The organism is Geodermatophilus aquaeductus (assembly GCF_900182545.1).
Classification (GTDB): Bacteria; Actinomycetota; Actinomycetes; order Mycobacteriales; family Geodermatophilaceae; genus Geodermatophilus; species Geodermatophilus aquaeductus.
Genome location: NZ_FXTJ01000008.1, coordinates 171,550 through 228,079 on the forward strand (window position 1 = coordinate 171,550; position 56,530 = coordinate 228,079).

Below are 56,530 nucleotides of genomic sequence, written 5' to 3' on the forward strand. Positions count from 1 at the left end.
TCTTCGAGGCCAACGTCGAGCGGCTCACCGCCTCGATCGTCAACGAGGTCGGCACCCCGGCCGCCTTCGCCGAGGTCATGCAGGTGCGGCTGGGCATCGCCCACCTGCGCTGGCAGGCCGAGGCGGCGCTGGTGGACCGGACCGTGCAGCTGGGGCCCTGGCACGACCCGGTGCTCAGCTACTCCGAGGTGGCCTACCGGCCGGCCGGGGTCGTGGCCTGCATCACCGGCTACAACTACCCGATCAACCTCGCCGTCTTCAAGTTCGGCGCCGCGCTCGCGGCCGGGTGCACCTGCGTGCTGCTGCCCTCCCCGCGCACCCCGCTCACCACGCTCTGGATGGGGGAGCTGTTCCAGGAGGCGGGCATCCCCGCCGGCGTCCTCAACGTCCTCGTCGGTGACGGGCCCTCGGTCGGGCAGCACCTGACCACCCACCCCGGCGTGGACCGGGTGTCGTTCACCGGTTCCGACGCGGTCGGCGCGCGGATCATGGAGCAGGCCGCGCGCGGGCTGAAGGGCGTCACCCTCGAACTGGGCGGCAAGTCGCCCAACATCCTGCTGCCCGGCATCGACGTCACCGCGCTCGCCCGTGACATCCACCTGCGGTGGGCGCGCAACGGCGGCCAGGGCTGCGCGGCGCTGGCCCGGATGCTGGTGCACGAGAGCCTCGTCGACGACTTCCTCGCCGCCTCGCAGGAGGCGTTCACCGCGCTCCGGGTCGGCGACCCGTGGGACCGCACCGTGAACATCGGGCCGATGATCCGCGAGGACCACCGGCAGCGCGTGCAGTCGTTCATCGACAACGGCCTCGCCGACGGCGGGGAGATCGTGCTGTCGCTGGACACCCCGGTCCCCGACCGCGGCTTCTTCGTCAACCCGGTGGTCTTCGCCGGGCTGCCGCACGACAACCGCCTCGTGCAGAACGAGGTGTTCGGACCGGTCGGCGTCGTCGTCCCCTTCTCCACCGAGGAGGAGGCGATCGCGCTGGCCAACGACACCGCGTACGGACTGGCGGCCAACGTCTACACCCCCGACGTCGAGCACGGCCGGGCCCTGGCGGCGAAGCTGCGCTCGGGCACGGTGTGGGTCAACGGCGGGGGGAACATGCGCCCCGACGCGCCCTTCGGTGGCTTCGGCCTCTCCGGCGTCGGCCGCGAGATCGGCGAGTGGGGCATCCGCGAGTACCTCGAGCCGCAGCACGTGCAGTGGCGGCCGTGACCACCAGGGGGAACGAGATGACGACCGACACGGGCACCCCGCCGCTGGCGGGGGTCACCGTCCTCGAGCTGGGGACGATGTACGCCGCCCCGACGGCGGGCCGGATGCTGCGCGACTTCGGCGCGCGCGTGGTCAAGGTCGAGGACCCCCGCACCGGCGACTTCGCCCGTCAGTGGACGCCGCAGCACGAGGGCCTGTCGCTGGGCTTCGCCCGGCTCAACAGCGGCAAGGAGTCGATCGGCATCGACCTGCGCCGGACCGAGGGCCGCGACCTGGTGCGCCGGCTGGCCGCGAAGGTGGACGTCGTCGTCGAGTCCTTCCGGCCCGGGCGGCTGGAGGACTGGGGGCTGGGCTACGACGTGCTGTCGGCCGACAACCCCGGCCTGGTGCTCACCCGCGTCTCGGGTTTCGGGCAGACCGGCCCCTACCGGGAGCGGCCGGGCTTCGGCACCGTGGCCGAGACCGCCAGCGGCTACGCGTTCGTCAACGGCTGGCCCGAGACCCCGCCGACGTCGCCGCCGTTCGGGTTCGCCGACTCGATCGCCGGCCTGTCGGCCGCGTTCGGGACCACGACGGCGCTGTTCAACCGCTCCCGCACGGGCCGCGGCGACGTCGTGGACGTGGCGCTCTACGAGCCGCTGATGTTCATCCTCGGCGACCTGATCGTGAACTACACGGCCACCGGCTTCATCCAGGAGCGGGTGGGCAACGGCTCGGGCTCGGCGTCCCCGCGCGGCATCTACCAGGCCGCCGACGGGCAGTGGCTGTCGATCGCCGCGTCCAACCAGACGATCGCGCTGCGGCTGTTCGACGCGATGGGCCGGCCGGAGTTCAAGGACGACCCGCGCTACGCGACCAACGTCGCCCGGATGGCGAACAACGACCAGCTGCAGCAGCACGTCAGCGCCTGGGTGGCGCAGCGCCCGCGCGCGGAGGTGCTCGCCGACCTCGACGCGCACGAGGTGGTCGCCGCCCCGGTCAACGACGCCCGGGACATCGTCGAGGACCCGCACTTCCGCGAGCGCACGCTGGTCGAGCTGGCCGGCACGGCACTGGGGAAGGTGTTGGTGCCCGGGCCGGTACTGCACATGGGCAGCTACGCCGGGCCGGTCTACGACGGCGTCCCGGAGATCGGCCAGCACACCGAGTCGGCGCTCACCGGGCTGCTCGGCCTCGCGCCCGACGAGATCACCCGGCTGGGCAGCATCGACGTCGTCGGGCCCACCCCGGTGCGCGCTGCATGAGCGTCGCGGTCGACCTGTCCGGGAAGGTCGCGCTGGTCACCGGCGGCAGCCGCGGGCTGGGGCGGGAGATGGTGCTCGGCCTGGCCGCCGCGGGTGCCGACGTCGTCGTCGCCAGCCGCGACCTCGCCAGCTGCGAGAAGACCGCGGCCGAGGTCCGGGAGGCGACGGGGCGCCGCGCGCTGCCGGTGTCGGCGCACGTGGGCCGGTGGGAGGGACTCGACGAGCTCGTCGACACCGTCCACCGCGAGTTCGGCCGCCTCGACGTCCTGGTCAACAACGCCGGGATGAGCCCGCGCTACGACACCGTCGCCGACGTCTCCGAGGTGCTCTTCGACAAGGTGCTCGGGGTCAACCTCAAGGGACCGTTCCGGCTGGCCGCGCTCGCGGGCACCCGGATGGCGGCCGGCGGGGGCGGGTCGATCATCAACGTGTCGAGCACCGGCGCGGTGCGGCCGCGGGCCGACATCGTGCCCTACGCCGCGGCCAAGGCCGGTCTCAACGCGATCACCGTGGGCCTGGCGCACGCGTTCGGGCCCACGGTCCGGGTGAACGCGATCATGTGTGGCACCTTCCTCACCGACGTGTCGGCCGCCTGGGACATGGAGGCCTTCGGCCGCCGCGCGGCGACCTTCGCGCTCGGCCGCGGCGGGCAGCCGTCGGAGGTCGTGGGGACCGCGCTCTACCTCGCGTCGGACTGGTCGTCGTTCACCACCGGCTCGATCGTCACCGTCGACGGAGGACAGCCGTGATCATCGACGTGCACTGCCACGCCTGGCCCGACCAGCTCGCCGAGCGGGCGCTGGGCCCGCGGGTGCCGCAGCTGCCGCGGGTCGGCGACGGCAGGATCTCCACGCTGCCCGGCGTGCTGGAGCGCTCCGGCGTCGACCGCGGGGTGCTGCTCGGCATCGCCGACACCGCCAAGTACGTCGACGGCACCAACCGCTTCGTGGCGCGCAGCCGCGGGGGCAACCTGCTCGGCTTCGGCACCGTGCACCCGGACCTGCCCGTGGACGAGAACATGGCCTCGCTGCGCCGCAACGGCATCCCCGGGGTGAAGCTGCACTCGCTGTTCCAGGGCTTCGCCTACTCCGACCCCCGCGTGTGGGACCTGCTGGAGGCCTTCGGCTCGGAGATCGCCGTGATCGCGCACGTCGGCGCGGGTGGTGACCGGGCGAGCAACGAGCGGGCGACGCCGGGCATGATCCGCGACATCGTCCGGCGGTTCCCCGACCTGCGGATCGTGGCCTGCCACTTCGGCGGCTACCACCGGCTGGAGGAGGCGGAGGCCGAGCTGCTGGGCCTGCCGGTGTACCTCGAGACGTCGTGGCCACCGACCATGGGCGAACTCGCCCCCGAGCGGGTGCGGTCCATCATCGACCGCCACGGCGCCGACCGCATCGTCTTCGGCTCGGACTGGCCGATGGCCGATCCCGCCCGCGAGATCGCCGCCATCCGCGCGCTGGGCTACGACGAGGAGACCACCGCCGGCATACTCGGCGGCAACTTCGCCCGGCTGATGGGCATCGCCGAGGGCGAGCCCGCGCCGGGGCCGCAGGAGGCCGCGCGTGGCTGACCCTGCTCCTGACGCCCCCGTCCTGGTCGACCAGCGCGGCGACGCCACCTGGATCACCCTCAACCGTCCGGACCGGCGCAACGCCTACGACCCCGAGATGGCCGAGGCGATCGTCGAGGCGCTCGACGGCAGCACCCGCAGCCGCGCCGTCGTCGTCACCGGGGTGCCCGGCTCGTTCTGCGCCGGCGGGGCACTGACCAACCTGTCGGCGCCGGACGTGACGAACATGCGCGGGCTCTACCGGGCCTCGCTGCGGCTGTTCGACGCCGTCCGCAACCACCCGCGCCCGGTGATCGCCGCGGTCAACGGCCCCGCGGCCGGCGGGGGCAACGAGCTCGTCGTCGCCTGCGACCTGGCGATCGCGGGGGAGTCGGCCACGTTCGGCCAGACCGGCCCGCGGGTGGGCAGCGCCCCGGTCACCGGCGCGACCAACGTGCTCGGCGTGCAGATCGGGGAGAAGCGGGCCAAGGAGATGGCGTTCCTGTGCCGGCGCTACACCGCCGCGCAGGCGCTGGAGCTCGGCCTGGTCAACGCCGTCGTCCCCGACGACGAGCTGGTGGGGGCCGTGGACGCGCTGGTGGAGGAGCTCGCCGTCCTCTCGCCGCGGTACCTGGAGATCGCGAAGGTGAGCTCCAACGTGTGGTGGAACGCCGCGCGGGACTCCTTCACCAACGGCCTGGGCATGCTCGTCCAGGCGATCGGCAGCCCCGACATGGCCGAGGGCGCGACCGCGTTCCTCGAGAAGCGCCGTCCCCGGTTCCCCGCCCCCGACGCCTGAGCCCTTGTGACGTGAGTCACCCCACGCCTAACCTATGAACCTGCGCATCATGTGCAGATCTCTTGGTAGAGACGTCGAGGAGTCGCGGTGCCGGAGGATTTCGACAGCTACAGGGACCTCCACGACTACGCATTGGACGAGAGCGACGAGCAGTGGCTCCTCGACCGGCAGAAGGAGTGCACCTTCGTCTGGACGACGAAGGCCGGCGAACCGGTCGGCGTCATCATGATGTACCTCGCCGCCCGGGGCCGGATCTGGTTGATGGTCACCGAGGACCGGGTCAGGGTCGCGGCGGTGCGCCGGGACCCCCGGACGTGCCTCGTCATCTCGAGCGCGGGTCTGCCCGGGGGGACCGGCAAGACCGTCACGTACAAGGGGACGACGCGCGTCCTCCCGCACGACGCCCCCGAGGTCGCCGGGTGGTTCTTCCGCGACTACGCCGCGAAGATGAACGGCGAGGGCAACGCGGAGCGGATCGAGTTCTTCCGGCAGGTCCTCGACATCCCGGAGCGGGTCGTCCTGGAGTTCACCCCCGGCAAGAAGATCACCTACGACGGCAACAAGATGGCCGCGATGACGCCGGGCGCATCCGGGATCTTCGACGAGATGTACAAGTGACCACCTCCACGGCTCCCGAGGGAGGCCCCGACCGCATGACCGAGAAGAAGTCCGACTTCCAGGTCCGCCGCGTCGTGCACGGCACTGGCCGGGACGGCCGGTCCACGGTCCTCGAAGACGATCACGCGTCCCGGAGACTGGAGACGCCGGCGTTCACGATCGTCGACATCTGGCGGTTCAACGGCCTGCCGACCCGGATCTCCGCGGATGACGGCCTGACGGAGGGCATCGAGCTGACGCCCCCCGCCGGCTCGGCGGTGTTCCGGATGTGCTCGATCGCCCCGGACGAGGAGTGGTCCGGGCGCTCCTACGAGGAGTCGCTGGAGGCGATCGGTCACGAGGAGGAAGGGGGCGACGACGACGAGAGCGATCTCGCGCCGGGACACCACCGGACCGACACCGTCGACGTGGTCGTCGTCCTCTCCGGTGAGGTCCACTGCGTGACGGACACGCACGAGACCCTGCTGAAGCAAGGGGACGTCGTCGTCCAGACGGGCAACGCCCACGCGTGGAGCAACCGGAGCTCCGAGGTCTGCAAGGTCGCCTTCATCATGGCGACGGGAACGCGGGACTGACCGGTCGCCGGCAGTCCGGCCGCACGGTGCGGGCCCGACTGCCGACGTTGCCCGTCGGGGTGGAGGTCAGGAGGTGGCGGCCCTCGCCAGCTCGACGACCTCCTCGACCGCGGGGTCCCAGCGCTCCAGCGCGAACGACACCGGCCAGAGATCCCGTCGTCGAGCTTCGCCGTGTCGTTCGAGCCGAAGGTCGAACCGGGAGCCGAACTCGCTCTCGACGCTCAGCGCGGTGCCGATCTCCCGCAGGAGGCCAGGCCGGGCCCGGACACCTGCCGCCCATCCGCGGTCGCGCCGCCGGCGGGGAGCGGTCGGTCAGATCCAGTCGCGCAGCCAGGCGCTGCCGTCGGGGGAGCAGAGTGCCTCGGGCCAGTCGGCGGGGCGGCGGTCGCCGTAGGCGCGCACGCTGTCGGGGGCGCCGAAGCCGTCGGCGTACTCGGTCGAGGGCAGGTAGTACATGTAGGACATCAGTCGTGCGGCGAAGCGCCACTCGCCGTCCACCCGGCGGTACCGGTCCTTGTAGCGCAGGGCGACCTGCATGCCCACGCCGTTGCGCACGACCTCCGCGTGCCCGGCGAGCAGCCCGGTGGCGGTGTCTGGGTCGTCGCCGAACCGGACGACGTGGCCGTGCGAGTAGTGGTTGGTCGGCCCGAGCGCGGCGAACCGGCCCAGGTAGGTCGTGACGATGTCCTCGATGCCGGCGGCGGAGAAGACGCCGTCCTGCGAGTCGAGCGTCGCGTCGTCGGTGAACAGCCGGCGGATGCCGGCCTCGTCCCGCTCGTCCATGACGAACCCGTAGAGGATCCCCAGTTCCTGGATGGCCTGGCGGTCCTCGACCCTGGTGAGCCGCTGCTCGATGGTCAGGGGAGTGGAGACGGCGGTCATGGCGGTGTCCTGTCTGCTGGGGGGTGGTCGGGGGTCAGCGGCCACCGCGGCCGTTGCCGGCGATCTTGCGGCTGTCGTGGCTCTTCTGGCGGCCGGTCGGCGTCACCTCGAGCACCGCGCGGTTCGGGCTGTCGAGCAGCCGCACGAAGGCGGCCGGGTCGTCGGCGGCCATGCGCTCGGCGAACGCCGGGAAGAACCAGTCCTTGGTCTCGCGGTCCTCGTGGACGACGACGGTGCCCTGGACGGCGAGCATCCGGCGCCCGGGCAGCCCCGTGCCGCGGTTGTCGATGACGAGGGTCAGCCGGCCGTCGAGCCGCAGCGACTCGAGGTGGTCGCGGCCGCCCACCGCGGTCAGCCAGTACCGGCCGTCCCGGCGCAGGAAGCTCATGACCACCCCGGCCGGCCAGCCGTCGCGCGAGGTGTAGGCGACGGTGCACTCGGTCTGGGCGTCGAGCAGGTCGTCCTGGTCGGTGCGCGCGAGGTGCGTGCCGCGCAGGTCCTCGATGTCGCGCACGCCGACCTGGGGCCGCGCCGCGTCCGTGGGCGAGCTCATCCCGTGCCTCCCGGCCGTCCGGAGGCGGCCCGTCGAGACCGACCGCTCGGAAACCTTGTCATGTTTCGCATTGTTGACTAGACAGTGAGCCAGGTCATGCTCGGCCGTCAAGAGCGGAGGGGCTCGGATGGGCGCTGGGGAGTTCGACGTCGTGGTCCTCGGAACCGGAGCGGCCGGGCTGACCGCCGCCCTGGCCGCGGGCAGGCCGGCGCCTCGGTCGGCCTGTTCGAGAAGGGCGCGCGGGTCGGCGGGACCACCTGCCTGTCCAGCGGGGTGGCCTGGCTGCCGGCCAACCCGCTCGCCGCCCGGGCCGGCATCCCCGACTCGCGTGAGGAGGGTCTGGCCTACCTCGGCTCGCTGTCGCGCGGGCTCATCCTCCCCGAGATGGCGGAGGCGTTCGTCGACACCGTCGGCGAGCTCGTGGCGTGGCTGGAGGCGGACACGCCCCTGCGGCTGCAGCTCATCGCGCCCTATCCCGACTACCACCCCGAGCGTCCCGGCGGGAAGCCCGGCGGCGGGCGCTCGGTCGAGCCGGAGCTCTTCCCGGTGCCCCGCCTGGGCGAGTGGGCCGGCCGGATGGTCGGGGCGGTCCGGCGGACGGCGGTGAGCGAGTCGCCGATGGGCGGCGGCACCGGCGTCCTCGCCCCCGACGTGCTCGCCGCGCGCGACGCCGATGGCCTCGAGGGCGGTGGCCGCGGGATGATCGCGGCGCTGCTGCGCGGCTGCCTCGACGCCGGGATCGAGCCGGTGACCGGCGCCCGCGGCGTCGAACTCGTCGTGGAGGACGGCCGGGTGGCCGGCGTGCGGCTGGAGCAGGACGGGCGGTCGGAGGTGGTCCGTGCCCGGTCCGGCGTCGTCCTGGCCACCGGGGGCTTCGAGTGGGACGCCGGGCTGGTGCGCGACTTCCTCCGCGGGCCGATCGCCCACCCGGCCAGCGTGCCGACCAACACCGGCGACGGCCTGCGGATGGCGATGCGGGTGGGTGCGGCCCTCGGCACGATGCGCGAGGCCTGGTGGGCGCCGGTGTGCGTGCTGCCCGGCCGGACGATCCAGGGCGAGCAGGAGGTGTACCTGGTCAACCGCGAGCGCACGCTGCCCGGCTCGGTCCTGGTCAACCGCGACGGCCACCGGTTCACCAACGAGGCGGCCAACTACAACGCCCTCGGCGGTGCCTTCCACACGCTCGACCCCGCCACGCTCGACTACCGCAACCACCCCTGCTGGCTGGTCTGGGACGACGCCTGCGCCCGGACGTACGGCGGGTTCGGCCGCGGTGAGGGCGAGGCGCCGCCGGACTGGGTCTTCAGCGCCGGCAGCCTGGCGGAGCTGGCCGCGCTGATCGACGTGCCGGCCGACGCGCTGGTCGCCACGGTGCAGCGGTGGAACGCGTCCGCCGAGCGCGCCGAGGACCCCGACTTCGGCCGCGGGCGCAGCGCCTACGACCGCTTCCTGGGGGACCGGAGCCTCGACGGCCCGGCGAGCACGGTCGGTCCGCTCACCCGCGGGCCGTTCCACGCGGTGCAGGTGTTCAGCAGCACGCTCGGCACCAAGGGCGGCCCGCGGACCACCGTCGACGGCGCGGTGCTCGACGTCGACGGGAACGTCGTGCCCGGGCTGTTCGCCGCCGGCAACGCGATGGCCGGGCCGACCGGGATGGTCTACGGCGGGGCCGGGGGCACGCTCGGCCCGGCGCTGGTCTTCGGCTACCGCGCCGGCCGCACCGCCGCGGCGACCGCCACCGCCGCCACCCCGGGTCCGGCACGCACGGGGGCCCTCGCGTGACCGTCGCGCCGTCGATCGGGGACTGGCTGGCCGCGGCCGCCGCCCGTGCCACGCCCGCCGCGGGCGCCCTGGTGGCCGGCGAGCCGGTGACCTGGCGCGACCTCGACGCCCGCGCCGACCGCGCCGCCGCCGGGTTCCGGGCCCTCGGCCTGCGCCCCGGCGACCGGGTGTGCGTGCTCATGCGCAGCAGCGTCGCCACGCTCGCCGTCTGGTTCGGCCTGGCCCGCGCCGGCCTGGTCGAGGTGCCGCTGAACCCGGCCAGCGGGCCGACCCTGCTGCGCTACCTGCTCGAGCACTCCGGCGCGCCGGTCGTCGTCTGCGACGCCGAGTTCACCGACGCCGTCCGCGCGGTCGCGCCCGGCACGGTCCGGACGCTGGTCGTGCACGGCGGCGGCGGCGACGTCGACCTCGCCGACCTGCTCGCCACCGCACCCGAGCCGCTGCCGCCGGTCGACCCCGCCGCGCCGGCCGTCGTCCTCTACACCTCGGGGACCACCGGCCCGCCCAAGGGCGCGGTCCTCTCGCACCGGGCCAACGTCAACCTGACCCGGCACACCGTCGCGCTCATGGACTACACCGCCGCCGACCGGCTCTACAGCGTCTTCCCGCTGTTCCACTCCAACGCCCGCTACTGCAGCGTGATGACCGCCGCCGAGGCCGGCGCCGACCTCGTCCTCGACCGCACCTTCTCGGCCAGCCGGTTCTGGGACACCTGCCGCGCCCACGGGATCACCGCGTTCAACTACCAGGGCGCGATGACGTCCATCCTGCACAAGCAGCCGCCCCGGGACGACGACGCCGACAACCCGGTGCGGGTGGGCTTCGGCGCCCCGTGCCCGCCGGAGGTCTTCGAGTCCTTCGAGCGGCGCTTCGGCGTGCGGCTCACCGAGATCTACGGCAGCACCGAGGTGTCGATCGTCTGCGACATGCCACCCTCGGCCCGCCGCATCGGCACCGCGGGGCGCGAGTCGGTCAACTACACGGTCGCCGTCGTCGACGAGAGGGACGAGCCGGTGCCGGCGGGGACACCGGGGGAGATCGTCGTCCGGCCCAAGCACGCCGGCTGGATGTTCGACGGCTACGCCGGCAACCCCGAGGCGACGGCGGCCAGCTGGCGGGGCCTGTGGTTCCACACCGGCGACCGCGGCGTGCTCGACGCCGACGGCTTCCTCACCTTCCTCGACCGGATGAAGGACACCATCCGCCGGCGCGGGGAGAACGTCTCCTCCTGGGAGGTCGAGCGGGTCGTCGCCGAGCACCCGTCGGTGGCGCACGTCGCCGCCTACGGCCTCCCCTCGGAGCTGTCGGAGGAGGACGTGGCGATCGCCGTCGTCCCGGCCGAGGGCGCCACCGTCGACCCCGCCGAGCTGGTGGAGCACTGCCGGCGCGGGCTCACCTCCTTCGCCGTCCCGCGCTACGTGCGGGTCCTTGACGCCCTGCCGCTGACGCCCAGCCAGCGGGTGGAGAAGTACAAGCTGCGCGCCGACGGCGTCCCGCCCGGCACCTGGGACCGGGAGGCCCGCTGATGGAGCGCTTCACCCGCACCGACCCCGAGCCCGGCGTCGCCGTCCTCACCATGAGCCGGCCGGAGAAGCTCAACGCGATGGACCAGACCTGGTTCCGCGAACTGGTCGAGGTCATGGGCACGATCGGCGTCGACGACGACGTGCGCGCGGTGGTGCTCACCGGCTCGGGCCGGGCCTTCTCCGCCGGCGGGGACATCGACATGTTCGCCGGGCTGGCCGGTGACGTGACCCGGGTCCGGCCGCACCTGAAGCTGGTCTACGACGCCTTCTCCGCGGTCGAGCGGTGCGCCGTCCCGGTGGTCGCCGCGGTGAACGGGCTGGCCTACGGCGGCGGGACCGAGCTGGCGCTGGCCTGCGACGTCGTCCTGGCCGCGGAGTCGGCGCGCTTCTCGTTCAAGGAGGCGACCGTCGGCCTGATGCCCGGCTACGGCATCGTGCGCGGGCCCGACGTCCTGGGCCGGCACTGGACCCGCTACCTCGCCCTCACCGGCCGGGTCGTCGACGCCGCGCGCGCCGAGCGGGCCGGGCTGGTGCAGGAGGTGCACCCCGACGAGGAGCTGCTGCCGGCCGCCGTCGCGCTCGCCGCCGAGATGGCCGCGCACTCGACGCTGGCCGTGCGGGTCGGCAAGGCCTTCGTCAACCGCGACGCCGTCGGCGGGTTCAACGAGTCGGTCGAGGCCATCGCGCTGCTGTTCGGCACCCCGGAGCACCGGGACGCCGTCACCGCCTTCCGGGCCGCTCGCGGCCGCTGATCCCACCCGAGGAGGAGACATGACCGAACCCGAGGGCCGCGCCGTCGTCGTGGCCTACCTGGACGCCGTCGGCCGGCTGGACCTGCAGGCCATCGAGGCGACCTTCGCCGACGACGTCGAGCTGGTCCTGCCCTACGCCCCGCCCGGCTTCCCGAAGGTGTCGCAGGGGCGCAGCGAGGCGATGAAGGTGTACCCGGAGGGCCTGATGGACCCGATGGGCTTCTCCGACTACCGGATCGACGCGCTGGCCGACCGGCCCGGCGAGTTCGTGGCCGAGTACACGAGCGACACCCGCGTGCTCACCACCGGCCGGCCCTACCGCAACACCTACATCTCGCGGTTCAGCGTCCACGACGGCCGGATCACCCGGCTGGCCGAGTTCTTCGACCCGATCGTGCTCGTCACCGCCCTCGGCGGAGAGGTGCGCATGCCGTGAGCCGGCTGGCGGGATGGTCGACCCGCCCGGCAGGTACGACCGGTCGCGGCCCCGCCGGCCCCTGAGCGGCGCGGCCGCCGCTACGGTCGGTCCGACGTCGGAGCGGACGTGTTCCGGCGCGGCGTCGAGGCGGTGGGTGTGCCGGGACGGAGGGCAGCGATGCGGATCGGGGTCGCCGTCAGCGGGGTCGACGAGGACGACCTGACCTTCGTGGCCGAGGCCGAGCGTCTCGGCGCGGACTCGGTGTGGGTGGCCGAGGCCTGGGGCCACGACGCGTTCACCCCGCTGGCCTTCCTCGCCGCCCGGACCAGCCGGATCCGGCTGGCCACCGGCATCGCCCAGCTCGGTGCGCGGACCCCGGCGCTGCTGGCGATGACGGCGATGTCGATGCAGGCGCTGTCCGGCGGCCGGTTCCTGCTGGGGGTGGGCACCAGCGGCCCGCAGGTGATGGAGGGCTGGCACGGCGTCCGGTTCGGTGCCCCGCTGGCGATGACCCGGGAGACGATCGAGATCCTGCGCACCGTCACCGCCGGGGACCGGCTGGTCCACGAGGGGACGGTGTACCCGCTGCCGCTGCCCGACAGCGCCGGCCGGGCGATCCGGTCGTCGGCCCCGCCGACCCCGGTGCCGGTCTACCTGGCCGCGATGGGGCCCAGGAACCTCGAGCTGACCGGCGAGCTGGCCGAGGGCTGGCTGGCGAACGCCTTCATGCCGGAGACCGCCGCGGCCTTCCTCGAGCCGCTGGCGGCCGGCGCCGCCCGCGCCGGCCGGACCGTCGCCGACCTGGACGTCGTGGTGCCGGTCGGAGTGGAGTTCACCGACGACGAGGAGGACGCGGCCCGCCGGCACGCCCGCGGCTACGCCTTCACGATCGGCGCGATGGGCAACCGCACGCAGAACTTCTACAACGCCGCCTTCGCACGGCAGGGCTACGACGAGGACGTCCGCGCCGTCCAGGAGCTGTGGCTGTCCGGCCGGCGCGAGGAGGCCGCCGACCGGGTGCCGGTCGACCTGGGCCGGCGCACCAACCTGCTCGGCCCGCCGGAGGTGGTGCGGGAGCGGATCGCGCTGTACCGCGCCGCCGGGGTGAGCACCCTGCAGGCCAAGCTCACCGGCACCCTCGAGGAGCGGCTGGGCACTCTCGGCGCGCTGCTGGAGCTGTGCGCCGAGCCCGTCGGGCACGGGACCGGCCGGCCGTGAGGTACGCCGACGGCCCCACGGTCGAGGTCGACGTCCACGTCGACGCACCTCCGGCGGTGGTGTGGCCACTGGTCAGCGACGTCACCACGCCGGTGCGGTTCTCCGAGGAGCTGCACGAGGTGCGCTGGATCGACGCGCGGCGCTTCGTCGGCCGCAGCTCCCATCCGGCGGCCGGGACGTGGGAGACGACGTGCACCGTCGTCGCCCGCGAGCCCGAACGGCTCTTCGAGTGGGTGGTCGGCGACCCGGCTCACCCGTCCGCCTCGTGGCGCTTCACCCTGACGCCTGCCGGCCCCGGCACGCGGCTGCGGCAGTGGATGCGCATGGGCCCCGCGCCCTCGGGTCTGACGCCCGCCATCGAGGCGCACCCCGACAAGGAGGAGCGCATCGTCGCCCGCCGGCTGGCCGAGCACCGGGCGAACATGCAGCGCACCGTCGAGGGCATCAGGCAGCTGGCCGAGGAACGGGCCGCCGGAGCCTGAACCGCCCCCGACGCGTGCACCTCCGCGGATGTGCCCGGTGCACATCCGCGGAGGTGCACGGGTCAGACGACGGTCTCCAGGTCGACGGCGTACATCGTGGCGCCGGCCTGCGCGAAGTTCGCCATGTCCGCCGACGCCGCCTGACCCTCCGCGGAGCCGAGGTCGGCCAGGGCGGCCTCCTTCGACGGCCAGTCGAGGGCGGCGGTGACGAAGAACGGCGGCTGCGACCCGTCGAGGGTCTCGGCCACGCCCCAGGTGTACGCGGACACGCCGGGTAGGTTCTTGGCCAGCGGTGCGTGCGTGGTGCGGTAGTACTCGAGGAAGGCCTTCGGGTCCTCGGGGTGGTGGTAGTTCACGACGACTCGGTACACGGGTCCTCCGTCTCCTCCTCCGGGGCCTCGGCGCCCCGGTAGCTCAGCTCCGGTACGTCTCCCAGGTGGGGGAGCTCTCCGGGTAGTCCGCGGCCTCCGGCGCGGTCCGCGGCCAGCGGATCCGCTCGACCGAGCCGAAGCTCCCGGCCAACTGGTCGGCCGGGACGGCGTACATGAAGGTGATCGAGCGGCGGGCGAACAGCCACCGGCCGCCCTGGCAGCGGTAGTCGTCCTCGTAGCGGTAGGAGGCGAGCACCAGCGTGCTGCGGGTGGCCAGCTCGGCGTGCCCGTGCGACCAGCCCGACGCCGTCCCGTCGCCGTGCAGGCGCACCACGCCGGGGTGCGGGGTGTGCAGCATCGTCCGGTAGGTCGTGAAGGACTCGACGTAGGCGGCGCGGATCTCGTCCGGCCCGGTGGCGGCCACGCCGCGCCGCTCGAAGACGCCGTCGCCGGTGTACATCGCCACGACGGCGTCGAGGTCGTGGTCGTCGACGGCGCGGGCGTAGAGCACGCCGAGGTCGGCGATCGCCTGCCGGTCGGCCTGGGCGCGCACGGCGGCGGCGAGCGCGGGGAGGTCCCCCGCGGGCAGCGGGTGGACCGTGGTGAGGTCCGCGGTCACCGCCGGCAGGTCGAGCGTCATGCCGGCACCTCGGCGGGCGTGGGCAGCGTGCGCAGGACCGCCATCAGCCGCTCGGGGATCGCCGCCTTGCCGCCCTCGGGCGTGCGGCACACGAAGGTCATCGCGCCGTGGGTGACCACCGAGCCGTCGCGGACGAAGTCGAAGCCGAGCGTGTACGACGACGTCCCGACCCGGTCGAGGGTGATCTCGATGGTCAGCTCGTCGAAGACCCGCACCATCTGCCGGTAGGTGCACTCCGAGTGCACGCCGACGGTGAGGATGCCGAGGTCCTCGACGAGCTCGCCGCTGCGCAGGCCGTGGGAGTGCAGCCACAGCGTCTGGGCGCGTTCCATCCACGGGTAGTAGATGGCGAAGTAGGCGATGCCGACGACGTCGCAGTCGCCGTAGGCCAACTGGAAGCGGAGGGGTGCGTGGGTCACGCGAGCACCACCGTCGCGGTGCCGGAGACGACCGCGTCCCCGTCGACCACCTCGAGGACGACGTCGCAGTCGGCCAACCGCGCGCCGTCCTCCTCGCGCAGCCCGCTCACCGTGCCCCGCACCCGCAGGTGCTGCCCGGCGAGCACCGTGCCCAGGAAGCGCACCCGCAGCCGGCGCAGCGACTCCGGCCCACCCGCCCAGGCGGTGACGGCGTTCATGACGTAGCCCATGTTCAGCGGGCCCTGGTTGACCGGCCGGTCGCCCATGCCCAGCGCCTGCAGGGTGGCGACGTCCCAGTGGATCGGCGTCGGGTCGGACAGCAGCGCCGCCATCGTCTTCATCTTCTCGGCGCTCACCGAGGGGACGTCGTAGGCGGGGAGCTGGGTGCCGACCTCGACCGTGGAGGTGCTCACGCGTCCCTCCGGGGGAAGACGATGGAGTTCCAGCAGCGGGCCACGTGGGTCCCGCCGTCGTGCAGGTCCATGGCGTAGCCGACGACGTCGAACACGCCGGTGCGCCGGCCGACCTTGCGCTCGGCGGACTCGATCCCGCCGCTCACCCGGTAGGTGGCGCCGATCCGCAGCGGCCGGTGCAGCGTCGTCTCGTGCTCGCCGAAGACCGGCCCGTCGGCGGCCGTCGCCCCGAACCAGGCGAACAGCTCGTCCCAGGTGGTGCCCATGGCGCCGGTGGCGGCCATCCAGGCGAACAGCGGGTGCGCGGTCCGCTCGCCGTCGTCGAGCAGCGACGGCGGCTCGGCGAGCACGGTGTCGGCGAGCAGCCAGGCGCGCCACGGGGAGACGGTGTACTCCCCGCCGGGGAACCGGCGGCCGACGACGGTCTGCAGGTCGGCCTCCGCGAAGGCCACTCAGACCCCCCGGTCGCGGTCGGCCCAGTGGGGCTGCCGCAGCTCGCGCTTGAGGATCTTGCCGGTGGGCGCCTTGGGCAGCTGGGCGACGAAGTCGACCGAGCGCGGCTTCTGGTAGCTCGCCAGGTGCTTCTTCGCCTCGTCGATGATGTCCTGCTCGGTCGCCTCGGTGCCGGGCTTGAGCACGACGACCGCCTTCACCGACTCGCCCCACTCCTCGTCCGGAACGCCGAAGACGGCGCACTCCAGGACGGCGGGGTGCTGGTTGATGGCCTCCTCGACCTGCACCGAGTAGATGTTCTCGCCGCCGGAGATGATCATGTCCTTGGCCCGGTCGACGATGAAGACGTAGCGGTCCTCGTCCCAGGTGGCCATGTCGCCGGTCCACATCCAGCCGTCGCGGATGGTCTGGGCGGTGAGCTCGGGCTGGTTGAGGTAGCCGATCATGTTCTGCTCGCCGCGGACGACGATCTGCCCGGCGGTGCGGCCGTCCTGCGGCACGTCGCGGCCGTACTCGTCGACCACCCGGATCTGCGCGGTGAAGCCCTCCCGGCCGCAGGAGCGCAGCCGCTCGGGGTGGTCGCCGGCGACCGCGCGGATGTGGTCCTCCTGAGACAGGAAGGTCATGCCGGCACCCTCGGTCTGGCCGTACCCCTGGATCATCGTGCAGGGGAACGCGTCCATCGCCGCGCGCACGACGGAGGAGGGCATCGGCCCGCCGCCGTACTGGAAGTTGCGCAGGCTCGAGAGGTCGTAGCCCGCGAAGCCCGGCACGGCCATCATCCAGTTGATCATCGTGGTGATGCCGAGGAAGGCCGAGACCCGCTCCTCCTGGATGATCTCCAGCGCCTGCTGGGCCTCGAAGTTCACCAGCACCAGCGGGCAGCCGTGCCGGTTGTAGTTCATCGCCAGCACCGTGGGGATGTGGTACAGCTGCCCGGTCAGCATGTAGACGTCGCTGGGCACGATCCGCTCGGCCACCGTCTGCGCCAGCATCATCGCCCCCGTGCTGCGGTGGGTGTGCAGCGCACCCTTGCTCTTCCCGGTGGTGCCGCCGGTGTAGAGGATGAAGAACGGGTCGTCGTCGAGGGCCTGCGTGGTCCACACCGGCTCGTCGTCACTGGCGGCCTCGACCATCCGCACGAACGAGCCGTCGCTCTTCTCGCCGAACTGCAGCCAGTTCGGCACGTCGACGTCGCGCTGCAGCTGCTCGACGGTCTCGGCCCACTCGTCGGCGCTGATGACCGCCCTGGGGGCGGCGTCGCGGACGATGGTGGACAGCTCCTGGCCGGCCAGCCGCCAGTTCAGCGGCTGCAGCACCAGCCCGGCCCGGCCGGCGGCGTAGTAGAGCGCCATGTACTCCGCGCAGTTGCGCGACAGGACGGCGAAGCGGTCGCCCTTCTCCAGGCCGAGGCCGCGCAGGCCGTTGGCCGCCCGCCGCACCAGGGAGTCGAACTCCGCGTAGGTCATCCGGCGGCTGTTGGGGACGTCGATGATCGCTTCGGCGCGCGGGGTCAGCGCGGCCCACTTGGCGGGGACGAGGCCCTGGTTCACGACGGTGCTCCTCTGCCGGCGCGGCTCAGTAGGGCAGGTCGAGCTCGATGTGCCGCTTGGTGAACCGCCAGGCGCCGTCGCCCTCGCGGACCAGCTCGTCCTCGTACCTGGCGGTCGAGAGCACGGTGGCCTTCCCGTCCTTGACCGAGATCAGCGTCAGGTAGGAGCTGACGGTCGCGGCGTCCTCGGTCTCCTTGCGGACGGCCATGTTCGTGGTGACGTGCCGGCGCTGGTCGGTCTGGCTGGCCAGGCTGTCGGTCATCAGCTTCATGACGGCCGCCTTGCCCTCGAAGGGCCCGATCAGGTCGCCGCCGGCGATGCGCATGGTCATGACGGCGCCCTCGGCGAAGGTGTCGGCCATCTCCGCCATGTCGTTGTCGTCGTAGGCGATGGAGTACCGGTTGAGCACGTTCTCGATGGCGCCGCGAGCGGACATGGCTGCACTCCTGACGGTGGCCGACGACGGCGTCGGCGGGCTGGGATGTGACGGCGCTTACCCTATGCATGATTCGCCGGGTTGAGAAGGGGATGTCCGGTCCGTCCGCAGGTCAGGCGGGCGCGGGATCGAACTCGACGAGCAGGCTCTCGACGCTGCGGGTGTACAGGCCGGCCTCGCGCGGCGTGAAGCCGTCCTGGTAGTGGAGGCCGGGGAGCCGGTCGAGGACCAGGTCGAGCGCCACGGTCATCTCGCTGCGGGCCAGTAGCGAACCGACGCAGAAGTGCCGTCCGAGGACGAACTGCACGTGGTTGGCCGCGCCGCTGAAGGCCTTGGCGACGTCGAGGTCGGGGCGCCGGACGTCGAACTCGTCGGGGCGCTCGAAGTGCCGCTCGTCCCGGTCGGCCGCCGCGAGCATGAGGATGCAGGTGGCGCCGGCCGGGATCGTCGTGCCGGAGAGCTCCACCGGCTCCTCGGTCTGACGCATGATCATGTGGACCGGCCCGGAGAAGCGCAGCGTCTCGGCGATCACGGCGTCGGCCAACGACCGGTCGGCGCGCACCGCGGCCAGCTGGTCGGGGGAGTCGAGCAGGTTGCGGACCATGCTGGCGATCGCCTTGTCCGTCGTCTCCCCGCCGGCCACCAGGAGCAGGCTGACGAAGGCCTTGATCTCCTCGTCGCTCATCCGCTCGCCGTCGACCTCGGCGCGGCACAGCCGGGAGAGCAGGTCCTCGCCGTCGCCGTCCCGGCGTTCCCGGATGATCGGCAGCACGTACTCCCGCAGCTCCTCGCGGGTCTGGTCGGCCCGGGCCGTGACGGCGGGGTCGCCGGCCAGGTTGTTCAGGTGGGCCATGATCGAGTGGTACCAGCCGTGGAAGCGCTCGTGGTCGCTCTTCGGGAGCCCGAGCATGTCGACCATGACGTTGATCGGGAACCAGGTCGTGAACTCCGCGACCAGGTCGGCCCGGCCCCGCCCGGCGAACCCGTCGACGAGGTCGCCACCGGCCCGGGCGACCACGGCGTCGACCAGCTCGGCCGCGTCGCGGGTGATCACCGGGAGGAAGGCCTCGAGCCCCTTGCCCCGGAAGAACGGGTTGAGCAGCGCACGGTGGGTGGCGTGCTCCTTGCCCTCCATCTGCAGGATGGTCCGGCCGTGGATCGGCTCGAGCTGCCACTCGTAGTTGCGGCTGGAGAACGCCGGCGTGCGGAAGGCGGCGGCGACGTCGGCGTACCGGCTGATCAGCCAGCTCTGGGTGGCCTCGTGGAAGGTCACCGGGTGGGAGTCGCGCAGCACCCGGTGGAAGGGGTAGGGGTCGGCCAGGTACTCCGCCGAGAGGATGTCCGGCGCCGGCGGGGTCACGGTCGAGGTCACGGTGGGGCTCCCGGTCGTCGGCGTCGGTTCATCCGCCATCGTGCTCGGGATGTGACACAGATCACAAGGACCGGCCGGGGACGGTGGCACGCCGTTCCCGGCCGGGCCGGCTACTTGACGAAGGCGCCGGCGTCGACGGGGAAGGTCACGCCGGTGACGTAGCGGGCCTCGTCGCTGGCCAGGAAGAGCACCGCGTTGCTGATGTCGACCGACTCGATCCACGGCACGGGCAGGGTGTTGAGCGACATGAAGCCCGGCATCGCCTTCTCCTGGCTGGGCTCGGGGTCGCCGGGGGAGAACATCGCGTAGGTCCCGGGGTTCTGGATCATGATGGTGTCGACGTTGGTCGGGTGGATCGTGTTGACCCGGATGCTGTGGGGGCCCAGCTCGTTGGCCAGGGTCCGCATCAGGCCGACGATCCCGTGCTTGGCCGCCACGTAGTGCGCCACGTGCTGGATGCCCTTGAGGCCGCCGATGGAGCTGGTGAAGACGATCGACCCGCCGCGGCCGGCCTCGATCATCGACGGGATCGCGACCTTGGCGGTGTGGAAGACGCCGGTCAGGTTGACGTCGATCATGTCCTTCCACTGCTCGCCGGAGAGCTCCCACGCCTTCCCGTAGGTCGCGATGCCGGCGTTGGCGACGACGGTGTCCACGTGGCCGAACTCGGCCAGGCCCTCGTCGAAGGCGGTCTGCAGACCGTCGAGGTCGCGGACGTCGGCCTTGCGGGCCACGATGCGCCGGTCGAGGGCCTCGACCGCCTCGACGGTCCCGGCCAGCTCCTCCTCGGAGGCCAGCGGGTAGTACGGCGTCACCGTGTCGATGTCGGCGCAGATGTCCACGGCGACGATGTCGGCGCCCTCCTGGGCGAGACGGACGGCGTGGCTGCGGCCCTGGCCGCGCGCCGCGCCGGTGATGAAGGCGACCTTGCCCTCCATGCGTCCTGTCATCGGTGGTGCTCCTGTTCTCCGGATCCCCGGATCACCGGCCGCGGCGGTGCGGCCGGCCTCGATGGAGCGGTGCTGGTCAGCTGCGGGCGCTCGCCGCGGACACGCCCTCGGGCACCGCGCCCGGGGGCAGCCGGCGCTCGCCCGGGGTGAACGTCGCCGGGATCCGCTGCCAGCCCTTGTTCACGCCCTGGCGCGGGTACCGCTTGAGGCCCGAGAGGTCGACCTCGTAGTCGGGCATGCGCTCGAGCACCTGGGCGAGCATCTCCTTGGCCATGCGCTTGCCGAAGTGCGAGCCAGCGCAGCGGTGCACGCCGACGCCGAAGGCGAGGTGCCGGTTGGGCCAGCGGTGGATGTCGACCTCGTCGGGGTCGGTGAACTGCTGCGGATCGCGGTTGGCCGACGACCACGCCAGCAGTGCCCGGTCGCCCACCTCCATCGGGCAGCCGTGGAACTCGGTCTCCTTGAGCACCGTGCGGGCCAGCGCCTGGGTGGGGGAGAAGTAGCGGAGGAACTCCTCGATCGCCCGGTCGAGCAGCGACGGGTCGTCGATCAGCTCCTGGCGCACGTCGGGGTGCTCGTAGAGCCACACCAGCGCCTGGCTGACCAGCGAGGCCGTCGTCCCGACGCCGCCGCTGACCAGCAGCTCGACGATCGAGAAGACCTCCTCCTCGGTGATCGGCCGGCCGTCGACCTCCTGCTGCACCAGGTAGCTGATGACGTCGTCGCGCGGCTCGGCGGCGCGGGCGGCGATCGTCCGGCGCATCTGCTCCGAGCAGTACGGGAGGTCGACCTCGACCGCCCGGCGGTAGACCGGGCTGTCGGTGGGCTCGGCCAGGGTGGCCTGGTGCGAGCGGGCGTAGATCTGCCAGTCCTCGACCGGCAGGCCGAGCCAGTCGATCGTGCAGATCGCCGGGACGCCGATGACCTGCGCGAGATCGGCCTCCCCGGACTCGACGAGCTCGTCGATGAACCACGTCGTCCACGTGACGATCATGTCCTCGACCCTGGCGACGGCGGCCGGTGAGGCGATCGGGTTGACCACCTTGCGGTAGGACCGGAACTCCGGCGGGTCGAGCTCGATCGGGATGTGCTTGTGCATCGGCGTCTTCGGGATGACCACCGACAGGCCCGGCCCGCCGTACTGGTCGAGGCGCTGGGAGGAGAAGACGTCGTCGTCGCGGGCCGCCTCGAACACCGACTCGTAGTCGGTGAGCACCCAGAAGCCGCCGTAGAGCTCGCTCCAGGCGACAGGATGGGTCTCGCGGAGCCTGCGGTAGGCGCCGACGGTGTCGTCGGCGTGCTCCGGGGAGTGGTGGTCGAACTGCACGACGGGACACCGGCCAGAGGTGTTCATGTGGTCCTCGTCTCTGCTCAACGTCACAGTGTGATAATGCTTATCCTGGTTTTGCTCTGTCAACAGGGTCGGCGCCCCGCGGGGGCGTCACCGGTCCGGGGAGGTAGCTGAGATGCGCGTCACGGTCGACCTGGGAGCCTGCCAGGGGCACGGCGTCTGCCACATGAGTGCGCCCGACGTCTTCGAACTCGACGAGACCGACGGTCACTCGATCGTCGTCCAGGACCCGGTCCCGGCCGAGCTGGAGGCCGACGCCCAGCTGGGGGCCGACAGCTGCCCCGAGCGGGCCATCACGGTCCTCGCCTGACGTGCGGATCGTCGTCGTCGGGGCCTCGCTGGCCGGCGTCCGGACCGTCGAGGGCCTCCGCCGCCGCGGCAGCGACGCCGACGTCGTGCTCGTCGGCGCCGAGCCCGGCTCGGCCGAGGGCGTGGCCGCGGACCGGCCGCCGCTGTCCAAGGCGTTCCTCGCCGACCCCGCCGTCGAGGCCAGGCCGCTGACCGACCGGGAGCGGCTGGGCTCCCTGGGCGTCGAGCTGCTGAACGGCCGCGCGGTGGACCTCGACCTGGACCGGCGCCGGGTCGGCCTGCACGGCGGGGAGTCGGTGGCCTTCGACCAGCTCGTGGTGGCCACCGGCTCCTCGCCGCGGTCGGTGCCGGAGCTCGAGCCGCGGCCGGGTGTGCACCTGCTGCGGACCGCAGCCGACGCCGCCGCGATCCGCGCCGCGACCGCCGAGGGCAACCGGGTGGTGGTCGTCGGCGGGGGGTTCATCGGCGCCGAGGTGGCCTGGACGCTCCGGCAGCTCGGCCGCGAGGTCGCCGTCGTCGAGCCGCTGCCGACGCTCATGGTGCGGGGCCTCGGACCTCAGCTGGGGGCGGAGTTCACCCGCCGGCACGCCGAGGCCGGGGTCGAGCTGCACCTGGGCGCGGCGGTGGCGGAGATCGAGGGAGCCGAGCGGGTCGAGGCGGTCCGGCTGACCGACGGCACGCGCCTGCCGGCCGACGTCGTCGTGCTGGGCCTGGGCACGGTGCCCGAGACCGGCTGGCTGGCCGGCGCGGGCCTGGACCTGCGCGACGGCGTCGTCTGCGACGGGCGGCTGGCCGCGGCCGGCGCCGAGGGCGTCTGGGCCGTCGGCGACGTGGCGCGCTGGCGGCACCCGCGGGTGGGCGAGGACGTGCGCGTCGAGCACTGGACCAACGCGGTCGAGACCGCCGGCGTGGTGGCGGCCAACCTGACCGGCACCCCGACCGTGCACGACGCCGTTCCCTACGTGTGGACCGACCAGCACGGCGCGCGGCTGCAGGTCTTCGGCCGGGTGCGGCCGCAGGACGAGCTGCGGGTCGTCGTCGGCGAGCTCGGCGGCAGCTTCGTCGCGCTCACCGGCGGGGACGGGCTGCTGCGCTCGGTGATCGGCTTCGGCGCGGTCAAGGCGCTGATGCCCTTCCGCAAGCTGCTGGTCGCCGGCGCCGGCTGGGACGAGGCGCTCGCGGCCGCGTGAGCCTCAGGCCGGCGGGACGCCCGCCGTCTCGACGGCCGGAGGCGGCGCCGCGACCGCCGGCGGCACCCGGCGCTGGACGACGGCGTAGGAGGCGACCGACAGCGCCATCGCCGCGGCGGTCACCGCCCACGGCAGGTCGTAGCCGCCGGTCAGGTCGGCCAGGGCACCGAAGGCCAGGGGTGAGACCAGCGCGCCCAGGTAGTAGCCGCACGACATCACCGCCGTCGCGCGGCCCACCGCGTGCGGGGCGCGGTCGACGGTGACGGCGTGCGCGAACCCGGCGCCGACCATCGCGCAGAGCAGGCCGGCCACCGCCCCCACGGCCACGACCGCGAGCCCCAGGTGGGTCCCCGCCCAGAGCAGCAGCGTGCCGCCGAGGCCGACCAGGCACACGAGCGCCGCCGTCCCGGCCCGGGGGAGGGGTCCGCGCCGCTCGCTGCGGTGCGCCACGAGCACCATCGCCACCGTGCCCGAGCCGGTGCCCGCGGCCGACACCAGGCCGGCGGTGACGGGGGAGATCCCGCCGTCGACCAGGCTCACCACCAGGAAGGCGCTCAGCGGGTTGGTCCCGACGACGAAGCAGGTCGCGGCCAGCACCACCCAGACGAAGCCGCGCGGGAGCGCCCCGCCGCGGTCGCCGGCCGGGCCGGGCGCGGGCCTGTGGCTGGGCACCCAGAGCAGCGCCAGGACGGCGTTGACCGCGGCCAGCCCGGCCAGCGCCAGCACGACGCCGCGCCAGCCGACGGCGTCGGCCGCGGGCGGGCCGGCCAGCGCCATGACCGTGAGCAGCGCGGGGATCCCCGCCGTCTTCACCGCGACCGCGGTGGCCGCCTGGTCCGGACGGGACACCGCGGTCACCGCGACGCTGGTGCCGGCGTTGACGAAGGCGTAGCCGCAGCCGGTCACCACGCTGCTGACCAGCAGCGCGGGGAACGACCCGACCGCGGCGGCCGTGGCGAGCCCGGCAGCGGTGAGCGCCTGGTCGCCGGCCACCCACCAGCGGGCGCCGAGCCGGTCGACCACCCGTGAGCCGAGCAGCGAGGTCACCCCGGTGGCGCCGTAGAAGACGCCGACGACGAGGCCGAGCTGGGCGCCGGTCAGGCCGAGGTCGGCCCGCAGCGCGGCGCCGAGGTAGCCCACGATCGGCATCGGCGCGGCGCCGAGGCCCATCGCCAGCGTGCTGACCGTCAGGACGGCGGACCGCGACGGCGCCGACCGGGTTCCCCTCATCAGTGCTAATGCTTATCCTGTTTTATGCCCGAGCGGAACCCGATGACCGGAGGCACCGTGGCCACCACCGTCAACCCAGGCACGGCACCGCAGCGCCGCGACCGCGTCGTCATCCGGTTCGCCGGCGACTCCGGCGACGGCATGCAGCTGACCGGCGACCGGTTCACCGCGGAGGCCGCCGCGTTCGGCAACGACCTCGCGACGCTGCCGAACTTCCCCGCCGAGATCCGCGCGCCGCACGGCACGCTGGCCGGCGTCTCGAGCTTCCAGCTGCACTTCGCCGACCACGACATCCTCACCCCCGGCGACCGCCCCGACGTGCTGGTGGCGATGAACCCGGCGGCGCTCAAGGCCAACGTCGGCGACCTGCCCGCCGGCGGGGTGCTCATCGTCGACACCGACGAGTTCACGCCGCGGAACCTGGCCAAGGTCGGCTACGCGACCAGCCCGCTCGACGACGCCTCGCTCGAGCCGTTCACGGTGCACGAGGTGGCGATGACGTCGCTGACCACGGCCGCGCTCGAGCCGCTGGGCATCGGCAAGAAGGACGCCGAGCGCAGCAAGAACATGTTCGCCCTCGGCCTGCTGGCGTGGATGTACGGCCGGCCCACCGAGGGCACCGAGCGCTGGCTGCGGGACAGGTTCGCCCGGCGCCCGGAGATCGCCGAGGCCAACGTGCTCGCCTTCCGGACCGGGCACGCCTACGGCGAGACCACCGAGGCCTTCGCCGTGACCTTCGAGGTGGCGCCCGCCGTGCTGCCCGACGGCACCTACCGGCAGGTCAGCGGCAACACCGCGCTGGCCTACGGGCTCGTCGCCGCCGCGCGCCGGGCGGGGCTGCCGCTGTTCCTCGGCAGCTACCCGATCACCCCGGCGTCGGACATCCTCCACGAGCTGTCCCGGCTCAAGCGCTTCGGCGTCACCACGTTCCAGGCCGAGGACGAGATCGCCGGCATCGGCGCCGCGCTGGGCGCGGCCTACGGCGGCGCCCTGGGCGTGACGACGACGTCCGGACCGGGGCTGTCGCTGAAGTCCGAGGCGGTCGGGCTGGCGGTGATGACCGAGCTGCCGCTGCTCGTCGTCGACGTGCAGCGCGGCGGGCCCTCGACCGGGCTGCCCACCAAGACCGAGCAGGCCGACCTGCTGCAGGCGGTGTTCGGCCGCAACGGCGAGGCGCCGGTGCCGGTGGTCGCGCCGTCGTCGCCGGCCGACGCCTTCGACGTCGCCGTCGACGCCGCCCGGATCGCGCTGACCTACCGCACCCCGGTGCTGCTGCTCTCCGACGGCGCGATCGCGAACGGCTCCGAGCCCTGGCGGGTGCCCGAGGAGGACGACCTGCCCGACCTGACGGTCGAGTTCGCCGCCGCGCCCAACGGCCCCGACGGCCGCTTCCTGCCCTACGCCCGCGACCCCGAGACCCTCGCCCGGCCCTGGGCGGTCCCCGGGACGCCGGGCCTGGAGCACCGGATCGGCGGGCTGGAGAAGGCCGACGAGACCGGCGACATCTCCTACGAGCCGGCCAACCACGAGCGGATGGTGCGGCTGCGGCAGGCCAAGGTCGACGGCATCGCCGTCCCCGACCTCGAGGTCGACGACCCGACCGGGGACGCGCCGGTGCTCGTGCTCGGCTGGGGCTCGACGGCCGGGCCGATCGGCGCCGCCGTCCGCCGGCTGCGCACCGCCGGCCACCGGGTGGCCCGGGCGCACCTGCGCCACCTCGTGCCGCTGCCGGGCAACACCGAGGCGGTGCTGCGCTCCTACCGCACCGTCGTCGTGCCGGAGATGAACCTCGGGCAGCTGGCCTTCCTGCTGCAGGGCCGCTTCGCCGTGCCGGTGGAGTCCGAGACCAAGGTGGCCGGGCTGCCCTTCGGCGCCGCCGAGCTCGCCGCCCGCCTCACCCCCTACGTGACCAAGGAGCAGGTGACCGCGTGACCACCGACCTCGGCATGCCGGCACTCGGCGGCCTCGACCTCGTCCCCGCCGCCGACGGCCCGCAGAAGGCGAAGGACTACACCAGCGACCAGGAGGTGCGCTGGTGCCCCGGGTGCGGCGACTACGCCGTGCTGGCCGCCGTCCGCTCGTTCCTCCCCACCCTGTCGATCCGCCGCGAGAACACGGTGTTCGTCTCGGGCATCGGGTGCTCCTCGCGGTTCCCGTACTACCTCGACACCTACGGCATGCACTCCATCCACGGCCGCGCCCCGGCGATCGCCACCGGCCTGGCGGTGTCGCGGCCGGACCTGTCGGTCTTCGTGGTCACCGGCGACGGCGACGCGCTGTCGATCGGCGGCAACCACCTCATCCACGCGCTGCGCCGCAACGTGAACATGACGATCCTGCTGTTCAACAACCGGATCTACGGGCTGACCAAGGGCCAGTACTCGCCCACCAGCGAGGTCGGGAAGGTCACCAAGTCCACGCCGCTGGGGTCGGTCGACCACCCGTTCGACCCGGTCGCGCTCGCGCTGGGCGCCGGCGCCACGTTCGTCGGCCGGGCGATGGACTCCGACCGCAAGGGCCTGTCCGCGGTGCTCGAGGCCGCGGCCCGGCACCGCGGCTCCGCGCTGGTCGAGATCTACCAGGACTGCCCGATCTTCAACGACGGCAGCTTCGACGTCCTGCGCCGGCCCGACGACGCCGAGTCCCGCGTCATCACCGTGCGGCACGGCGAGCCGGTCACCTTCGGCACCGACGGCCGCTGGGCGGTGGTCCGCCGCGGCTTCGACCTCGACGTCGCGCCCACCGCGGAGGTGGCTCCGGAGGACGTCGTCGTGCACGACGCCACCGACGCCGGCCTGGCGTACGCGCTCGCCCGGCTGACCGGGCAGGACCTCGGACACGCGGTGTTCGGCGTCCTCCGGCAGGTGCAGCGATCCACCTACGACGACCTCAGCCGCGCCCAGGTGCAGCAGGCGGTCGAGTCCGGGGACGCCGACCTGGGCGCGCTGCTGCACGGCAGCGACCCGTGGACGGTGCGCGACGGCGTGGTGACGACGGCGGCCGCGCGGTGAGGTGACTCACCGCGGTCCCGGGAACACATCGCGCGCGGACGCTGTCGTCCTCTGGGTGACGCCCCCGACCGACGCCCGCACCCCGCTGCGCGCCTACGCCGTCTGGCTCACCGCGCTCGCCGCCTACGTCGTCGCCGTCTTCCACCGGGCCTCCCTCGGCGTGGCCGGGGTGGAGGCCCAGGAGCGGTTCTCCGCCGGTGCGTCGGCCATCTCGCTGTTCCTCGTGCTGCAGCTGGCCGTCTACGCCGGCCTGCAGGTGCCCGTGGGCGTGGCGCTGGACCGCTTCGGGTCCCGCCGGCTCGTGCTCGCCGGCGGCCTGACGATGGCCGCCGGGCAGCTGGTCCTCGCGCTGGCCACCGACGTCCCCACCGCCGTCGCCGCGCGCGTGCTGGTGGGGGCCGGCGATGCGATGACGTTCATCAGCGTGCTGCGGGTCGTGGGCTTCTGGTTCCCCGGGCGCACCGTCCCGCTGATCACCCAGCTCACCGGCATCCTCGGCCAGGTCGGGCAGATCCTCGCCGCCTATCCGCTGGTCGCGCTGCTGCACGCGGCCGGGTGGCGGAACACCTTCCTCGGCGCTGCCGCCGTGGGCGTGCTCGTCGTCGTCCTGGTGCTGACCACGCTGCGCGACGCCCCGCCCGGCGTGGCCACCGCGCCGCCGGCGGGCATGGCCGAGGTGCGGCGCAACCTGCTGCTGACCTGGCGGGAGTCCGGCACGCGGATCGGCCTCTACACCCACCTGGTCACCCAGTTCTCCGGCACGGTCTTCGCGCTGCTGTGGGGCTATCCCTTCCTCGTCGTCGGGCAGGGGCTGTCCCCGGCGTCGGCGGCCGGGCTGCTCACGCTGCTCGTCGTCGTGGGCATGGGCGTCGGGCCGGCGCTGGGCCGGCTGTGCGGGCGCTGGCCGCTGCGCCGCTCGGTGCTGGTCCTGTCGATCCTGGCGCTGACCGCCGGCACGTGGACCGTCGTCCTGCTGTGGCCCGGGCGGGCGCCGCTGTGGCTGCTCGTGTGGCTGGTCGTCGTCCTCGGCACCAACGGGCCCGGCTCGATGATCGGCTTCGACTTCGCCCGCACCTGGAACCCGGCCGAGCGGCAGGGCAGCGCCAGCGGCGTGGTCAACGTCGGCGGGTTCGTGGCCTCGCTGCTGACCATCCTCGCGATCGGCGCGGTGCTCGACGTCCTCACGCCCGGCGCCTCGACCGACTACGACCTGGGCGCCTTCCGCGCCGCCTTCGCCGTCCAGTACCTGTTCTGGGCGATCGGCCTCGTCGGCGTCCTGCGGCACCGCCGGGCGCTGCGCGAGCGGCTCGCGCGCGACGGCGTCGTGCTCGCCCCGCTGGTCACCGCGGTCAGCGCCCGGCTGCGTGGCGGCTCCGCCTACCGCTGACCGGTCGCGGCGGCCTCCCTCCTACCGGCAGGATCGCCGCCATGGACGTCGTGGTCGGGCTGGACAGCGGGACGACGGCGACCAAGGCGGTCACGGCGGGCACCGACGGGCGGGTGCGCGACCTGGTCAGCGTCGGCTATCCGCTGTCGGTGCCGGCGCCGGGGCGCGCCGAGCTCGACGCGCAGCGCCTGGCCGACGCCGCCGTCGAGGCCCTGGCCGCCGTCTCCGCCGCCGCCCGCGAGCGCGGCGACCGGGTGGTCGGCATCTGCCTGTCGGCCGCCATGCACGGCCTGGTCCCCATGGACGACGACGGCCGTCCGCTCGGCCCGGTCGTGACCTGGGCCGACGACCGTGCCGCGGGCTTCGCCGAGGCCCTGCGCGCCGACGGCCGGGCCGGCGGCCTGCACACCCGGACCGGGACGCCGGTGCACCCGATGTCGCCGCTGCTCAAGCTCGCCTCGCTGCGCGCCGAGGACCCCGACCGGCTCGCGTCGGTGCCGCGCTGGGGCGGGGTCAAGGAGCTCGTGGTGTCGGCGCTGCGCGGCGGGCCGCAGGTGCTCGACCGGTCCTGCGCCTCGGCCACCGGGCTGTACGGGATCCGCAGCGGCACCTGGGACGCCGAGGCGCTGCAGCTGGCCGGTGTCCGTCCGGAGCAGCTGGGGGAGGTCCTGCCGACGACGACGGTGCTCGAGGGCCTGCGCCCCGAGGTCGCCGCGGCCACCGGGCTGCCCGCGGACACCCCGCTGGTCCTCGGCGCCTCCGACGGCGTGCTGGCCAACCTCGGCATCGGCGCGGTCCGCCCCGAGGTCGCCGCCGTCTCGCTGGGCACCAGCGGTGCGATGCGGGTGGTCGTCCCGGCGCCGACGGTCGACCCCGCGCACCGGCTGTTCTGCTACGCGCTCACCGACGACCACTGGGTGGTCGGCGGCGCGGTCAACAACGGCGGCTCGGTGGTGCGCTGGGCGTCGCACGCGCTGGCCGGCGGGGAGGGCGTGACGGGGGAGGACGCCGACGACCTCGACGCGCGGCTGCTCGAGGAGGCCGCGGGGGTGCCGGCCGGCAGCGCCGGGCTGCTGTGCCTGCCCTACCTGCTGGGGGAGCGGGCGCCGTGGTGGCGCTCGGGCCTGCGCGGCGCCTACGTGGGGCTGCGCCGCGAGCACCGGCGCGGGCACCTGGTGCGCGCCGCCGTCGAGGGCGTGTGCCAGCAGCTGGCCCTGGTCCGCGACGCGTTCTCGGCCACCGGCCTGCCCGTGCGCGAGGTGCGGGCCACCGGCGGCGCGGTCGCCTCCTCGCTGTGGGTGCGGACGCTGGCCGCGGCGCTGGACCTGCCGGTGCGGGTGGCCGACTCGCCCGAGGGCACCGGCCTGGGCGCGGCCCTGCTCGGCCTGCACGCCCTCGGTGCGCTGCCCGACCTCGACGCGGCCACCGCGCTGGTCGGCGTCTCCGACCCCGTCGCGCCCGACCCCGCGACCGCCGACCTCTACCGCCGGATGCGCCCGCTGGTCGAGCAGTCGGCCCGCGCGCTGGCCGACGTCCTCACCACGCTCGACGCGCTCGACGACACCCCGTCGGGCAGCCCCGCCTGAACCCAGGAGGAACCGTCATGCCCGAGGTCGAACCGGCGCTGGGCGCCGGCCCGCTGCTGCTCATCGCCGCCGCAGCGGTGGGGCTCCTGCTCTTCCTCATCATGAAGCTGAAGCTGCACGCCTTCCTGGCGCTCATCCTCGTCAGCCTGCTGACCGCGCTGGCCACGCGGATCCCGCTCGCGGACGTCGTCACCACGCTGACCACCGGGTTCGGCGCCACCCTGGCCAACGTCGCGCTGCTCGTCGGGCTCGGCGCGATGCTCGGCCGGCTGCTCGAGCACAGCGGCGGGGCCCAGGTGCTCGCCGACACCCTCATCGCCCGCTTCGGCGAGAAGCGCGCCCCGCTGGCCCTCGGCGTGGCCGCGCTGCTGTTCGGTTTCCCGATCTTCTTCGACGCCGGGCTCGTGGTCTTCCTGCCGATCGTGTTCACCGTCGCCCGCCGGCTGGGCGGCTCGCTGCTCACCTACGGGCTGCCGGTCGCCGGCGCCTTCGCGGTGATGCACGCCTTCGTCCCCCCGCACCCGGGGCCGGTCGCCGCCGCGGAGCTCATCGGGGCCGACATCGGGCTGGTCCTGGTCTTCGGGCTGCTCATCGGCCTCCCCACCTGGTACGTGGGCGGCTACCTGTTCGGGCTGTGGGCCGGCCGCCGCTACGACGTCGCGGTCCCGCCGTCCGAGGAGGACGACGCACCGGCGACGCCCGAGGCCCCGGAGGGGACCGTGGCCGGCACGGCGCCCGGGACGGCGGGGGCCTCCGGTGGTCGGCGCACGGAGACGGTCACCCGGCCGGCGCCCCCCGGATTCGGCACGGTGCTCGGCATCCTGCTGCTGCCGCTGGTGCTGATCTTCCTCAACACCGGGCTGACCACGCTGGCCACCGCGGGTGCGCTGGACGAGTCCTCGTGGGTGGTGCGGACCGGTCAGCTCCTCGGCGCCACCCCGGTGGCGCTGCTGATCACCGTGCTGGTCGCCATCGTGGTGCTCGGCCGCCGGCGCGGGGAGAGCGGCGCCGAGGTGGAGTCGGTCGTCAACAGCGCCCTCGGCCCGGTCTGCGCGATCATCCTGATCACCGGCGCGGGCGGCATGTTCGGCGGGGTGCTGCGCGCGAGCGGCATCGGCGAGGCGCTGGCCGACGTGCTCAGCGACATCGGCCTGCCGGTGATCGTGGCCGCGTTCGTCATCTCCGTGGTGCTGCGGGTCGCCCAGGGGTCGGCGACGGTCGCCCTCACCACCACCGCCGGCCTCATCGCGCCGGTCGTCGAGGCCACCGGCGGACTGTCCTCGATCGACCTGGCACTCATCGTCATCGCGATCGCCGGCGGCGCGACCGTGCTCTCCCACGTCAACGACTCGGGCTTCTGGCTGGTCAGCCGGTTCTTCCAGATGGACGAGAAGACGACGCTCAAGACCTGGACGGTCATGGAGACGCTGCTCGGGACGATCGGCTTCGCGCTGGCGCTCCTGCTCAGCCTCTTCCTGTAGCCACCGCCTGGGACGACCGCCGTCCGCGTCCCGTGCCCGTCCGGGACGCGGACGGCGCCGTTCCGGGCCACGATGACGGACCAGACCGCAACGGCGCGGGAAGGGAGCTCGTCATGAGGGGTGCGGCGCGGGCCGCGGTGGCCGGGCTGGGCGCGGTGGCGGCGGTGGCCGCCCGGGACCTCGTGCAGCGGGAGCACACCCTGTTGCGCAACTTCCCGGTGCTGGGCCACGCCCGCTACCTGCTGGAGTCGATCGGCCCGGAGTTGCGGCAGTACCTGGTGGCCGGCAACAACGAGGAGCGCCCCTTCACCCGCGACCAGCGGCGCTGGGTGTACGCCTCGGCCAAGGGCGAGAACAACTACTTCGGGTTCGGCACCGACAACGACCTCGAGTACACGGCCGGCTACCCGGTCATCAACCACCGCACCTTCGGCCGGGCCGTCCCGCCGTCGCACCCGGCTTCGGCCGCCGACGTCGCGCTGCCCTCGGCGAAGGTCCTCGGCGGCCCGCGCGGGCGGGCGCGGGCGTTCCGCCCGGCGTCGGTGGTGAACGTGTCGGCGATGAGCTTCGGGTCGCTGTCGGGTGCCGCCGTCGAGGCGCTCAACCGCGGCGCGGCGCTGGCCGGGTGCCTGCACAACACCGGCGAGGGCGGCCTGTCGGTGCACCACCGGCACGGCGGGGAGCTGGTGTTCCAGATCGGCACCGCCTACTTCGGCTGCCGCGACGAGCGGGGCCGCTTCGACCTCGACCGGCTCAAGGACCTCGTGGCCGGCGCGCCGGTGCGGGCGCTGGAGGTCAAGCTCAGCCAGGGCGCCAAGCCCGGCCTCGGCGGCGTGCTGCCCGCGGCGAAGGTGTCGGCGGAGATCGCCGCGGCCCGCGGGGTGCCGGAGGGCGTGGACTGCGTCAGCCCGTCGCGGCACGCGGAGTTCAGCGACGTCGACAGCCTGCTCGACTGGGTGGAGCTGCTCGCCGCCGAGACCGGCCTGCCGGTGGGCATCAAGTCCGCCGTCGGCGACCTGTCGTTCTGGGACGAGCTCACCGAGCGGATGGCGACCACCGACCGCGGCGTGGACTTCGTGACCGTCGACGGCGGCGAGGGCGGCACGGGCGCCGCGCCGCTGATCTTCACCGACTCGGTGTCGCTGCCCTTCCAGCTCGGCTTCGCCCGGGTGTACTCCGCCTTCGCCCGCCGCGGCCTGGCCGAGCGGGTCACGTTCATCGGCGGCGGCAAGCTCGGCCTGCCCGACAACGCCGTCGTGGCCTTCGCCCTGGGCTGCGACATGGTCAACATCGCCCGCGAGGCGATGCTGGCCATCGGCTGCATCCAGGCGCAGAAGTGCCACACCGACACCTGCCCGACCGGCGTCGCCACGCAGAACGCCTGGCTGGCGCACGGGCTGGACCCGGCGCTGAAGTCCGTCCGGCTGGCCAACTACGTGGCCACGCTGCGCCGCGACCTGCTCAAGGTGGCCGAGGCGTGCGGCGTCGAGCACCCGGGGCTGATCGACACCGGCTCGGTCGAGGTGCTCACCGGCCGGACGGCGTCGACCCCGCTCGGTGAGGTCTACGGCTACGCGCCGGACTGGGGACTGCCCTCGGCCGCCGACCGGGCGGAGATCGCCCGGATCATGACCGCGGACGCGCCCCAGGGCGGCTCGGCGACCCCGTCGGAGGACGCGGTCGGCTGAGCCGCCCCGGGCACGTCAGGCGGCGTCGCTCTCCGGGACGGTCTGGAGGACGGCCGGCCGGCCGACCACCACCACCGGCCCGTCGCAGTTCCAGCAGCGCGGGTCGTCCCCGCCCTCGTCCGCGTCCCGGCCGCCGACCTCGCACGGCGCGCACGTCCAGATGACCTCGACCCGGTGTTCCACCGACGGCTCCCCGGCTCTCCCTCCGTGGCCACCGGCTGTTCGATGCCGCGCGGTGGATACCCCCGCGCGGCGGCGTCGAACCGGGGTCAGGCCTCGCCGCGGAGGAGCTGCTCGAAGGAGGGGACGTCGGCGAACGGGTCGGCCGGGCGGGCCGACGCCGGCCGGCCGGTGACGACGTCGGCCAGCTCGCCGGCGGCGCGGGTGATCCGCCCGCTCAGCTCCGCGCTGGTGCCGTCGCCGCCGGCCCAGTCCTCGCTCGCCGCGAACACCGCCGTCGGCACGGTGACCGCCCGCAGGTAGCTGAACAGCGGCCGCATGGCGTGCTCGAGGACCAGCGAGTGCCGGGCGGTGCCGGCGGTGGCGGCGAGCAGGACGGGCTTGCCGGTGAGCGCGTCCTTCTCCAGCACGTCGACGAAGGACTTGAACAGGCCGCTGTAGGAGGCGGTGAACACGGGAGTGACGGCGATCAGCGCGTCCGCGCCGGTCACCGTCTCCACCGCCGCGCGCAGCGCCGCGTTGGAGAAGCCGGTGACGAAGGCGTCGGCGACGTCGCGGGCGTGCTCGCGCAGCTCCACGACCTCGACGGTGGCGTCCTCGCCCCGCTCGCGCAGGGCGGCCACGGTCGCCGTCGTCAGCCGGTCGGCCAGCAGCCGGGTCGACGACGGGACCGACAGGCCGGCGCTGACGACGGCCAGGGTGCGGGTGGTCACGCGGACACCTCCTCCGGGGTGTTCTGGCGGGCGGCGACGCGAGCGGCATGGGTGGGGGCGTCGGGCACGTGCGCCGGCTTGAGCGCGGCGAACTCCTTCCGCAGCACCGGCACGACCTCCTCGCCCAGGATGTCGAGCTGCTCGAGCACGGTCTTCAGCGGCAGGCCGGCGTGGTCGACGAGGAACAGCTGCCGCTGGTAGTCACCGACGTAGTCGCGGAAGCCGAGGGTGCGCTCGATGACCTGCTGCGGGCTGCCGACGGTCAGCGGCGTCTCGCGGGAGAAGTCCTCCAGCGACGGGCCGTGCCCGTACACCGGCGCGTCGTCGAAGTAGGGCCGGAACTCCTCGACGGCGTCCTGGCTGTTCCTCCGCATGAACACCTGCCCGCCCAGGCCGACGATCGCCTGGTCGGCGCTGCCGTGGCCGTGGTGCTCGAAACGCGAGCGGTAGAACTCGACCATCCGCTGCGTGTGCTCCTTGGGCCAGAAGATGTGGTTGGAGAAGAAGCCGTCGCCGTAGTAGGCGGCCTGCTCGGCGATCTGCGGGGAGCGGATCGAGCCGTGCCACACGAACGGCGCGACGCCGTCCAGCGGCCGCGGGGTCGAGGTGAAGCCCTGCAGCGGCGTGCGGAACCGGCCGGACCAGTCGACGACCTCGTCGTCCCACAGCCGGCGCAGCAGCGCGTAGTTCTCCACCGCCAGCGGGATGCCGTTGCGGATGTCCTGGCCGAACCAGGGGTAGACCGGGCCGGTGTTGCCGCGGCCGAGCATCAGGTCGACGCGGCCGCCGGCGAGGTGCTGCAGCATCGCGTAGTCCTCGGCGATCTTCACCGGGTCGTTGGTGGTGATCAGCGTGGTCGACGTCGACAGCTGCAGCCTCTGCGTCTGCGCCGCGACGTAGGCCAGCGTGGTGGTGGGGGAGGACGAGAAGAACGGCGGGTTGTGGTGCTCGCCCAGCGCGAAGACGTCGAGCCCGACCTCCTCGGCCTTCCTCGCGATGGTGAGGACGGCCTGGATCCGCTCCGCCTCGCTCGGCGTGCGGCCGGTCGTCGGGTCGGTCGTGATGTCGCTGACCGTGAAGATCCCGAACTGCATCTCGTCTCCAAGTGGTTGAGGGCTCAACTGCTGTCCGGCGCAACCGTAGCGGGCCGCTTGTTGTTCCCCGGCCGGCGTGCCCCGGCCGCCGTGACCTCCCCGATACCGGGCGACTGCGCGCGGTGACCGGACCGGCACGGCCGGCTCGTCCCACTCCGGGCGCGCCGGGACGCGCCGGAGCGGCGGGCCGCGCGGGGGTCCGGGGTGGGAGATCGTGATCACTCCCGACGGTGCCGACCGGGCCGGCGGGGGTCCGGATCGGACGGCGCACCGAGGGGGAACCGGGATGTCGCAGCGGGCAGGAGCCCCGACGGGGGACGGCGGGACGGCGGGGACGGGCGGCCCGCCCGCGTCGCGCCGGCCGAGCGGGCTCGACGGCCTGCTGGGGACCGGGCCGGTGTTCACCGGTGCCGTCCGCGGCTACGACCGCACCCAGGTCGACGACTACGTGTCCTGGGCCGAGACCGAGATGCTGGTCCTGCGCCGCGAGAACGACCACCTGCTCAGCCGCTACGCCGCCGCCTCCGCCGAGGTGCAGAACGCCCGCCGGCGGCTGGCCCAGCTGGTCCGCGAGCGGCAGTCCCTGCCCGGGCCGGAGGACGCCCTCGCCCTGGTGCGCCGGGCCGAGCAGGAGGCCGCCGCGGTCACCGCGGCCGCCGAGGAGGAGGCCGGGCGCGTGCGCGCCGAGGCGCTCACCGAGGCCGCGGCCCGGCTGTCGGGGGTGGCCGAGATGCGCGAGGCGGTGATCGCGCTGCGCGAGCAGACCCGCAGCGAGGCCGCCGCGGTGCTCGAGGCGGCCCGCCGCGAGGCCGCCGAGCTGGGCCGGGCGGCCGCGGCCGAGCGCGAGCGGCTCGACCGGGAGGCCGCCGAGGCGCGCGCCCGGGCCGACGCCGAGGCGGACGAGCGGCGCCGCGCCGCGGAGGCCGAGCTGCAGCCGCTGCGCGACGAGCGCGACGAGGCCCGCGACTGGCTGCGCCGGCTGACCGGCCAGATCGACCAGGCCCTCGCCGTCGTCGCCGGCGTGCTCCCCGACGACGTCCCGGTCCTGGCCGACAAGCGCGAGGCGGTGCGTGCCGAGGAGGCCGCCGGCCCGTCCGGCGCGGCCGCGCGGACGGCCGACGTGTCCGACGTGACACCGCTGCACGGGCCCGGCCGGCCCGAGGTCGCCGCGGCCTCCTGACCAGGAGGGACGCGGGGGCGGGTTCCGGACCGCCCCGGTCCGCACCAGCCGTCACGGCCGTCCCGCGGGCCCCTGGAGTTGTCACGATCCGGTAACGCCCGTACGGTCGCTGGCGTCCGGCTGGTCGTCTGGTCCCCTCCGGGGAGCTCGGCCGGACGCCGCCGAGTCGTGTCCGTCCCGCGGACGCGAGCCGGGGACCCACCGCAGTCCTGGGGTGAATCGCGCCCGCCGAGCCGTGCTCGGTGCCGCGTAGGGCTTCTTCCCGCCCGAACCCGTCAGCTAACTCGGTAGGCGGCTCACGGAAGAACGGAGCGTCTCCGCATGCCCCGCCTCCGGGCCCCCGCGGCCCGCAGGTGCAGCCGCCCGCGCACCCAGCGCACCCCCGCGTCCTCCTGACGCCGGCTCGCCCCTGCCCGCCGCCCTCAGCGCTGCCATCCGCACCGCCGGGGACCCGCAGTCCGTGACACCCGTAGACCGCCCGCGTGCGCCTGCCCCGACCGGGGTGGCTGTCGCGCGCACTCTCCCTCGGAGCACCCACCCCCTCATGTCCCGCCGCACCCCCGACGCGCCCGCCACCGCGGAGCTTGCCACCACCTCCCCCCACGCCGAGACCCGCGAGCTGCCCGTCCCGGGCGCCGACACCGCTGACGCCACGGCCGAGGTCCCGGCCCCCCGCCGGTCCCGCCGTCTCCCGTCCGGCTCGCGCCGCCCGGCCCTGCTGCTCGGTGCCGCCGCCGCCGGCGCCCTCGTCGTCGGCCTCGTCTCGACGGGCGGCCCCGCCGCCTCGGCCGGCACCGACACCGTCAGCGCCTCGGTGAGCGTCGCCGAGGAGCTCGGCATCCCGCAGTCGCCGGTCGCCGGTCGCTCGCCGTACGCCCCCGACCTCGCGCCGCTGCAGGACGTCGCCGCCTCCCGCAGCGAGCGCAGCGCCGCGGAGGCCAGCGCCGCCCAGGCCCAGGCCGCCGCCGACCAGGCCGAGCTCGACCGCCGGGCCGCCGAGGAGGCCGCCCGCATCGCCGCCGAGCAGGAGGCCGCCCGCGTCGCCGCCGAGCAGGAGGCCGCCCGGGTCGCCGCTGAGCAGCAGGCCGCCGCCGAGGCCCAGGCTGCCGCCGAGGCCGAGGCCGCCGCGCAGGCGGCGGCCGCCAGCCAGGCGGCGACCGCGCCCGCCGCGAGCAGCTCCTCGAGCTCCAGCTCCGCCCCGCGCGGCTCGTTCAAGGACTACGCGCTGAGCAAGGTCGGCAGCGCCGAGCAGTTCAGCTGCCTGGAGAACCTGTGGGGCAAGGAGAGCGGCTGGAACCCCACCGCGCAGAACCCGAGCAGCACCGCGTACGGCATCGCGCAGTTCCTCGACTCGACCTGGGCCAGCACCGGCATCGCCAAGACCTCCGACGGCTACCGCCAGATCGACGCCGGCCTGATCTACATCGAGGAGCGCTACGGCTCGCCGTGCGCGGCGTGGGCGCACTCGCAGGCGAACAACTGGTACTGATCCGCAGGTGACTCCAGGAGGGCCGGCCACCCGGGTGGTGCCCGCGGGCTTCGTCCGCGCGCACACCCAGGTGCGCCGGCCCTCGCTCGTCCCCGAGGTCCGGCTGCACGTGGCCGACGACGTCGTCGCCCTGTGGGAGGCGATGGAGACCGCGGCCGGCGGCGCGGGGGAGGAGCCGCCGTTCTGGGCGGCCGCCTGGCCCGGCGGGCAGGCCCTGGCCCGCTGCCTGCTCGACGCGCCCACGACGGTCGCCGGCCGCACGGTGCTCGACCTCGGCTCGGGCAGCGGCCTGGTCGCGATCGCCGCCGTCCTCGCCGGCGCCCGCCGGGTGCTGGCCAGCGACGTCGACCCCTTCTCGCGGACGGCCGTGGGCGTCAACGCCGGCCTCAACGGCGTCCGCGGCATCAGCGTCACCGGTGACGTGCTCGACCGCGAGCCGCCCGCCGTCGACCTCGTCGTCGCCGGGGACGTCTGCTACGACCGGGAGATGACCGGGCGGGTGCTGCCCTTCCTCGACCGGGCGCGGGCCCGCGGCTGCGAGGTGCTGATCGGCGACCCCGGCCGGCCGTACCTGCCGCACGGGCGCCTGGAGGCGGTGGCCGTGTACGAGGTGCCCGAGACCGAGGGGCCGGGGGTGCGCCGCACCACGGTCTGGCGGCTGCCCTGACCCTGGGTAGGGTCGCCGCCGTGGCCGCACCGCTCCCCACCGGGCCCGGCGGCAGCCGCGGGCGCCGGGCGCGCCGGCCCTCCGGCGACGACCGCGAGCGCGCCATCCTCGCCACCGCCGAGGACCTCCTCGGGCAGCGGCCGCTGGCCGACATCTCGGTCGACGACCTCGCCCGCGGCGCCGGCATCTCCCGGCCCACCTTCTACTTCTACTTCCCGTCCAAGGACGCCGTCGTCCTCGCGCTCCTCGACCGGGTGGTCGAGGAGGCCCGCGAGTCGCGCTCGGCGGCGCTGCGGCGGGCCGGCGACGACGTCCGGGCGAGCTGGCGCGGCGCGCTGGAGGCCGTCCGCAGCACCTTCGCCGCGCACCGGGCGCTGACCGCGGCGGCCGCCTCCCTGCTGGCCACCAGCGCCGAGGTGCGGGCGCTGTGGGCGGCGGTCATGGACGGCTTCGTCGAGGAGACCGCGGCGGCCATCGAGGCCGAGCGCGCCCGGGGAGCTGCGCCGGCCGGGCCGCCCGCCCGCGACCTCGCCGTCGCGCTCAACTGGATGAACGAGCGCGTCATCCACGTCACCTACGCCGGGCAGACGCCGGCGCTGGCCGAGGACGACCTCGTCGACGTGCTGCTCACCGTCTGGCTGCGCACGGTCTACGGCAGCGACACCCCGCGCTGACCCGACTGGGCGTCGACGTACTCGACACCGTGTCGAGTACCGTGGCCCGGGTCACCCCGGCCGCGACAGGGAGAGCCATGACGCAGTCCGTCCCCACGGAGACCACCACCCGGCACGTCGACGTGCTGATCGTCGGCGCGGGCCTGTCCGGGATCGGCGCCGCCTGCCACCTGCAGCGCGAGCTGCCGGGCAGGAGCTACGCCGTCCTCGAGGCCCGGGAGGCCATCGGCGGCACCTGGGACCTCTTCCGCTACCCGGGCGTGCGCTCGGACTCGGACATGTTCACCCTCGGCTACTCGTTCCGGCCGTGGTCGGAGCCGCAGGCCATCGCCGACGGCGCCTCGATCCGCGAGTACGTCCGCGACACCGCGCGCGAGTACGGCGTCGACGAGCACATCCGGTTCTCCACCCGCGTCGTGGCCGCCGAGTGGTCCACCGCGGACTCGCTCTGGACGGTCACCGCGCAGCGCACCGACACCGGGGAGACCGAGACGTGGACCTGCTCGTGGCTGTCGGTCTGCTCCGGCTACTACCGCTACGACCAGGGCTACCGCCCCGACTTCCCGGGTGAGGAGCACTTCCGCGGGCAGGTCGTGCACCCGCAGCACTGGCCCGAGGACCTCGACTTCGCCGGCAAGCGCGTCGTCGTCATCGGCAGCGGCGCCACCGCCGTCACCCTCGTCCCGAGCATGGCCGCGACGGCCGCGCACGTGACGATGCTGCAGCGCACGCCCACCTACGTCGTCAGCCTGCCCGGCCGCGACGCGCTGGCCGAGAAGCTGCGCCGCCGGCTGCCCGACCGCGTCGTCTACCCGGTCGTGCGGTGGAAGAACGTGCTGGTGTCGATGGCCTCCTACCAGCTCAGCCGCCGCAGGCCCGAGGTCATGAAGCGGGTGCTGGCCAAGGCCACGGCCAAGCAGGTGCCCGCCGACCTCGACGTCGCCACCCACTTCGCGCCGCCCTACGACCCGTGGGACCAGCGGCTGTGCGTCGTCCCCGACGGCGACCTGTTCCGCGAGCTGCGCAGGGGGACGGCCTCGATCGTCACCGACCGCATCGCCTCCTTCGACGAGACCGGCATCCGGCTGGAGTCCGGGCAGCACCTCGACGCCGACGTCATCGTCACCGCGACCGGGCTCAACCTGCTGCCGATCGGCGGGATGGCGTTGACCGTCGACGGCGAGGCCGTGGACCTGTCGAAGACGGTGTCCTACAAGGGCTTCATGGTCTCCGGCGTGCCGAACTTCGCCATGACCATCGGCTACACCAACGCCTCGTGGACGCTGAAGGCCGACCTCGTCGCCCGCTACGTCTGCCGGCTGCTGACCCACCTGGAACGCAACGGCTACGCCGCGGCCACCCCGCTCGCCCCGGCCGAGGGCGGCGTCGAGCCGTTCATCGGGCTGTCGGCCGGCTACGTGCGGCGCAGCCTCACCGCGCTGCCGCAGCAGGGCGCGCGGGCGCCGTGGAAGCTCTACCAGAACTACGTCCGCGACGTGCTGCTCATGCGGCGCGGCCCGGTCGAGGACGAGGGCATCCGGTTCACCCGCCCGGTCCGCGAGCGCGCCGGGGTTGCGGCCGGGGAGAGGGCGGCCTGATGCGGTCGTTCGGCTTCACCGGCACCGCCGTCGTCACCGGCGCGGCCAGCGGCATCGGCGCCGCGCTGGCTCCGCTGCTGGCCGCGCGCGGGATGGACCTCGTGCTCGTCGACCGCGACGGCGAGCGGCTCGACGGCGTCGCCGCGTCGCTCCGGTCGGCCCACCCCGCCCGCACGGTCGATCCCGTCGTCGCCGACCTCGCCGACGCCGGGCAGCTGCGGGAGGCCGCCGACCGGGTCGTCGCCGGACACTCGGGGACGACGCTGCTGGTCAACAACGCCGGCGTGGCGCTGGGCGGCCGCTTCGACCAGGTGACCCTCGAGGAGTTCGAGTGGGTCATGGACGTCAACTTCCGCGCCGCCGTCCGGCTCACCCACGCGCTGCTGCCCACGCTGAAGGCGCACCCCGGCGCGCACCTGGTCAACGTCTCCAGCCTGTTCGGGCTCATGGCCCCGGCCGGGCAGGCGGCCTACTCGTCGAGCAAGTTCGCGATCCGGGGGTTCACCGAGGCGCTGCGCCACGAGCTGGCCGAGGACGGCGTCGGCGTGACCAGCGTGCACCCGGGCGGCATCGCCACCCGGATCGCCGAGACCGCCCGCGTGGCCAGCGGGGTGGACGCCGCGGAGGCCGAGCAGGGCAAGCGCGAGTTCGCCAAGCTGCTGCGCTACCCGGCCGACCGCGCCGCGCAGCGGATCGTCGAGGCGGTCGAGAGGCGCCGGCCGCGGCTGCTCATCGGCGCCAGCGCCGTCGTCCCGGACGTGCTCGTGCGCCTGGCGCCGGGCTCCTACGGGAAGGTCCTCGCCGCCGCGACCCGGCTGGCGGGTCTGCGGCGCGCCTGACCCCGGTCCGCGCCAGACTGGGTGCGGTCCCGCCGACCCCGGCGGGCCGGGCCGGGTTCTGGATCGGGAGGCGCGTGTGAGCGAGTCGGAGGACAGGCCCCGCGACGGCGGGCTGGTGGCACGGTCGGTCGAGGAGTTCGTCGCGCAGCTGCGCGGGTTCACCGACCGGGCGACCCGGCTGGCGGCCGGCGCCGTCCCGTCGGGTCTGTCGCTGCCGCGGCTGCCCTCGCCGCCGGGCGCGATGTCGGCGGCGCAGGTCCGCTCGATCGCGGCGTCGGTCAAGGCGCAGCGGCAACTGATCGAGGGCCTGGTCGGCCAGCTGCAGGCCTTCGACGAGCAGCTCGCCGTCTTCGAGCGGATCCTCGACCCGCTCGTCGAGTGGAGCTCGACCTGGGCGCGGCTGGAGGAGTCCTTCGCCGACGTCGTCCGCCGCAACCCGCCGGACGCCGGGCCTCAGTCGGAGTAGCAGGCGGTCAGCGCGGCCACCACCAGCGGGACGTCGAGGGCCGAGGCCAGCTCGCGGCAGGAGTGCATCGCGAGCATCGGCGCGCCGACGTCGACGGTCGCCAGGCCCAGCCGGGTGGCGGTCAGCGGGCCGATCGTCGAGCCGCAGGGCAGGTCGGCGCGGGAGACGAAGAACTGGACCGGCACCCCGGCCTCGGCGCACCGCTCGGCGAACCAGCCGCCGCTGACCGCGTCGGTGGCGTAGGCCTGGTTGGCGTTCACCTTCACCACCGGGCCGCCGCCGAGCTGCGGGGCGTGGGCGGGCTCGTGCCGGTCGTAGCGGGTCGGGTGGACGGCGTGCGCCATGTCCGACGACACCAGTCGGGACCGCGCGATCGTCCGGGCCCGCGCCTGCGGGTCGCCCGGGTCGGTGACGGCGACCAGCCGGCCGACGACGTCCTCGAGGAAGCTGCCGCGCGCGCCCGACATCGAGCCGCTGCCCACCTCCTCGTGGTCGTTGGCCACCAGCACCTGCGTGCGCGCGCCCGGCGCCGCGGCGACGAGCGCGGTCACCCCGGCGTGGCAGCTGCCCAGGTTGTCCAGCCGCGGCGCGGCGATCCACGTGCCGTCGGCGCCGGTGCTGCCCGCCGGCTGGGTGTCGGCCAGCACCAGGTCGTGCCCGACGACGTCACCGGCGGCCACCCCGGCGGCCGCGGCGACGGCCTCGGTCAGCCCCGGCTCGGTGTCCAGGTCCCGTGACCACACCGGGACCAGGTGCCGCTGCGGGTCGAGGGTCAGCCCCTCCCGGACGCCGCGGTCGAGGTGGATGGCCAGCGACGGCAGCCGCAGCGGAGCGCCGTCGAGCCGGACCAGCGCCGTCCCGCCGCCGCGCAGCGCGACCCGCCCGGCGACGGTCAGCTCCCGGTCCAGCCAGGTGTGCCACAGCCCGCCGCCGTAGGGCTCGACGCCGACCAGGCGGTAGCCGGCCTGCCGGACGTCGGATCGCGGCCGGACCTTGAACGTGGGGGAGTCGGTGTGCGCGCCCACGATCCGCATCCCGGCCTCGGCGAGCGGGGCGCTGCCCAGCCGGAAGGCGACCAGGCTGCCGGAGCGGACCACGAAGTGCGCCGCGCCAGGGGACAGCGACCAGGCGTCGGCCTCGGCCAGCTCGGTGAAGCCGGCGGCGGTCAGCCGCCGGGCGAGCTCGGCGACGGCGTGGGACGGCGAGGGCGAGGCGTCGACGAAGGCGCGCAGGTCGTCACCGAGGGACAGGTCGTCACCGGGGGAGAGGTCGGGCACCGGCCGATCCTCCCCCGGAACCCCTCCCGGCCTCGCGGACCCCCCGGTCGTGAATGGTCATGCGTCGTCGTGCATAATCTCTCTCGTGTCCAAGGTGCTCACGTCCCTGCCCGTCGGCGAACGCGTCGGGATCGCCTTCTCCGGTGGTCTCGACACCTCCGTGGCGGTCGCCTGGATGCGCGACAAGGGCGCGGTGCCCTGCACCTACACCGCCGACATCGGCCAGTACGACGAGCCCGACATCGACTCGGTGCCCGGCCGGGCCGCCGCCTACGGCGCGGAGATCGCCCGGCTGGTCGACTGTCGCGAGGCGCTGGTCGAGGAGGGGCTGGCGGCCCTGACCTGCGGCGCGTTCCACATCCGCTCCGGCGGGCGCAGCTACTTCAACACGACGCCGCTGGGCCGCGCGGTCACCGGCACCCTGCTGGTGCGCGCGATGCTCGAGGACGACGTCCAGATCTGGGGCGACGGCTCGACGTTCAAGGGCAACGACATCGAGCGCTTCTACCGCTACGGCCTGCTGGCCAACCCGTCGCTGCGGATCTACAAGCCGTGGCTGGACGCGCGCTTCGTCGAGGAGCTCGGCGGGCGCAAGGAGATGTCGGAGTGGCTGACCGCCCACGGCCTGCCCTACCGGGACAGCACGGAGAAGGCCTACTCCACCGACGCCAACATCTGGGGCGCCACCCACGAGGCCAAGCGCCTGGAGCACCTCGACGCGAGCATCGAGATCGTCGAGCCGATCATGGGCGTCCGGTTCTGGGACCCCGCCGTCGAGATCGCGACCGAGGACGTGACGATCGGCTTCGCCAACGGGCGGCCGGTGTCGGTCAACGGCAAGGAGTACGCCTCCGCCGTCGACCTGGTGCTCGAGGTGAACGCCATCGGCGGCCGGCACGGGCTGGGCATGTCCGACCAGATCGAGAACCGGGTCATCGAGGCGAAGAGCCGCGGGATCTACGAGGCGCCGGGCATGGCGCTCCTGCACGCCGCCTACGAGCGGCTGGTCAACGCCATCCACAACGAGGACACCCTCGCGACCTACCACTCCGAGGGCCGGCGGCTGGGCCGGCTCATGTACGAGGGCCGGTGGCTCGACCCCCAGGCGCTCATGCTGCGGGAGTCCCTGCAGCGGTGGGTGGGCATGGCGGTCACCGGCGAGGTCACCCTGCGGCTGCGCCGCGGCGAGGACTGGTCGCTGCTCGACACCACCGGCCCCGCCTTCAGCTACCACCCGGACAAGCTGTCGATGGAGCGCACCGACGACCCCGCGTTCGGCCCGACCGACCGGATCGGCCAGCTGACGATGCGCAACCTCGACATCGCCGACTCCCGCGCCAAGCTCGAGCAGTACGCCGCACTCGGCATGGTCGGCGGTGGCGGTGAGACGGCGGTCATCGGCGCGGCACAGGCGGCGGCCACCGGGCTCATCGACACCATGACCGAGGGCGGTGCCGAGGCGATCGCCGGCCGCGTCGTCGCCGGTGTGGACGACGAGGCGCTCGACCGCGCCGCCATGGAGGCCGGCAACGACTGAGAGGCGTCCCGCGGGTCGTGCCCTCCGCCGGTGTCCCTGAGCGGTCCGCCCAGGGACACCGGCCCGGCCGTCGGGTGGAGGGGCGATCCCGCGCCCCGGTCACGTCAGCGGCGCGGCAGCCCGATCAGGAGGTCGTCCTCCTCCGACCGGCGGGGCCGGTGGGGGCCTCTGCCGGTGGCCTGCCGCACCGTCCGCCACTGGCCCGGTGCCCAGGCGCGCGTCAGCAGCCCGTCCTCCGTCAGCGCGACCAGGGCTCCGCTCTCCGTCGCGAGCAGTCCGGCCTCGATCTCCTCGTCCCCGCCGTCCGTGCCCTGCACCGTCCAGATCGGCATCCCGCGCTCCCCCTCTCCGGGCACCGCTCCTCGGCGCCCGATCCGGAAAGACAACGGGGCCCGGCGGGCGGTGACAAGGGCGCCTGGGCGCGTCATCGCTGTGTGTCAGCGGAACGGCATGGGGCGAAATCATGCGAGGTGGGACCGGGGAGCACCGGCCCGCCCCGCACCCCGTCAGCCGGCGAGCCCGGCGACCACCTCCAGCAGCTCGAGGGCGGTGTCGCGCAGGCGGCCGGCGGGGTCGAACGACGGGTCGTAGGACGCCAGGGTCGCCGACCCCAGCGGCGCCGCGGCGGCCGCCCGGCGGGCGATCCGCAGCACGTCGGCGGCGGACAGCCCGTCCGGGGCGGCGTAGCCGTTGGCCGGGGCGATCGAGGGGTCGTAGACGTCGAGGTCCACGTGCAGGTGGACGACGTCGACCCGCGGGGCGAGCGCGGCCAGCGCGTCGTCGACGGCGGCCGGGTCGCGGGCCTGCTCCGGCCGCAGCCAGCGCAGCGCCGACCCGTCGAGCGCGGCCAGCTCGGGCGGGTCGAGGTCGCGGGCGCCGACGAGGACGACCTGCTCCTCCGGCAGCGGCGCGGACCCCGGCACGGTGCCGGTGGCCGCCCGCCAGCACCGCCCCAGCACCATCGCCAGGCCCTGCCCGTCCAGGTAGGCGCCGGGGTCGACGTCGGGGGTGTTGAGGTCCCCGTGCGCGTCCAGCCACAGCAGCCCGACCCGCGCGCCCCGCGCCTGCAGCGCCGCGACCATCCCGAGGGTCAGGTGGCAGTCCCCGGACAGCAGCAGCGGCAGCTCCCCGCCGGCGTGCGCGGCCGCGGCCGACCGGGCCACCGCACGCTGCAGCTCGAACGCCGTCCGCAGCTCCGCCTGCCAGTCCGACGACGGCCCCAGCACGACCTCGGTCACCCGGGACCCGCGCGCCCGCAGCCGGTCGGCGGCGCCCGCCCGGAGCAGCGCCGTCGGTCCGGCGCCCATGCGGGCGCCGGGCACGCCGGAGTCCCAGGCGGCCGAGAGGAGACGGACGGGCACGGCCACGGCGCGAGTCTGCCCCGGGACGCGGGGCTCAGCCGGGCGGGCGGACGTCGGTCCGCAGCGGATGGCCGGCGGGGACCTCGACCAGCACGAGCGCGACGCCGTCGGGGTCCTCGACGGTCGCCTCCCGCAGCCCCCACGGCTGCAGCACCGGCTCCGCGACGACGGGGACGCCGGCCGCGGCCAGCCGGGCGACCTCCGCGGCGAGGTCGCGCACCTGCAGCCACAGCGCCAGCCCGCGCGGGCGCTCGGCGGCGCGGCCGGACACCTCGAGCAGGCCGTTGCCGAGGAAGAACACCAGGCCGCGGTGCCTCGGCGGCCCGAACTCGCGGTAGACGGCCAGCCCGAGGACGTCGCGGTAGAAGGCCTGGGATCGGTCGGGGTCGGTCGGCCGCAGCAGGACGCGGCTGCTCAGGACGTCCACGCCTGCCCGCATACCCTCGATCGGTGACCTCTCCCGTGACGGCCGGCCGGCGACGGGACCTGACCGCCGACTGCTCGTCCTGCGCCGGGCTGTGCTGCGTGCTGCCGGCCTTCGCCGCGTCGGCCGACTTCGCCATCGACAAGCCCGCCGGGCGGGCCTGCGTCCACCTCACCGGGGACGCGCGCTGCGGCATCCACGCCGACCTGCGGCAGCGCGGCTTCCCCGGGTGCACGGTCTTCGACTGCTTCGGCGCCGGCCAGCGCCTGGTGGCGGTCGCGGCGGTCGAGCAGCCGGCCGCCGACCCCGGCGTGGCCGCGGCCTTCCCCGTCCTGCGGCAGCTGCACGAGCTGCTCTGGTACCTGACCGAGGCCGGCGCCCTGTCGCTGCCGGCGGACCTGCGCGGCGAGGTCGCCGCGGCCCTCGACCGTACGGACCGGCTGGCCGCCGGGACGCCGGACGAGCTCGCCGCCGTCGACGCCGCCGCGGTCCGGGCGGAGGCCGGCGAGCTGCTCGGCCGGGTCAGCGAGGCCGCCCGCGCGGGCCGCCGCGGCCGCGGCCGGGACCGGCGGGGCGCCGACCTGGTGGGCGCCGACCTGCGCCGGGCCGACCTGCGCGGGGTCAGCCTGCGCGGCGCCTACCTGATCGGCGCGGACCTGCGCGGCGCCGACCTCACCGCCACCGACCTGCTCGGCGCGGACCTCCGCGCGGCCGACCTGCGCGGCGCCGACCTCTCCGGCGCGCTGTTCCTCACCCGCCCCCAGGCGGCCGCGGCCCGCGGCGACGGCGGCACCCGACTGCCCGCCGCGTTCGAGCGCCCGGCGCACTGGCCGGCCGGCGTGCCCGTCAGAGGGGCTCGTCCGCATCCTCGGGGCGGCCGCGGCGGCGCAGCAGGCCGGTGACCCCGGCGACCCGCGACTGCGCCTGACGGATCGTGGCGATCATCGGCATGAGGTCGTCGTCGATCGTGCGGATGATGTCCGGGACCTTCTCCACGGCGGGGTCGTCGAGCACCCGGCCGACCCGCTCGAGCCCCGGCTTGAGCGCCCGCACCGGCTCCTCCAGCTCCCCGACGAGGTCCTCCAGCCGCTCCGCGGTGCGCTGGGCCGAGGAGATGGCCGACGTCGCGGTCGAGGTCGCGGCGATCAGCTCCCGGACCGCGCCGTTGAGCTCGGTGAGGGTGCGGGGCAGCTGGGCCAGTGCCTCGGTCTGCGCCTGCAGGGCGGTCAGCAGCTCGGTGAGGCCGGGGATGCGGGGCATGCCGAGGCGGAAGGGGTCCACGACCGCAACCGTCGCGCCCCCGCCGTCGCCACCGCAACCGCAGGCACCCGGACGGCTCAGCCGGGCAGCACCTCGCGCCACTGCCTCCCGGCGGCCCGCCCGCTGCGGACGTCGGCCAGGCCGCGCAGCGCGTCGATGTCCTGCAGTGCCGTCGGGGGCAGGGTGCCGCTGAGCAGCCCGAAGACGCCGACGCCGCTGGCCAGCATCGACGGGTGCGGCGGCGGCATCCCGTTGGGCCGGACGAAGGTGACCTTCCACCGCTGCCCGGCCGCCGTCAGCTTCAGCCCGCCGCCGAACCACCACCACGGCCACGAGACGTCGGTGACCTGCGACAGCGGGACGTCGAACACCGGGGTGTCGCTGACGAAGGTCAGTCCGCCCTGCGCGGTGGCCAGGTAGCCGGGCACGTTGCGCAGCCCGCCGATCAGCCAGGCCGGGGACACCAGGGCCCCGCCGGGGAGGCTCACAGCGCCCTCAGGATGTCCTCGACGCGCTCGCGCGCGTCGCCGAAGAGCATCCGGGTGTTCTCGCGGAAGAACAGCGGGTTCTGCACGCCCGCGTACCCGGTGCTCATCGACCGCTTGAAGACGACGACGTGCTCGGCCTCCCACACGTGCAGCACCGGCATGCCGGCGATCGGGCTGCCGGGGTCGGCGGCGGAGGGGTTCACCGTGTCGTTGGCGCCGATGACGAGCACGACCGACGTCTTCGCGAAGTCGTCGTTGATCTCGTCCATCTCCAGGACGACGTCGTAGGGCACCTTCGCCTCGGCCAGCAGCACGTTCATGTGCCCGGGCAGCCGGCCGGCCACCGGGTGGATGCCGAAGCGCACCTCGACGCCCTTGTCGGTGAGCGTGCGGGTGAGGTCGGCGACGGCGGACTGCGCGTGCGCCACCGCCATCCCGTAGCCGGGGGTGATGACGACCGAGTCGGCGTCGCGCAGCAGCTGCGCCACCTCCTCGGCGGAGATCTCGGTGTGCTCGCCGTCGACCGCGGCCGCCGACGTGCTGCCCTCGTTGCCGAAGCCGCCGGCGATGACCGACAGGAAGGAGCGGTTCATCGCCTGGCACATGATGTAGCTGAGGTAGGCACCCGAGGAGCCGACCAGCGCGCCGGTGATGATCAGCAGGTCGTTGTCGAGCAGGAAGCCCGACGCCGCGGCCGCCCAGCCGGAGTAGCTGTTGAGCATCGAGACGACGACGGGCATGTCGCCGCCGCCGATCGAGGCGACCAGGTGCCAGCCCAGCGCCAGCGCCAGGACCGTCAGCCCGGAGAGGACGCCCAGGCCGGGGGAGACGACGAACACCACGGTGAGCGCCGCGAAGACCGCCAGCGCGCCGAGGTTGAGCGCGTTCTTGCCCGGCAGCACGAGGGGGTTGCTCTTGATCCGCCCCGACAGCTTGAGGAAGGCGACGATCGAGCCGGTGAAGGTGACCGCGCCGATGAAGACGCCGATCGCGACCTCGGCGGAGTGGATGCCCACCGGCAGGCCGAGCTCCTCGGCCTCCCCGGCCGGCGCGCCCTCCACCGAGAGGTAGCCGTTCCAGCCGACGAGCACCGCGGCCAGGCCGACGAAGCTGTGCAGCAGCGCGATGAGCTCGGGCATGCCGGTCATCTCGACGATGCGCGCCCGCCAGAGGCCGATGGAGGCGCCGAGCACCATCGCGACGACGATCAGCCCGACCGACAGGGCGTCGCCGTTGCGCCAGGCCAGCCCGATGGTGGCGACCAGCGCGATGGCCATGCCCGCCATGCCGTACGCGTTGCCGGTCTTCGCGGTCTCGTGCCTGCTCAGCCCGGCCAGGCTCAGGACGAACAGCAGGCCGGCGACGATGTAGGCCGCGGAGGCGGCGGTGGTGGCGGTCACGGCTCAGGCCCTCCGGAACATGCCGAGCATGCGGCGGGTCACGGCGAAGCCGCCGAACACGTTGATGCTGGCCAGGAGCACGGCGAGGAACGCCAGCACGGTGACCACCGTGCTGATGTGCCCGAGCTGGAGGATGGCGCCGACCACGATGATCCCGGAGATCGCGTTGGTGACGCTCATCAGCGGGGTGTGCAGCGCGTGGTGCACGTGCCCGATGACGTAGAAGCCGACCACGACGGCGAGCGCGAAGACCGTCAGGTTGCCGATGAGCTGGCTGGGCGAGAAGGCGGCCAGCAGGAACAGCAGCGCGGCGGCGAGGCCGACCAGCGCGGCCCGCCGTCCCGGTGGCGCCTGCCTCTTCCGCGGCGGTGGCAGTGGTGCCGGCGGCGGAGCGGCGGCCACCGGCGCGGCCGAGACGGCCACCGGCGGCGGGGGCCAGAGCACCTCGCCGTCGCGGGTGACGGTCATCGCCCGCTGGACGACGTCGTCCATGTCGAGGACCAGCTGCCCGTCCTTGCCGGGGGTCAGCAGCTTGAGCAGGTTCACCAGGTTGGTGGCGAACAGCTGGCTGGCCTGCGCCGGGAGCCGGGCGGGCAGGTCGGTGTAGCCGATGATCGTGACGCCGTTCGGGGTGACGACGACCTCGTCGGGCACCGAGCCCGCGACGTTGCCGCCCTGCGCGGCGGCCATGTCCACGACCACCGAGCCGGGGCGCATGCTCGCGACCATCTCCTCGGTGAGCAGCCGCGGCGCCGGGCGGCCGGGGATGAGCGCGGTGGTGACCACGACGTCGACGTCGCGGGCCTGCTCGGCGTACATGACGGCGGCGCGGGCGTTGAAGCTCTCGCTGGTCACCGACGCGTAGCCGGTGCCGCCGCCCGCGGCCTGCTCCTCCTCGTCGGCCGGGACGCCGACGTACTCCCCACCCAGGGAGCGCACCTGCTCGGCGACCTCGGGCCGCACGTCCGTGGCGCGCACGATCGCGCCGAGGCTGCTGGCCGCGCCGATGGCGGCCAGCCCCGCCACGCCGGCGCCGGCGACGAAGACCTTGGCCGGCGGCACCTTGCCGGCGGCGGTGACCTGGCCGGTGAAGAACCGGCCGAAGGCGTGCGCGGCCTCCACGACCGCGCGGTAGCCGGCGATGTTGGCCATCGACGAGAGCACGTCCAGCGACTGCGCGCGGGAGATGCGCGGGACGGCGTCCATGGCCAGCGCGGTGACGCCGCGGGCGGCCAGGACCTGCACCAGGTCGGGGGAGAGCGCCGGGGCCAGCAGGCTCACCAGGACCGCGCCGGCGCGCAGCCGGCCGACCTCGTCCTCGGTGGGGGCGTTGACGTGCAGGACGACGTCGGCGCCCCAGGCGTCGTCCGCCGGGCCCATCCGCGCGCCGGCGGCGACGTAGGCCTCGTCCGGGAAGCTGGCCGCCTCCCCGGCGCCGGACTCGACGAGGACCTCGTGGCCGAGGGCGCACAGCTGGCCGACGCTCGCGGGGGTCGCGGCGACCCGCGTCTCGTTCCGCCGGGTCTCTGCGGGCACACCGATGAGCACGCGCACTCCAACGACAGCTCGGGCCGGCGACGTTGCCGGCGGGGCCTGGGTGGTGCAGCAGGGGACGCCGACGGCGATCCCCGGTGCTGCATCGTGACAGGCGCACCGCGCATCCCTCGCACCCCGGGACCCGATCGTGACGCGGATCGCAGGCCCGGCGACCCCACCCGGCGGGGTGAGCCGCGGGCGCCGCCGGCTCCACCCCGCCCGCCGACGTGCCGAGGTTGGCCAGGTGGCCCCGTCCGGGGCACCCCACGACGCAGGAGGACGCCCGTGCCCGCCAGCCCGACCGCCGCGGGCCCGGCCGGGAGCGTGTCGCCGGAGGTCCTGGCGGCGGTGTTCTCCGTGGCGGCCGGCGACGAGGGCCCGGCGCTGCTCGTGGCCGAGACGGTCGGGGACACGCCGCGGGTGACCTGGGCCAGCGAGGGCGCCGTCCGGCTGCTCGGCTCCGACGCCGAGGACGTCCGCGGCCTGCCCGTGGCCGACCTCGTCCCCACCCTGGGCGCCGGTGAGCTGGCCGTGCTGCTGCGCCGGGAGCGCGCCTCCCGCCTGGCGCTGCCGGTCCGGACCGCCGGCGGGCTGCTCGACGCCGTCGTGCGGTCGGCCCCCGCGCCGTCCGGGACCGCCTGGACGCTGACGGTCGTGCCCGGAGACGGGGCGGCCGACCGGGTGTCCCGGGCCACCGCCGACGCCGCCGAGCGGCGCTTCGCCACGCTGACCGAGCGCTCGCCGATCCCGACGCTGCTCTCGGAGCAGGGGATGCGGCTCGCGCACGTCAACGACGCCTTCTGCCGGCTGGCCGGGCGCCCGGCCGGCGATCTGTTGGGCACCGGGTGGACCCGCACCGTGCACGCCGACGACCTGGGCGCCGTCGTCGAGGTCGTGGCCGCCGCGCTCCAGGGGGAGGACGGCGAGGTCCGCGCCCGCCTGGTGCGCGCCGACGGCGCCGAGCGGGCCACCGTCCTGCGCTTCGGGCACGTGTTCACCCCCGGCGTCGGGTCCGGCTTCCTCGGCACCATCGAGGACGTCACCGACCGGCTGGCCTTCGAGGCGCGGCTGGCCCACCAGGCCTCGCACGACCCGCTGACCGGCCTGCCCAACCGCACCCTGCTCGACCAGCACCTCACCACCCGCTTCTCCGCCGGCGGGCGGCTGGCCTGCCTGTTCCTCGACCTCGACGACTTCAAGGTCGTCAACGACTCGCTCGGCCACGAGGCCGGCGACGAGCTCCTGGTGGAGGTGGCCGGGCGGCTGCGCGCGACGGTGCGTCCCGGGGACCTCGTCACCCGCTTCGGCGGGGACGAGTTCGTCGTCGTCTGCGAGGACGTCGACGAGGCCGACGCCGCGGCGCTGGCCGAGCGGATCGTCGCCGCGCTCGCCGTCCCGGTGCACCTGGCCGGGGTGCGGTTCCGGCCGCACGCCAGCGTCGGCGTCACCGTGCAGGCGCCCGAGCACGCCGACGCCGCCGACCTCGTCCGCGACTGCGACATCGCCATGTACCAGGCCAAGGCCGGCGGCAAGGGGCGGGTGCGGGTGCTCGACCGCTCCGGCCGCGCCGAGGCCCGGGACAAGCTGCGCCTGGTCGCCGACCTGCGCGACGCCATCGAGCGGCGGGCGATCACCCTGCACTACCAGCCGATCGTCTTGGCCGCGGACGGGTCGCTGGAGGCCGTCGAGGCCCTCGCCCGCTGGACGCACCCGGAGCGCGGGCCGATCAGCCCGGAGGTCTTCGTCGGCCTGGCCGAGGAGAGCGGGCTGGTCGGGCCGCTCGGCCTGCTCGTCCTCGACGAGGCCTGCCGCCAGGTCGTCGCGTGGGACCGCCAGCTCGGTGCGGCCGCGCCGCCCCGGGTCAACGTCAACGTCTCGGCGCTGCAGCTCGACGGCGGCCTGCAGGCCGAGGTGGTCTCCGCCCTGCGGCGGCACGGCCTCGCCCCGGCCCGGCTGTCCATCGAGATCACCGAGTCCGCGCTCATGACCGACCCCGCGGCCGCCCGCGGCGTGCTGCAGGAGCTGCGCGACCTCGGCGTCGCTGTGGCGATCGACGACTTCGGCACCGGCTACTCCTCGCTGGCCTACCTGCGACACCTGCCGGTCGACTGCCTGAAGGTGGACCGCTCCTTCGTCGCCGAGCTCGCCGAGGGGCACCCCCAGATCGCCACCGCCGTCATCGCGCTGGCCCGCAGCCTCGGGCTCTCCACCGTGGCGGAGGGCGTGGCCACCCCCGCCCAGGCCGCCGCGCTCACCGGGCTCGGCGCCACCTACCTGCAGGGCTTCTCGCTCGCGGTGCCGATGGACGGCGCCGCCACCGCCGCCTGGGCGGGTGCCCGGTGACCGCGCTGTCCCTCGGGGCGCCGCCGGCGGTCGACCTCGACCGGCTCCTGGCCGGCATCGACACCCTCGCCGCGCAGCGCCCCGTCGCCGCGCAGGTGGTGGCGGTGGCCAACGCCGAGGACGCCAGCGCCCGCACCCTCGCCGGCGTGCTCGCCGCCGACGTCGCCCTGGCCGGCCGCGTCATGAAGCTGGCCAACTCCGCGTACTTCGGCATGAGCGGGCGGGCGACGACGCTGCAGTTCGCCGTCACCGTCGTCGGCTTCACCGCCGTGCGCACCATGGCGACGGTCGCCCTCACCTGCCTCGACGACGAGTCGCAGCTGCCCGAGGGGTTCTGGGAGAGCACCACCGCCGTCGCGCTGGCCGCCTCCGCCCTCGCGCCGCGCTTCGGCGCCCGGTCCCAGGACGCGCTGTGCCTCGGGCTGCTGTCCCAGGTCGGGGTGGCGCTGCTGCACGCCGACGACCAGGCCGGCTACCGCGAGCTGGCCGCCGCGCACCGCCCGTTCGCCGCCCGCCGGGCCGCCGAGGTGGGCCGCTACGGCATCTCGGCGCTGCGGCTGTCGGCCGTGGCGCTGGGCCAGTGGGGCTTCCCGCCGGCCATGGTGGCGCCGCTGACCGCCGTCGACGACCCCACCTCCGCCGACGGCGCGCTGCTGCGGGTGGCCTTCGAGGTCGGTGCCCGGTGCACCGACCCGGAGCACACGCCGGAGCCGGTGCAGCGGCTCGGCCGCGGCCTGCTGGGCGAGGAGGGCGTGGCCGCGGTGCTCGAGCAGGTCCGCGAGGCCGCCGACGACCTGCGCCGCGCCGTCGTCGGCGACTAGCGGGGACCCGCCACACGGCAGCGGCCGGCGCCCCCGAGGGGACGCCGGCCGCTGCCGGTCGTGCGCGGGATCAGCCGGTGTAGGGCGCGCCCAGCGGGTCGACCGTGGGGTAGCTGTCGACCGTGGTGGCCAGCCGGTCGGCGGCCCAGTCGCCGTCGCCGAGCAGGTGGTCGATCGCGGTCAGCCGGCTGGTGTAGTGCCCGACCGAGTACTCCGCGGTGACGCCGATGCCACCGTGCAGCTGGATGGCCTCCTTGCCGATGTGCCGGCCGGCGCGGCTGGTCTGCAGCCGGGCGCGGACGGCGGCCGCGACGACGTCACCACCGCTGTCGGCCACCATGCCCGCCCACAGCGCGGTGCTGCGGGCCAGCTCCAGGGACACGTACATGTCCGCCGCGCGGAAGGTCAGCGCCTGGAACCGGTTGAGCGTCACGCCGAACTGCTTGCGGGTCTTCAGGTACTCCGCGGTGGTCTTCAGCGCGGTGTCCATGGCCCCGACGGCCTCGGCGCTGTAGGCGATCCGGGCCAGGGCCTGCGCCCGCTCGACGTCGGCGCTGCGGTCGGCCGTGCCCTCGCCGAGGAGCTCGGCCGGGGTGCTGTCGAGGGTGACGTTCGCCGCGCGGCCGCCGTCGTGGGTGCGGTAGCCGGTGCGGGTGAGGCCCTCGGCGTCGCCCCGGACGAGGAACAGCGCGGTGCCGCCGTCGGTGACGGCGCTGACCACCAGCACGTCGGCGCGGGCGCCGCCCGGCACCGGCTCCTTGACGCCGGTCAGCCGCCAGGTGCCGCCGTCCTGCGTGGCGGTGACGCCGGCCGCCGAGGTGCTCCACCGGGTGGTGGGCTCGGCGTGGGCGAGAGCGAGCACGCTGGCGCCCTCGGACAGCGGCCCGAGGACCGCCGCCCGCTGCTCGGCGGTGCCCACCGCGGCGACGAGGCCGCCGGCGAGGACCACGGCCTCGACGAAGGGCTCGGGCGCGAGGACCCGGCCCATCTCCTCGGCGACGATGCCCACCTCGATCGGGCCGGCGCCCATGCCGCCGTCCTCCTCGGCGAAGGGCAGGCCGAGGACGCCCATCTCGGCCAGCCGGGCCCACGTCTTCTCGTCGAAGCCGGGGTCGGTGGCGGTGACGCGGCGGCGCTGCTCGCTGTCGGGGTAGGCGCGGCCGAGCAGGCCGGCGACGGCCTCGCGCAGGTCGTTCTGCTCGCTGTCGTAGGTGAAGTCCACTGCTAGCTCACAGCCCCAGGATCGTGCCGGCGATGATGGTCCGCTGGACCTCGTTGCTGCCCCCGTAGATGGAGACCTTGCGGTAGTTCAGGTACTGCGGCGTGGCCACCCGGGCCCAGTCGGGCACCTGCGAGCCGCCGTCGGCGAAGGACGCCACCGACAGCGGGCCGGCGATGTCGACCAGCAGCTCGGTGGCGGCCTGCTGCAGCTCCGAGCCGCGCAGCTTGAGCACCGACGAGGCCGGGTGCGGCTTGCCGTCGGCGGAGTTGGCGACCACGCGCAGCGCGGTCAGCTCCAGCGCCAGCAGCTCGTTCTCCAGCTCGGCGATCCGCGCGGTCAGGCGCGGGTCCTCCGACAGGGGACGGCCGCCGACGACGACCTCGCGGGCGTGCGTCTTGGCCTGCGAGATGAGCTTCTTGGTGGCGCCGACGCGGGCGATGCCCACGCGCTCGTTGCCAAGCAGGAACTTGGCGTAGTCCCAGCCGCGGTTCTCCTCGCCGATG

Annotated in this window: 58 protein-coding genes and 1 riboswitch (2 of these 59 running past the window's edge); of the genes, 32 read left to right on the forward strand and 26 right to left on the reverse strand. The window is 74.6% G+C overall.

What is annotated here, in order from left to right:
* The 7 genes from FN207_RS18995 to FN207_RS19025 all read left to right on the forward strand — a co-directional run.
* Positions 1–1,217: the 3' portion of an aldehyde dehydrogenase family protein gene (locus FN207_RS18995; protein ID WP_142460013.1), read on the forward strand. The gene continues 256 nt to the left of window position 1, outside the view; 1,217 of the gene's 1,473 nt are visible here — the last part of the coding sequence; its start codon lies off the left edge, out of view; the stop codon is at positions 1,215–1,217.
* Positions 1,214–2,461: a CaiB/BaiF CoA transferase family protein gene (locus FN207_RS19000; protein ID WP_221888282.1), complete on the forward strand. Its 1,248-nt coding sequence runs from the start codon at positions 1,214–1,216 to the stop codon at positions 2,459–2,461. The genes FN207_RS18995 and FN207_RS19000 overlap by 4 nt, the downstream gene beginning before the upstream one ends.
* Positions 2,458–3,210, forward strand: a complete 753-nt coding sequence (locus FN207_RS19005) for an SDR family NAD(P)-dependent oxidoreductase (protein ID WP_142460014.1) — start codon at positions 2,458–2,460, stop codon at positions 3,208–3,210. Before FN207_RS19000 ends, FN207_RS19005 begins: the two co-directional genes overlap by 4 nt.
* Positions 3,207–4,034, forward strand: coding sequence for an amidohydrolase family protein (locus tag FN207_RS19010; RefSeq protein WP_142460015.1), 828 nt, complete (start codon positions 3,207–3,209; stop codon positions 4,032–4,034). The genes FN207_RS19005 and FN207_RS19010 overlap by 4 nt, the downstream gene beginning before the upstream one ends.
* Complete coding sequence (locus FN207_RS19015) at positions 4,027–4,812, forward strand: enoyl-CoA hydratase/isomerase family protein (RefSeq protein WP_142460016.1); 786 nt, start codon at positions 4,027–4,029, stop codon at positions 4,810–4,812. The genes FN207_RS19010 and FN207_RS19015 overlap by 8 nt, the downstream gene beginning before the upstream one ends.
* Before the next feature lie 87 nt (positions 4,813–4,899).
* Positions 4,900–5,430 (forward strand): pyridoxamine 5'-phosphate oxidase family protein, encoded by a 531-nt coding sequence (locus FN207_RS19020; RefSeq protein WP_142460017.1) that lies wholly within the window; start codon positions 4,900–4,902, stop codon positions 5,428–5,430.
* 35 nt (positions 5,431–5,465) lie between these two features.
* A complete protein-coding gene (locus FN207_RS19025; protein ID WP_142460018.1) occupies positions 5,466–6,005 on the forward strand; it encodes a cupin domain-containing protein in 540 nt (179 codons plus the stop codon).
* A 312-nt stretch (positions 6,006–6,317) separates the two neighbouring features.
* Here FN207_RS19025 and FN207_RS19030 read toward each other — a convergent pair whose 3' ends face one another.
* Together FN207_RS19030 and FN207_RS19035 are read right to left on the reverse strand one after the other, a co-directional pair.
* Positions 6,318–6,887: a nuclear transport factor 2 family protein gene (locus tag FN207_RS19030; protein ID WP_142460019.1), complete on the reverse strand. Its 570-nt coding sequence runs from the start codon at positions 6,885–6,887 to the stop codon at positions 6,318–6,320.
* 34 nt (positions 6,888–6,921) lie between these two features.
* Positions 6,922–7,440 carry a pyridoxamine 5'-phosphate oxidase family protein gene (locus FN207_RS19035; RefSeq protein WP_110907444.1) on the reverse strand — a complete coding sequence of 173 codons (519 nt, stop codon included), beginning with the start codon at positions 7,438–7,440 and terminating at the stop codon, positions 6,922–6,924.
* 96 nt (positions 7,441–7,536) lie between these two features.
* Between FN207_RS19035 and FN207_RS19040 the strand changes: the two genes are divergently transcribed.
* From FN207_RS19040 to FN207_RS19065, 6 genes are all read left to right on the forward strand, one after another.
* Positions 7,537–9,222, forward strand: coding sequence for an FAD-binding protein (locus FN207_RS19040; protein WP_221888283.1), 1,686 nt, complete (start codon positions 7,537–7,539; stop codon positions 9,220–9,222).
* Positions 9,219–10,748: an AMP-binding protein gene (locus tag FN207_RS19045; RefSeq protein ID WP_142460020.1), complete on the forward strand. Its 1,530-nt coding sequence runs from the start codon at positions 9,219–9,221 to the stop codon at positions 10,746–10,748. Before FN207_RS19040 ends, FN207_RS19045 begins: the two co-directional genes overlap by 4 nt.
* The gene (locus FN207_RS19050) at positions 10,748–11,500 is read left to right on the forward strand and encodes an enoyl-CoA hydratase/isomerase family protein (RefSeq protein WP_142460021.1); all 753 of its coding nucleotides are present in this window, start codon (positions 10,748–10,750) and stop codon (positions 11,498–11,500) included. The genes FN207_RS19045 and FN207_RS19050 overlap by 1 nt, the downstream gene beginning before the upstream one ends.
* A 19-nt stretch (positions 11,501–11,519) precedes the next feature.
* Complete coding sequence (locus tag FN207_RS19055; RefSeq protein ID WP_142460022.1) at positions 11,520–11,936, forward strand: nuclear transport factor 2 family protein; 417 nt, start codon at positions 11,520–11,522, stop codon at positions 11,934–11,936.
* Positions 11,937–12,095: 159 nt separating this feature from the next.
* Positions 12,096–13,136 carry an LLM class flavin-dependent oxidoreductase gene (locus FN207_RS19060; protein WP_142460023.1) on the forward strand — a complete coding sequence of 347 codons (1,041 nt, stop codon included), beginning with the start codon at positions 12,096–12,098 and terminating at the stop codon, positions 13,134–13,136.
* Positions 13,133–13,618 carry an SRPBCC family protein gene (locus FN207_RS19065; protein WP_142460024.1) on the forward strand — a complete coding sequence of 162 codons (486 nt, stop codon included), beginning with the start codon at positions 13,133–13,135 and terminating at the stop codon, positions 13,616–13,618. The genes FN207_RS19060 and FN207_RS19065 overlap by 4 nt, the downstream gene beginning before the upstream one ends.
* Positions 13,619–13,680: 62 nt before the next feature.
* On the opposite strand, the gene FN207_RS19070 is transcribed toward FN207_RS19065, so the two are convergent.
* The 10 genes from FN207_RS19070 to FN207_RS19115 all read right to left on the reverse strand — a co-directional run bounded on the left by FN207_RS19070 (position 13,681) and on the right by FN207_RS19115 (position 21,600).
* Positions 13,681–13,989: an EthD family reductase gene (locus FN207_RS19070; RefSeq protein WP_142460025.1), complete on the reverse strand. Its 309-nt coding sequence runs from the start codon at positions 13,987–13,989 to the stop codon at positions 13,681–13,683.
* A gap of 43 nt (positions 13,990–14,032) precedes the next feature.
* A complete protein-coding gene (locus FN207_RS19075; RefSeq protein WP_142460026.1) occupies positions 14,033–14,629 on the reverse strand; it encodes a nuclear transport factor 2 family protein in 597 nt (198 codons plus the stop codon).
* A complete protein-coding gene (locus FN207_RS19080) occupies positions 14,626–15,048 on the reverse strand; it encodes an acyl-CoA thioesterase (protein WP_142460027.1) in 423 nt (140 codons plus the stop codon). The genes FN207_RS19075 and FN207_RS19080 overlap by 4 nt, the downstream gene beginning before the upstream one ends.
* A complete protein-coding gene (locus FN207_RS19085) occupies positions 15,045–15,461 on the reverse strand; it encodes a MaoC family dehydratase (RefSeq protein ID WP_221888284.1) in 417 nt (138 codons plus the stop codon). Before FN207_RS19085 ends, FN207_RS19080 begins: the two co-directional genes overlap by 4 nt.
* Positions 15,458–15,913, reverse strand: coding sequence for a hypothetical protein (locus FN207_RS19090; protein WP_142460028.1), 456 nt, complete (start codon positions 15,911–15,913; stop codon positions 15,458–15,460). The genes FN207_RS19085 and FN207_RS19090 overlap by 4 nt, the downstream gene beginning before the upstream one ends.
* Positions 15,914–17,467: an AMP-binding protein gene (locus FN207_RS19095; RefSeq protein WP_142460029.1), complete on the reverse strand. Its 1,554-nt coding sequence runs from the start codon at positions 17,465–17,467 to the stop codon at positions 15,914–15,916. It abuts the gene before it with no gap.
* A 25-nt stretch (positions 17,468–17,492) separates the two neighbouring features.
* Positions 17,493–17,903 carry a nuclear transport factor 2 family protein gene (locus FN207_RS19100; RefSeq protein WP_142460030.1) on the reverse strand — a complete coding sequence of 137 codons (411 nt, stop codon included), beginning with the start codon at positions 17,901–17,903 and terminating at the stop codon, positions 17,493–17,495.
* 112 nt (positions 17,904–18,015) lie between these two features.
* Entirely contained in the window at positions 18,016–19,275 is a 1,260-nt protein-coding gene (locus FN207_RS19105; RefSeq protein WP_221888285.1) for a cytochrome P450, read from the reverse strand.
* 110 nt (positions 19,276–19,385) lie between these two features.
* A complete protein-coding gene (locus tag FN207_RS19110) occupies positions 19,386–20,225 on the reverse strand; it encodes a mycofactocin-coupled SDR family oxidoreductase (RefSeq protein ID WP_142460032.1) in 840 nt (279 codons plus the stop codon).
* Positions 20,226–20,301: 76 nt separating this feature from the next.
* The gene (locus tag FN207_RS19115) at positions 20,302–21,600 is read right to left on the reverse strand and encodes a cytochrome P450 (protein ID WP_221888286.1); all 1,299 of its coding nucleotides are present in this window, start codon (positions 21,598–21,600) and stop codon (positions 20,302–20,304) included.
* A gap of 91 nt (positions 21,601–21,691) precedes the next feature.
* On the opposite strand from FN207_RS19115, the gene FN207_RS19120 reads away from it, so the two are divergent.
* Positions 21,692–21,886, forward strand: a complete 195-nt coding sequence (locus FN207_RS19120) for a ferredoxin (protein WP_110907457.1) — start codon at positions 21,692–21,694, stop codon at positions 21,884–21,886.
* A gap of 1 nt (position 21,887) precedes the next feature.
* Positions 21,888–23,075 (forward strand): NAD(P)/FAD-dependent oxidoreductase, encoded by a 1,188-nt coding sequence (locus FN207_RS19125; protein WP_142460033.1) that lies wholly within the window; start codon positions 21,888–21,890, stop codon positions 23,073–23,075.
* Between the two features lie 3 nt (positions 23,076–23,078).
* Here the strand turns inward: FN207_RS19125 and FN207_RS19130 are convergent, their stop codons facing one another.
* On the reverse strand, positions 23,079–24,305 hold the full coding sequence (locus FN207_RS19130) for an MFS transporter (protein ID WP_142460034.1): 1,227 nt from the start codon (positions 24,303–24,305) through the stop codon (positions 23,079–23,081).
* 57 nt (positions 24,306–24,362) lie between these two features.
* On the opposite strand from FN207_RS19130, the gene FN207_RS19135 reads away from it, so the two are divergent.
* The 6 genes from FN207_RS19135 (at position 24,363) to FN207_RS19160 (ending at position 33,458) form a co-directional block, all read left to right on the forward strand.
* A complete protein-coding gene (locus tag FN207_RS19135) occupies positions 24,363–26,237 on the forward strand; it encodes a 2-oxoacid:acceptor oxidoreductase subunit alpha (protein WP_246066183.1) in 1,875 nt (624 codons plus the stop codon).
* Positions 26,234–27,316: a 2-oxoacid:ferredoxin oxidoreductase subunit beta gene (locus FN207_RS19140; protein WP_246066184.1), complete on the forward strand. Its 1,083-nt coding sequence runs from the start codon at positions 26,234–26,236 to the stop codon at positions 27,314–27,316. The genes FN207_RS19135 and FN207_RS19140 overlap by 4 nt, the downstream gene beginning before the upstream one ends.
* Before the next feature lie 55 nt (positions 27,317–27,371).
* Positions 27,372–28,703, forward strand: a complete 1,332-nt coding sequence (locus FN207_RS19145) for an MFS transporter (protein WP_142460036.1) — start codon at positions 27,372–27,374, stop codon at positions 28,701–28,703.
* 41 nt (positions 28,704–28,744) lie between these two features.
* Entirely contained in the window at positions 28,745–30,289 is a 1,545-nt protein-coding gene (locus FN207_RS19150) for a gluconokinase (RefSeq protein WP_142460037.1), read from the forward strand.
* A gap of 17 nt (positions 30,290–30,306) precedes the next feature.
* Entirely contained in the window at positions 30,307–31,770 is a 1,464-nt protein-coding gene (locus FN207_RS19155; protein ID WP_142460038.1) for a GntP family permease, read from the forward strand.
* Between the two features lie 113 nt (positions 31,771–31,883).
* Positions 31,884–33,458 carry an FMN-binding glutamate synthase family protein gene (locus FN207_RS19160; protein ID WP_142460039.1) on the forward strand — a complete coding sequence of 525 codons (1,575 nt, stop codon included), beginning with the start codon at positions 31,884–31,886 and terminating at the stop codon, positions 33,456–33,458.
* 15 nt (positions 33,459–33,473) lie between these two features.
* On the opposite strand, the gene FN207_RS26420 is transcribed toward FN207_RS19160, so the two are convergent.
* From FN207_RS26420 to FN207_RS19170, 3 genes are all read right to left on the reverse strand, one after another.
* Positions 33,474–33,641, reverse strand: coding sequence for a hypothetical protein (locus FN207_RS26420; RefSeq protein WP_185938425.1), 168 nt, complete (start codon positions 33,639–33,641; stop codon positions 33,474–33,476).
* A gap of 86 nt (positions 33,642–33,727) precedes the next feature.
* Positions 33,728–34,351 (reverse strand): FMN reductase, encoded by a 624-nt coding sequence (locus FN207_RS19165; protein ID WP_142460040.1) that lies wholly within the window; start codon positions 34,349–34,351, stop codon positions 33,728–33,730.
* On the reverse strand, positions 34,348–35,445 hold the full coding sequence (locus FN207_RS19170) for an LLM class flavin-dependent oxidoreductase (protein WP_142460041.1): 1,098 nt from the start codon (positions 35,443–35,445) through the stop codon (positions 34,348–34,350). The genes FN207_RS19165 and FN207_RS19170 overlap by 4 nt, the downstream gene beginning before the upstream one ends.
* Before the next feature lie 286 nt (positions 35,446–35,731).
* On the opposite strand from FN207_RS19170, the gene FN207_RS19175 reads away from it, so the two are divergent.
* The 7 genes from FN207_RS19175 (at position 35,732) to FN207_RS19205 (ending at position 42,358) form a co-directional block, all read left to right on the forward strand.
* A complete protein-coding gene (locus FN207_RS19175) occupies positions 35,732–36,625 on the forward strand; it encodes a hypothetical protein (RefSeq protein ID WP_142460042.1) in 894 nt (297 codons plus the stop codon).
* A 149-nt stretch (positions 36,626–36,774) separates the two neighbouring features.
* Positions 36,775–36,934, forward strand: a riboswitch (cyclic di-AMP (ydaO/yuaA leader).
* A gap of 235 nt (positions 36,935–37,169) precedes the next feature.
* A complete protein-coding gene (locus FN207_RS19180) occupies positions 37,170–38,114 on the forward strand; it encodes an aggregation-promoting factor C-terminal-like domain-containing protein (RefSeq protein WP_246066185.1) in 945 nt (314 codons plus the stop codon).
* 7 nt (positions 38,115–38,121) lie between these two features.
* Positions 38,122–38,781 (forward strand): class I SAM-dependent methyltransferase, encoded by a 660-nt coding sequence (locus FN207_RS19185; RefSeq protein WP_246066186.1) that lies wholly within the window; start codon positions 38,122–38,124, stop codon positions 38,779–38,781.
* Positions 38,782–38,801: 20 nt separating this feature from the next.
* Complete coding sequence (locus FN207_RS19190; RefSeq protein WP_142460043.1) at positions 38,802–39,455, forward strand: TetR/AcrR family transcriptional regulator; 654 nt, start codon at positions 38,802–38,804, stop codon at positions 39,453–39,455.
* Between the two features lie 77 nt (positions 39,456–39,532).
* Positions 39,533–41,053 carry a flavin-containing monooxygenase gene (locus FN207_RS19195; protein WP_142460044.1) on the forward strand — a complete coding sequence of 507 codons (1,521 nt, stop codon included), beginning with the start codon at positions 39,533–39,535 and terminating at the stop codon, positions 41,051–41,053.
* Complete coding sequence (locus FN207_RS19200; protein ID WP_142460045.1) at positions 41,053–41,892, forward strand: SDR family NAD(P)-dependent oxidoreductase; 840 nt, start codon at positions 41,053–41,055, stop codon at positions 41,890–41,892. The genes FN207_RS19195 and FN207_RS19200 overlap by 1 nt, the downstream gene beginning before the upstream one ends.
* Before the next feature lie 76 nt (positions 41,893–41,968).
* Positions 41,969–42,358, forward strand: coding sequence for a hypothetical protein (locus FN207_RS19205; RefSeq protein WP_142460046.1), 390 nt, complete (start codon positions 41,969–41,971; stop codon positions 42,356–42,358).
* Here FN207_RS19205 and FN207_RS19210 read toward each other — a convergent pair.
* Positions 42,346–43,635, reverse strand: a complete 1,290-nt coding sequence (locus tag FN207_RS19210) for a M18 family aminopeptidase (protein WP_142460047.1) — start codon at positions 43,633–43,635, stop codon at positions 42,346–42,348. The genes FN207_RS19205 and FN207_RS19210 overlap by 13 nt on opposite strands.
* A gap of 85 nt (positions 43,636–43,720) precedes the next feature.
* Here FN207_RS19210 and argG point away from each other — a divergent pair, with 85 nt between their 5' ends.
* Positions 43,721–45,172, forward strand: coding sequence for an argininosuccinate synthase (gene argG, locus FN207_RS19215; RefSeq protein WP_142460048.1), 1,452 nt, complete (start codon positions 43,721–43,723; stop codon positions 45,170–45,172).
* A gap of 104 nt (positions 45,173–45,276) precedes the next feature.
* Here argG and FN207_RS19220 read toward each other — a convergent pair whose 3' ends face one another.
* The 3 genes from FN207_RS19220 to FN207_RS19230 form a co-directional block, all read right to left on the reverse strand.
* Complete coding sequence (locus FN207_RS19220) at positions 45,277–45,504, reverse strand: hypothetical protein (RefSeq protein ID WP_142460049.1); 228 nt, start codon at positions 45,502–45,504, stop codon at positions 45,277–45,279.
* A gap of 174 nt (positions 45,505–45,678) precedes the next feature.
* Positions 45,679–46,539, reverse strand: coding sequence for an arginase family protein (locus FN207_RS19225; RefSeq protein ID WP_185938426.1), 861 nt, complete (start codon positions 46,537–46,539; stop codon positions 45,679–45,681).
* 28 nt (positions 46,540–46,567) lie between these two features.
* Entirely contained in the window at positions 46,568–46,960 is a 393-nt protein-coding gene (locus FN207_RS19230; RefSeq protein ID WP_185938427.1) for a VOC family protein, read from the reverse strand.
* A gap of 23 nt (positions 46,961–46,983) precedes the next feature.
* Here FN207_RS19230 and FN207_RS19235 point away from each other — a divergent pair, with 23 nt between their 5' ends.
* Positions 46,984–47,859, forward strand: coding sequence for a pentapeptide repeat-containing protein (locus tag FN207_RS19235; protein WP_246066187.1), 876 nt, complete (start codon positions 46,984–46,986; stop codon positions 47,857–47,859).
* On the opposite strand, the gene FN207_RS19240 is transcribed toward FN207_RS19235, so the two are convergent.
* Genes FN207_RS19240 through FN207_RS19255 form a run of 4 tightly spaced genes read right to left on the reverse strand, consistent with a single transcriptional unit; the run spans position 47,804 to position 51,641 of the window.
* A complete protein-coding gene (locus tag FN207_RS19240; RefSeq protein ID WP_142460052.1) occupies positions 47,804–48,238 on the reverse strand; it encodes a hypothetical protein in 435 nt (144 codons plus the stop codon). The two genes, FN207_RS19235 and FN207_RS19240, sit on opposite strands and share 56 nt — an antisense overlap.
* Positions 48,239–48,294: 56 nt before the next feature.
* Positions 48,295–48,705 (reverse strand): hypothetical protein, encoded by a 411-nt coding sequence (locus FN207_RS19245; protein ID WP_142460053.1) that lies wholly within the window; start codon positions 48,703–48,705, stop codon positions 48,295–48,297.
* On the reverse strand, positions 48,702–50,105 hold the full coding sequence (gene pntB, locus FN207_RS19250; protein WP_142460054.1) for a Re/Si-specific NAD(P)(+) transhydrogenase subunit beta: 1,404 nt from the start codon (positions 50,103–50,105) through the stop codon (positions 48,702–48,704). Before pntB ends, FN207_RS19245 begins: the two co-directional genes overlap by 4 nt.
* Positions 50,106–50,108: 3 nt before the next feature.
* On the reverse strand, positions 50,109–51,641 hold the full coding sequence (locus FN207_RS19255; protein ID WP_281282149.1) for a Re/Si-specific NAD(P)(+) transhydrogenase subunit alpha: 1,533 nt from the start codon (positions 51,639–51,641) through the stop codon (positions 50,109–50,111).
* Positions 51,642–51,926: 285 nt separating this feature from the next.
* On the opposite strand from FN207_RS19255, the gene FN207_RS19260 reads away from it, so the two are divergent.
* Both FN207_RS19260 and FN207_RS19265 read left to right on the forward strand, forming a co-directional pair.
* Positions 51,927–53,984 (forward strand): putative bifunctional diguanylate cyclase/phosphodiesterase, encoded by a 2,058-nt coding sequence (locus FN207_RS19260; RefSeq protein WP_246066188.1) that lies wholly within the window; start codon positions 51,927–51,929, stop codon positions 53,982–53,984.
* On the forward strand, positions 53,981–54,805 hold the full coding sequence (locus FN207_RS19265) for an HDOD domain-containing protein (RefSeq protein WP_142460056.1): 825 nt from the start codon (positions 53,981–53,983) through the stop codon (positions 54,803–54,805). Before FN207_RS19260 ends, FN207_RS19265 begins: the two co-directional genes overlap by 4 nt.
* Positions 54,806–54,875: 70 nt before the next feature.
* On the opposite strand, the gene FN207_RS19270 is transcribed toward FN207_RS19265, so the two are convergent.
* Both FN207_RS19270 and FN207_RS19275 read right to left on the reverse strand, forming a co-directional pair.
* The gene (locus FN207_RS19270) at positions 54,876–56,027 is read right to left on the reverse strand and encodes an acyl-CoA dehydrogenase family protein (protein WP_142460057.1); all 1,152 of its coding nucleotides are present in this window, start codon (positions 56,025–56,027) and stop codon (positions 54,876–54,878) included.
* A 7-nt stretch (positions 56,028–56,034) separates the two neighbouring features.
* Positions 56,035–56,530: the end of an acyl-CoA dehydrogenase family protein gene (locus FN207_RS19275; RefSeq protein ID WP_142460058.1), read on the reverse strand. 680 nt of this gene lie beyond the right edge of the window; the window shows 496 of its 1,176 coding nt (coding positions 681–1,176); the start codon falls outside the window, past its right edge; the stop codon is at positions 56,035–56,037.

What these genes read in the sequence shown, in the direction of transcription:
- FN207_RS19005 (WP_142460014.1), top strand. Translation starts at nt 2,458, where the DNA reads ATGAGCGTCGCGGTCGACCTGTCCGGGAAGGTCGCGCTGGTCACCGGC.
- FN207_RS19025 (WP_142460018.1), top strand. Translation starts at nt 5,466, where the DNA reads ATGACCGAGAAGAAGTCCGACTTCCAGGTCCGCCGCGTCGTGCACGGC.
- FN207_RS19030 (WP_142460019.1), bottom strand. Translation starts at nt 6,887, where the DNA reads ATGACCGCCGTCTCCACTCCCCTGACCATCGAGCAGCGGCTCACCAGG.
- FN207_RS19035 (WP_110907444.1), bottom strand. Translation starts at nt 7,440, where the DNA reads ATGAGCTCGCCCACGGACGCGGCGCGGCCCCAGGTCGGCGTGCGCGAC.
- FN207_RS19040 (WP_221888283.1), top strand. Translation starts at nt 7,537, where the DNA reads ATGCTCGGCCGTCAAGAGCGGAGGGGCTCGGATGGGCGCTGGGGAGTT.
- FN207_RS19050 (WP_142460021.1), top strand. Translation starts at nt 10,748, where the DNA reads ATGGAGCGCTTCACCCGCACCGACCCCGAGCCCGGCGTCGCCGTCCTC.
- FN207_RS19055 (WP_142460022.1), top strand. Translation starts at nt 11,520, where the DNA reads ATGACCGAACCCGAGGGCCGCGCCGTCGTCGTGGCCTACCTGGACGCC.
- FN207_RS19060 (WP_142460023.1), top strand. Translation starts at nt 12,096, where the DNA reads ATGCGGATCGGGGTCGCCGTCAGCGGGGTCGACGAGGACGACCTGACC.
- FN207_RS19075 (WP_142460026.1), bottom strand. Translation starts at nt 14,629, where the DNA reads ATGACGCTCGACCTGCCGGCGGTGACCGCGGACCTCACCACGGTCCAC.
- FN207_RS19100 (WP_142460030.1), bottom strand. Translation starts at nt 17,903, where the DNA reads ATGTCCGCTCGCGGCGCCATCGAGAACGTGCTCAACCGGTACTCCATC.
- FN207_RS19110 (WP_142460032.1), bottom strand. Translation starts at nt 20,225, where the DNA reads ATGACAGGACGCATGGAGGGCAAGGTCGCCTTCATCACCGGCGCGGCG.
- FN207_RS19120 (WP_110907457.1), top strand. Translation starts at nt 21,692, where the DNA reads ATGCGCGTCACGGTCGACCTGGGAGCCTGCCAGGGGCACGGCGTCTGC.
- FN207_RS19130 (WP_142460034.1), bottom strand. Translation starts at nt 24,305, where the DNA reads ATGAGGGGAACCCGGTCGGCGCCGTCGCGGTCCGCCGTCCTGACGGTC.
- FN207_RS19150 (WP_142460037.1), top strand. Translation starts at nt 28,745, where the DNA reads ATGGACGTCGTGGTCGGGCTGGACAGCGGGACGACGGCGACCAAGGCG.
- FN207_RS19155 (WP_142460038.1), top strand. Translation starts at nt 30,307, where the DNA reads ATGCCCGAGGTCGAACCGGCGCTGGGCGCCGGCCCGCTGCTGCTCATC.
- FN207_RS19160 (WP_142460039.1), top strand. Translation starts at nt 31,884, where the DNA reads ATGAGGGGTGCGGCGCGGGCCGCGGTGGCCGGGCTGGGCGCGGTGGCG.
- FN207_RS19170 (WP_142460041.1), bottom strand. Translation starts at nt 35,445, where the DNA reads ATGCAGTTCGGGATCTTCACGGTCAGCGACATCACGACCGACCCGACG.
- FN207_RS19175 (WP_142460042.1), top strand. Translation starts at nt 35,732, where the DNA reads ATGTCGCAGCGGGCAGGAGCCCCGACGGGGGACGGCGGGACGGCGGGG.
- FN207_RS19180 (WP_246066185.1), top strand. Translation starts at nt 37,170, where the DNA reads ATGTCCCGCCGCACCCCCGACGCGCCCGCCACCGCGGAGCTTGCCACC.
- FN207_RS19195 (WP_142460044.1), top strand. Translation starts at nt 39,533, where the DNA reads ATGACGCAGTCCGTCCCCACGGAGACCACCACCCGGCACGTCGACGTG.
- FN207_RS19200 (WP_142460045.1), top strand. Translation starts at nt 41,053, where the DNA reads ATGCGGTCGTTCGGCTTCACCGGCACCGCCGTCGTCACCGGCGCGGCC.
- FN207_RS19220 (WP_142460049.1), bottom strand. Translation starts at nt 45,504, where the DNA reads ATGCCGATCTGGACGGTGCAGGGCACGGACGGCGGGGACGAGGAGATC.